Origin of the sequence: Brevibacillus panacihumi W25, from assembly GCF_000503775.1 — a bacterium.
GTDB classification, from domain to species: Bacteria; Bacillota; Bacilli; order Brevibacillales; family Brevibacillaceae; genus Brevibacillus; species Brevibacillus panacihumi_A.
This window is the reverse complement of the sequence record NZ_KI629782.1, coordinates 574219-631889: the sequence shown is the minus strand read 5'-3', so window position 1 is coordinate 631889 and position 57671 is coordinate 574219. Positions and strand designations below refer to the sequence as shown.

General features: G+C 51.5%; 53 protein-coding genes, 1 other RNA gene, 1 riboswitch and 1 other annotated feature (2 of these 56 only partly in view). Of the genes, 32 read left to right on the top strand and 22 right to left on the bottom strand.

The annotated features are described in order from the left end of the window. Positions 1–1144, bottom strand: partial view of a beta-propeller domain-containing protein gene (locus tag T458_RS32575; RefSeq protein WP_023554696.1) — the 5' portion only. Its footprint begins 842 nt before the window's first position; only the first 1144 of its 1986 coding nucleotides appear in the window; it begins with the start codon at positions 1142–1144; its stop codon lies beyond the left edge, outside the window. 183 nt (positions 1145–1327) lie between these two features. Here T458_RS32575 and T458_RS32570 point away from each other — a divergent pair, with 183 nt between their 5' ends. The 4 genes from T458_RS32570 to T458_RS32555 all read left to right on the top strand — a co-directional run bounded on the left by T458_RS32570 (position 1328) and on the right by T458_RS32555 (position 4660). Then, positions 1328–2866 carry a fumarate hydratase gene (locus T458_RS32570; protein WP_023554695.1) on the top strand — a complete coding sequence of 513 codons (1539 nt, stop codon included), beginning with the start codon at positions 1328–1330 and terminating at the stop codon, positions 2864–2866. Between the two features lie 190 nt (positions 2867–3056). Next, the gene (locus T458_RS32565) at positions 3057–3449 is read left to right on the top strand and encodes a LysM peptidoglycan-binding domain-containing protein (protein ID WP_023554694.1); all 393 of its coding nucleotides are present in this window, start codon (positions 3057–3059) and stop codon (positions 3447–3449) included. A 133-nt stretch (positions 3450–3582) separates the two neighbouring features. Continuing rightward, positions 3583–4374: a carbon-nitrogen family hydrolase gene (locus tag T458_RS32560; RefSeq protein WP_023554693.1), complete on the top strand. Its 792-nt coding sequence runs from the start codon at positions 3583–3585 to the stop codon at positions 4372–4374. Positions 4375–4471: 97 nt separating this feature from the next. Beyond that, the gene (locus T458_RS32555) at positions 4472–4660 is read left to right on the top strand and encodes a hypothetical protein (RefSeq protein WP_023554692.1); all 189 of its coding nucleotides are present in this window, start codon (positions 4472–4474) and stop codon (positions 4658–4660) included. Between the two features lie 66 nt (positions 4661–4726). Here T458_RS32555 and T458_RS32550 read toward each other — a convergent pair whose 3' ends face one another. Then, positions 4727–4987 carry an alpha/beta-type small acid-soluble spore protein gene (locus T458_RS32550; protein WP_023554691.1) on the bottom strand — a complete coding sequence of 87 codons (261 nt, stop codon included), beginning with the start codon at positions 4985–4987 and terminating at the stop codon, positions 4727–4729. Between the two features lie 32 nt (positions 4988–5019). Then, on the bottom strand, positions 5020–6135 hold the full coding sequence (gene yfkAB, locus T458_RS32545) for a radical SAM/CxCxxxxC motif protein YfkAB (protein ID WP_023554690.1): 1116 nt from the start codon (positions 6133–6135) through the stop codon (positions 5020–5022). A gap of 76 nt (positions 6136–6211) precedes the next feature. On the opposite strand from yfkAB, the gene T458_RS32540 reads away from it, so the two are divergent. Then, the gene (locus T458_RS32540) at positions 6212–6892 is read left to right on the top strand and encodes a DUF1385 domain-containing protein (protein ID WP_023554689.1); all 681 of its coding nucleotides are present in this window, start codon (positions 6212–6214) and stop codon (positions 6890–6892) included. A gap of 72 nt (positions 6893–6964) precedes the next feature. On the opposite strand, the gene T458_RS32535 is transcribed toward T458_RS32540, so the two are convergent. Beyond that, a complete protein-coding gene (locus tag T458_RS32535) occupies positions 6965–7498 on the bottom strand; it encodes a gamma carbonic anhydrase (protein WP_023554688.1) in 534 nt (177 codons plus the stop codon). 13 nt (positions 7499–7511) lie between these two features. After that, a complete protein-coding gene (locus T458_RS32530; RefSeq protein WP_023554687.1) occupies positions 7512–7817 on the bottom strand; it encodes an iron-sulfur cluster biosynthesis family protein in 306 nt (101 codons plus the stop codon). A gap of 140 nt (positions 7818–7957) precedes the next feature. On the opposite strand from T458_RS32530, the gene rnpB reads away from it, so the two are divergent. The 4 genes from rnpB to T458_RS32520 all read left to right on the top strand — a co-directional run bounded on the left by rnpB (position 7958) and on the right by T458_RS32520 (position 12092). Next, an RNA gene (rnpB, locus tag T458_RS56300) (RNase P RNA component class B) lies at positions 7958–8345 on the top strand. 206 nt (positions 8346–8551) lie between these two features. Next, positions 8552–10897, top strand: a complete 2346-nt coding sequence (locus T458_RS32525; RefSeq protein WP_031305363.1) for an S-layer homology domain-containing protein — start codon at positions 8552–8554, stop codon at positions 10895–10897. 141 nt (positions 10898–11038) lie between these two features. Next, the gene (locus T458_RS55940; RefSeq protein ID WP_023554685.1) at positions 11039–11485 is read left to right on the top strand and encodes a hypothetical protein; all 447 of its coding nucleotides are present in this window, start codon (positions 11039–11041) and stop codon (positions 11483–11485) included. A 58-nt stretch (positions 11486–11543) separates the two neighbouring features. After that, complete coding sequence (locus tag T458_RS32520; RefSeq protein ID WP_023554684.1) at positions 11544–12092, top strand: hypothetical protein; 549 nt, start codon at positions 11544–11546, stop codon at positions 12090–12092. 42 nt (positions 12093–12134) lie between these two features. Here the strand turns inward: T458_RS32520 and asnB are convergent, their stop codons facing one another. Further along, complete coding sequence (asnB, locus tag T458_RS32515) at positions 12135–13982, bottom strand: asparagine synthase (glutamine-hydrolyzing) (RefSeq protein ID WP_023554683.1); 1848 nt, start codon at positions 13980–13982, stop codon at positions 12135–12137. Positions 13983–14114: 132 nt separating this feature from the next. Here asnB and T458_RS32510 point away from each other — a divergent pair, with 132 nt between their 5' ends. The 12 genes from T458_RS32510 (at position 14115) to T458_RS32455 (ending at position 25990) form a co-directional block, all read left to right on the top strand. Further along, complete coding sequence (locus T458_RS32510) at positions 14115–15866, top strand: LytS/YhcK type 5TM receptor domain-containing protein (protein ID WP_023554682.1); 1752 nt, start codon at positions 14115–14117, stop codon at positions 15864–15866. Next, positions 15866–16600 carry a LytR/AlgR family response regulator transcription factor gene (locus T458_RS32505; RefSeq protein ID WP_023554681.1) on the top strand — a complete coding sequence of 245 codons (735 nt, stop codon included), beginning with the start codon at positions 15866–15868 and terminating at the stop codon, positions 16598–16600. Before T458_RS32510 ends, T458_RS32505 begins: the two co-directional genes overlap by 1 nt. A gap of 148 nt (positions 16601–16748) precedes the next feature. Beyond that, a complete protein-coding gene (locus tag T458_RS32500; protein ID WP_023554680.1) occupies positions 16749–17099 on the top strand; it encodes a DUF485 domain-containing protein in 351 nt (116 codons plus the stop codon). A gap of 29 nt (positions 17100–17128) precedes the next feature. Continuing rightward, positions 17129–18949, top strand: a complete 1821-nt coding sequence (locus tag T458_RS32495; protein WP_023554679.1) for a solute symporter family protein — start codon at positions 17129–17131, stop codon at positions 18947–18949. Between the two features lie 249 nt (positions 18950–19198). Beyond that, positions 19199–19513: a DUF485 domain-containing protein gene (locus T458_RS32490; protein WP_023554678.1), complete on the top strand. Its 315-nt coding sequence runs from the start codon at positions 19199–19201 to the stop codon at positions 19511–19513. Then, entirely contained in the window at positions 19510–21072 is a 1563-nt protein-coding gene (locus T458_RS32485; protein ID WP_023554677.1) for a solute symporter family protein, read from the top strand. Before T458_RS32490 ends, T458_RS32485 begins: the two co-directional genes overlap by 4 nt. A gap of 46 nt (positions 21073–21118) precedes the next feature. After that, positions 21119–21436, top strand: coding sequence for a hypothetical protein (locus tag T458_RS32480; protein WP_023554676.1), 318 nt, complete (start codon positions 21119–21121; stop codon positions 21434–21436). A gap of 112 nt (positions 21437–21548) precedes the next feature. Then, entirely contained in the window at positions 21549–22616 is a 1068-nt protein-coding gene (locus tag T458_RS32475; RefSeq protein ID WP_023554675.1) for an HD-GYP domain-containing protein, read from the top strand. A 109-nt stretch (positions 22617–22725) separates the two neighbouring features. Beyond that, positions 22726–23589 (top strand): universal stress protein, encoded by an 864-nt coding sequence (locus T458_RS32470; RefSeq protein WP_023554674.1) that lies wholly within the window; start codon positions 22726–22728, stop codon positions 23587–23589. A 166-nt stretch (positions 23590–23755) separates the two neighbouring features. Then, positions 23756–24595 carry a hypothetical protein gene (locus T458_RS32465; RefSeq protein ID WP_023554673.1) on the top strand — a complete coding sequence of 280 codons (840 nt, stop codon included), beginning with the start codon at positions 23756–23758 and terminating at the stop codon, positions 24593–24595. 48 nt (positions 24596–24643) lie between these two features. Then, positions 24644–25507, top strand: a complete 864-nt coding sequence (locus T458_RS32460) for a deoxyribonuclease IV (protein ID WP_023554672.1) — start codon at positions 24644–24646, stop codon at positions 25505–25507. 78 nt (positions 25508–25585) lie between these two features. Next, entirely contained in the window at positions 25586–25990 is a 405-nt protein-coding gene (locus tag T458_RS32455) for a hypothetical protein (protein ID WP_023554671.1), read from the top strand. A gap of 61 nt (positions 25991–26051) precedes the next feature. On the opposite strand, the gene argS is transcribed toward T458_RS32455, so the two are convergent. The 3 genes from argS to T458_RS56295 all read right to left on the bottom strand — a co-directional run bounded on the left by argS (position 26052) and on the right by T458_RS56295 (position 28896). Continuing rightward, entirely contained in the window at positions 26052–27767 is a 1716-nt protein-coding gene (argS, locus tag T458_RS32450; protein WP_023554670.1) for an arginine--tRNA ligase, read from the bottom strand. A 72-nt stretch (positions 27768–27839) separates the two neighbouring features. After that, positions 27840–28094 (bottom strand) — a binding site (T-box leader). A 41-nt stretch (positions 28095–28135) separates the two neighbouring features. Then, complete coding sequence (locus T458_RS32445; RefSeq protein WP_023554669.1) at positions 28136–28630, bottom strand: hypothetical protein; 495 nt, start codon at positions 28628–28630, stop codon at positions 28136–28138. 161 nt (positions 28631–28791) lie between these two features. Continuing rightward, entirely contained in the window at positions 28792–28896 is a 105-nt protein-coding gene (locus T458_RS56295) for a YjcZ family sporulation protein (RefSeq protein WP_023554668.1), read from the bottom strand. A gap of 205 nt (positions 28897–29101) precedes the next feature. Next, positions 29102–29204, top strand: a riboswitch (SAM riboswitch). A gap of 106 nt (positions 29205–29310) precedes the next feature. Here T458_RS56295 and metH point away from each other — a divergent pair. Next, the gene (metH, locus tag T458_RS32435; RefSeq protein ID WP_023554667.1) at positions 29311–32757 is read left to right on the top strand and encodes a methionine synthase; all 3447 of its coding nucleotides are present in this window, start codon (positions 29311–29313) and stop codon (positions 32755–32757) included. A 32-nt stretch (positions 32758–32789) separates the two neighbouring features. Further along, positions 32790–34658 carry a bifunctional homocysteine S-methyltransferase/methylenetetrahydrofolate reductase gene (locus tag T458_RS32430; RefSeq protein WP_023554666.1) on the top strand — a complete coding sequence of 623 codons (1869 nt, stop codon included), beginning with the start codon at positions 32790–32792 and terminating at the stop codon, positions 34656–34658. Between the two features lie 88 nt (positions 34659–34746). Here T458_RS32430 and T458_RS32425 read toward each other — a convergent pair whose 3' ends face one another. Together T458_RS32425 and T458_RS32420 are read right to left on the bottom strand one after the other, a co-directional pair. Continuing rightward, on the bottom strand, positions 34747–35334 hold the full coding sequence (locus tag T458_RS32425) for a mismatch-specific DNA-glycosylase (RefSeq protein ID WP_023554665.1): 588 nt from the start codon (positions 35332–35334) through the stop codon (positions 34747–34749). Position 35335: 1 nt separating this feature from the next. Continuing rightward, positions 35336–36856 carry a carboxypeptidase M32 gene (locus T458_RS32420; protein WP_023554664.1) on the bottom strand — a complete coding sequence of 507 codons (1521 nt, stop codon included), beginning with the start codon at positions 36854–36856 and terminating at the stop codon, positions 35336–35338. Positions 36857–37044: 188 nt separating this feature from the next. On the opposite strand from T458_RS32420, the gene T458_RS32415 reads away from it, so the two are divergent. From T458_RS32415 to T458_RS32405, 3 genes are all read left to right on the top strand, one after another. Then, positions 37045–38643: a peptide chain release factor 3 gene (locus tag T458_RS32415; protein WP_023554663.1), complete on the top strand. Its 1599-nt coding sequence runs from the start codon at positions 37045–37047 to the stop codon at positions 38641–38643. A 124-nt stretch (positions 38644–38767) separates the two neighbouring features. After that, positions 38768–39916: an MFS transporter gene (locus tag T458_RS32410; protein ID WP_023554662.1), complete on the top strand. Its 1149-nt coding sequence runs from the start codon at positions 38768–38770 to the stop codon at positions 39914–39916. A gap of 183 nt (positions 39917–40099) precedes the next feature. Further along, positions 40100–41074 (top strand): alpha/beta fold hydrolase, encoded by a 975-nt coding sequence (locus tag T458_RS32405; protein ID WP_171819348.1) that lies wholly within the window; start codon positions 40100–40102, stop codon positions 41072–41074. A gap of 24 nt (positions 41075–41098) precedes the next feature. Here T458_RS32405 and T458_RS32400 read toward each other — a convergent pair whose 3' ends face one another. From T458_RS32400 to T458_RS32390, 3 genes are all read right to left on the bottom strand, one after another. Then, a complete protein-coding gene (locus T458_RS32400) occupies positions 41099–41983 on the bottom strand; it encodes a carboxylesterase (protein ID WP_023554660.1) in 885 nt (294 codons plus the stop codon). 366 nt (positions 41984–42349) lie between these two features. Next, the gene (locus T458_RS32395; RefSeq protein ID WP_023554659.1) at positions 42350–42910 is read right to left on the bottom strand and encodes a GNAT family N-acetyltransferase; all 561 of its coding nucleotides are present in this window, start codon (positions 42908–42910) and stop codon (positions 42350–42352) included. Between the two features lie 251 nt (positions 42911–43161). Continuing rightward, positions 43162–43989, bottom strand: a complete 828-nt coding sequence (locus T458_RS32390; RefSeq protein ID WP_023554658.1) for a sulfurtransferase — start codon at positions 43987–43989, stop codon at positions 43162–43164. A gap of 95 nt (positions 43990–44084) precedes the next feature. On the opposite strand from T458_RS32390, the gene T458_RS32385 reads away from it, so the two are divergent. Beyond that, on the top strand, positions 44085–44627 hold the full coding sequence (locus T458_RS32385; protein WP_023554657.1) for a DUF502 domain-containing protein: 543 nt from the start codon (positions 44085–44087) through the stop codon (positions 44625–44627). A 7-nt stretch (positions 44628–44634) separates the two neighbouring features. On the opposite strand, the gene T458_RS32380 is transcribed toward T458_RS32385, so the two are convergent. The 4 genes from T458_RS32380 to T458_RS32365 all read right to left on the bottom strand — a co-directional run bounded on the left by T458_RS32380 (position 44635) and on the right by T458_RS32365 (position 49832). Further along, the gene (locus T458_RS32380; RefSeq protein ID WP_023554656.1) at positions 44635–45861 is read right to left on the bottom strand and encodes a benzoate/H(+) symporter BenE family transporter; all 1227 of its coding nucleotides are present in this window, start codon (positions 45859–45861) and stop codon (positions 44635–44637) included. Between the two features lie 90 nt (positions 45862–45951). Continuing rightward, the gene (locus T458_RS32375) at positions 45952–47391 is read right to left on the bottom strand and encodes a sigma-54-dependent transcriptional regulator (RefSeq protein ID WP_023554655.1); all 1440 of its coding nucleotides are present in this window, start codon (positions 47389–47391) and stop codon (positions 45952–45954) included. Then, positions 47360–48673, bottom strand: a complete 1314-nt coding sequence (locus tag T458_RS32370; RefSeq protein ID WP_023554654.1) for a sensor histidine kinase — start codon at positions 48671–48673, stop codon at positions 47360–47362. Before T458_RS32370 ends, T458_RS32375 begins: the two co-directional genes overlap by 32 nt. 10 nt (positions 48674–48683) lie before the next feature. Then, positions 48684–49832, bottom strand: coding sequence for an iron-containing alcohol dehydrogenase (locus T458_RS32365; protein ID WP_023554653.1), 1149 nt, complete (start codon positions 49830–49832; stop codon positions 48684–48686). 234 nt (positions 49833–50066) lie between these two features. Between T458_RS32365 and adhP the strand changes: the two genes are divergently transcribed. Continuing rightward, positions 50067–51080 (top strand): alcohol dehydrogenase AdhP, encoded by a 1014-nt coding sequence (gene adhP / locus T458_RS32360; RefSeq protein WP_023554651.1) that lies wholly within the window; start codon positions 50067–50069, stop codon positions 51078–51080. A gap of 393 nt (positions 51081–51473) precedes the next feature. Here the strand turns inward: adhP and T458_RS32355 are convergent, their stop codons facing one another. Next, positions 51474–51908: a DUF2621 family protein gene (locus T458_RS32355; RefSeq protein WP_031305359.1), complete on the bottom strand. Its 435-nt coding sequence runs from the start codon at positions 51906–51908 to the stop codon at positions 51474–51476. Positions 51909–52083: 175 nt separating this feature from the next. Between T458_RS32355 and T458_RS32350 the strand changes: the two genes are divergently transcribed. The 3 genes from T458_RS32350 to T458_RS32340 all read left to right on the top strand — a co-directional run bounded on the left by T458_RS32350 (position 52084) and on the right by T458_RS32340 (position 54616). Continuing rightward, entirely contained in the window at positions 52084–52458 is a 375-nt protein-coding gene (locus tag T458_RS32350; RefSeq protein ID WP_023554648.1) for a hypothetical protein, read from the top strand. A 64-nt stretch (positions 52459–52522) separates the two neighbouring features. Beyond that, the gene (locus T458_RS32345) at positions 52523–53485 is read left to right on the top strand and encodes a tetratricopeptide repeat protein (protein WP_023554647.1); all 963 of its coding nucleotides are present in this window, start codon (positions 52523–52525) and stop codon (positions 53483–53485) included. Between the two features lie 195 nt (positions 53486–53680). Beyond that, positions 53681–54616, top strand: a complete 936-nt coding sequence (locus T458_RS32340; RefSeq protein ID WP_023554646.1) for a cation diffusion facilitator family transporter — start codon at positions 53681–53683, stop codon at positions 54614–54616. Between the two features lie 73 nt (positions 54617–54689). Here the strand turns inward: T458_RS32340 and T458_RS32335 are convergent, their stop codons facing one another. Genes T458_RS32335 through T458_RS32325 form a run of 3 tightly spaced genes read right to left on the bottom strand, consistent with a single transcriptional unit; the run spans position 54690 to position 57279 of the window. Beyond that, positions 54690–55496, bottom strand: coding sequence for an ABC transporter permease (locus tag T458_RS32335; RefSeq protein WP_023554645.1), 807 nt, complete (start codon positions 55494–55496; stop codon positions 54690–54692). Then, positions 55477–56280, bottom strand: a complete 804-nt coding sequence (locus tag T458_RS32330; RefSeq protein ID WP_031305357.1) for an ABC transporter ATP-binding protein — start codon at positions 56278–56280, stop codon at positions 55477–55479. Before T458_RS32330 ends, T458_RS32335 begins: the two co-directional genes overlap by 20 nt. A 6-nt stretch (positions 56281–56286) precedes the next feature. Continuing rightward, positions 56287–57279: an ABC transporter substrate-binding protein gene (locus T458_RS32325; RefSeq protein WP_031305356.1), complete on the bottom strand. Its 993-nt coding sequence runs from the start codon at positions 57277–57279 to the stop codon at positions 56287–56289. Positions 57280–57433: 154 nt separating this feature from the next. On the opposite strand from T458_RS32325, the gene rnz reads away from it, so the two are divergent. Next, positions 57434–57671: the beginning of a ribonuclease Z gene (gene rnz / locus T458_RS32320; protein ID WP_023554642.1), read on the top strand. It continues 740 nt past the right edge of the window; only the first 238 of its 978 coding nucleotides appear in the window; it begins with the start codon at positions 57434–57436; its stop codon lies beyond the right edge, outside the window.

The following is a 57671-nucleotide window of genomic DNA, read 5'->3' as shown; positions in this document are numbered from 1 at the left end:
TCAAGACATTGCCAGGCACACTCCCTTTCCCTGAAAAATCCAGATTTCCGTTTTTCAAGGCGAAGCGGTACAAGGTCGTGCTTACGCTTTCGTTGATGGGGGCAAAATTGGACTCTGAAGACGACACGCTTGGTTTTGGCATTTCATTTTTGTACTCGGATACGGCGACATAGAGATTTTCCATAGAGGCGTAGATATTTTCCCCGCCTCCCAGATAGGAGTGCACCTTCATCTTTTGGTTGGGTTTATCCAGATCGACGCCAGCGACCATCAGGTAATTGGGTGTCAGGCTTTCCGGGAAGTAATGAATGTCACCATACGGAAGCTTTTGGGGTTCTGCTTGTTTGTCGGGAGCTTGATCGCGGTACATCGGAGCAGGATCGCCTAGGTCCTCCATGATCTGGAAGGTATTGATGCGATGATTGGCGACGAGATACAGATTGCTTCCGATTTTGCGGGATGACAAATAGCTTCCTTCCATCTCTAGCTCGCGTGTCAGCTTTGGTTTTTGTTTATCTGTAATGTCATAGACCTGGGCTTTTAGCATTTCTACATGCAGATTGTGATAGCCAGGAGCGATTTTTACCTTTTTGGCGGAATCGTTTTTCTTTATAGCAAGCGTCTCAAAAGACTGTCCGATTATGACCAGCCTGTTTTCATCCACATACAATTCCAATGGTTCAAACGTTCCCTCCGTATAGCTCAAGCGGCTTGCCAGCTGCATCTTGCCGGCCGGATCAGCTTGCACAATCCGGATCTCGTTTGAAGTGGCTTGATAGATGTACTTTCCGTCCGTCTTGACCACATCAGCTTCGTCAACGCCTTGGACCTGGACATTGGTTGTCGAGTAGTCAGCAGCAGCAGATTCTGCGACATTGGCAGCTGCCGGAGCTGACTGCGGTTCGGCGCTGCCGGCTACCGGCGCGGACTCCATTGCGACGGTGGTTTTGTACATCAGCTTTTGTTGCTGGAGATCCTTTGCCAACAGCTTCTTCAAGTTTTCATAGGAACCGACGACAGGCAGTCCGTCCTTTTCGATGTAGGCTGCCTCGACTTCGCTGTCCGCGCTTCCGGCTACGGCAAAGGCTGTCGTCGTCAGGACAAGGGCCGATGCGACGAGCCAGACCCAACCTCTTTTTTTCATGCTGATCCCCCTTTGTCTCTCTCTGTTAAGAATTTCCTGATACTTATCTGGTAAGACGTCTGCCGTAATCAAATGTTTCACACTCGAAGGAGCATAATCTACGGACACGGGAGAAGGCATGTGCTATAATTATAGGCGGTTTATGATACCAATCACACCACTTCGTCTAAAGGGGCGTCATAGATGGAAAACTTGAAACAAAGCATCCTGGAGCTGATCACGGATACCTCCACGAACTTGCCGCCTGACGTGCGTCGTGCCGTCAATGCAGCAAAATTAAATGAAGATTTGGGCACTCGTGCAGCACTTTCTCTGTCCACAATCGCACAGAACATCGTGATGGCAGAAGAAAATGTATCGCCAATTTGCCAGGATACAGGCATGCCGACTTTTGAAGTGAAAACGCCAGTCGGAGTAAACCAGCTTATCATTAAAAAAGCGATCAAAGAAGCAATTGCAGAAGCAACCAAAACCGGGAAGCTGCGTTCCAACTCTGTCGATTCCCTGACCGGGCACAACACAGGGGACAACCTGGGTCCTGGTACACCCGTCATTCACTTCGAGCAGTGGGAAGAGGATGAGATCGAGATCAAGCTGATCCTCAAAGGCGGCGGCTGTGAAAACAAAAACATCCAGTATTCGCTGCCCTGTGAACTGGAAGGCTTGGGGAAAGTGGGACGCAATCTGGATGGCATCCGCAAGTGCATCCTGCACGCCGTCTATCAGGCGCAAGGACAGGGCTGCAGCGCGGGCTTTATCGGAGTCGGTATCGGCGGCGACCGCACCTCTGGCTATGCGTTAGCCAAGCATCAGCTGTTCCGTCGTGTCGATGACGTGAATCCGAATCCGGACTTGGCGAAATTGGAAGACTACATCATGGAAACCGCGAACCAACTGGGCATCGGAACGATGGGTTTCGGCGGAAACGCGACCTTGCTCGGTTGCAAAATCGGCGTAGAAAACCGTCTGCCTGCCAGCTTCTTCGTGTCCGTGGCTTACAACTGCTGGGCGTTCCGCCGTCAAGGCGTACGTCTCAACGCGAAGACAGGCGAAATTCTCCGTTACCTGTACAAAGATGAAGAGGTAGCGATGGATCTGAGCCCAGCGGCAGCAGCGAGCGAAGCTGCACAGCCTGAGCGTCGCGAGGTTGTCCTGCAAGCTCCGATCACGGAGGAGCAAATTCGCAGCCTGAAAGTAGGCGACGTGGTCATCATCAACGGCGAGATGCACACAGGACGCGATGCTTTGCACAGCTATCTGATGGAAAACGATTGTCCAGTAGATTTGAACGGCGGGATCATTTATCACTGCGGTCCTGTTATGCTCAAGGACGAAGCTGGAGAGTGGCATGTAAAGGCAGCGGGCCCTACTACCTCCATCCGCGAGGAACCTTACCAAGGCGAGATCATCAAGAAGTTCGGCATTCGCGCCGTTATTGGAAAAGGCGGAATGGGAGCCAAAACCTTGAAAGCACTGCAAGAACATGGCGCTGTTTACCTCAACGCAATCGGAGGGGCCGCGCAGTATTACGCAGAATGCCTGGAAAAAGTAGAAGGCGTAGATTTCCTGGAATTCGGTGTTCCGGAAGCGATGTGGCATTTGCGCGTAAAAGGCTTTGCAGCAATCGTCACCATGGATGCGCACGGCAACAGCTTGCATGCAGACGTGGAAAAATCCTCGCTGGAAAAATTGGCAGAATTTGCTGCGCCGGTATTCAAATAAGAATCGAAAAAACACTCTGGCACTTCAAAATTGGTGCCAGAGTGTTTTTTGCCTTGGTGAGATACAGCCCGCAACGGCTTTCGTCATAGGCGTTTGACCATTTGAGAAAAAATGGGTATTGGTTTATTTCCGGATCGGGCGGGCGGGCATAGGTTAGTAGCGAAAGATAAACCTGGAGGAGGGGCTATTCGTGAACTATGTCGTCCGTGCCGGTGATACGCTGAATAGTATCGCTGCTCGTTTCGGTGTTCCTGTGCAAGAACTGATCCGCGTCAACAATATCGCGTATCCGTATTATATCTATGTAGGTCAGAATATCTACATCCCTGTCACAGCGCCTGAATCTCCCGCAAGTGACGTAGAGCGTCGATTGAGAAGAGTGGAAAATCGTGTGGATGCTCTGCGTGCCGATTTTACCAGAGTGGACGACCGGGTAGATGATTTGACAAGGCGTGTGGATCGTCTGGAAGCAAGGGTTACCCGTCTGGAGCGAGGCACGCCAGGTCCGACTCCAACACCGCGTCCGCGTCCGACTACGCCGCCACCTCGTCCAACTCGTCCGGCGCCTACTCCTCGCACCTAGGTTTTTCCAAAATGCCTGAAGACTTAATGTCTTTGGGTATTTTCATTTTTCATAGTATTCTATCTAGTTTTCACTTGATCTCTTTTCGGGGGAAGGCTACGATGGAAGAAATAGAGGTTCAGGGGGGAACGTTATGAAGTGGAAGGTGGCGATGCTCCAGATGGACATCGCTTTTGGTCAGCCTGAGCAAAACGTAGAAAGCGTAAGACGCCTCGTCGATCAGTTGGCACGAGGGGAGAGCGTGGATGCTGTCATTTTGCCGGAATTATGGGATACCGGATATGATCTGGGAAGACTGGGAGAGATCGCTGATCCGGAGGGAAGGCGAGCCCATAGCCTGTTGAAGGAAGTGGCACAAAAGCTCAACTGTCACGTCATTGGCGGTTCGATCGCTGAAAAACGAGCGGGACAAGTCTACAATACGACTTATACATATGATCGGCATGGGCAACTGGCCGGAACCTACTCCAAAGTTCACCTGATCCGCTTGATGAAGGAAGATCAATTCATGGCCGCCGGAGAGCAGCCTGGCATGTTTCAACTCGACGATCAATGTGTTGCTTCCGTGATCTGCTACGACATCCGCTTCCCTGAATGGGTTCGGCTCCACGCCCTGCGGGGAGCAAAAGTTCTGTTCGTCACGGCTCAATGGCCCCATCCGAGACTGGATCATTGGCGACAGCTACTTATCGCGAGAGCAATCGAAAACCAGATGTACGTCGTTGCATGCAATCGGGTAGGAGAAGGCGGCGGCAACATGTTCTGCGGCCATTCTCTGGTAGTCAATCCCTGGGGGGAAATCGTAGCGGAAGGCATGCAGCAGGAGGAAATCGTCAGGGCCGAGCTGGACTTGTCACTGGTAGATGAGGTGCGGAGCCGCATCTTGGTTTATGACGACCGACGTCCCAACCTGTATACATTCTAACGTTGAAAAAATGGGCGCATAGCTCCTTGCTTCTCCATTTCCACTTCTGCTCCACCCGCATAAGGTAGCAGTAGAAGATGGAGGAGGAGGTGCGGACTTGTTCGGGCTGAATGGAAAAAATGTGCGGCATCATTTTTTGGGTGTTTATGGCAAAGTCGTGCAGATACGTGAGCTTGTGGAGGTTCTGGATCAAGTATTCGATTCTTTTCACAAGGTTAACACTATCAGTCGCACCATGCTTGGACAGCGTAAGGCAAGCGCCAAAAAATTGGACCGTATGCGTTGATATGCATAAAAGCACCCCGTGTTTATAAAAAACAGCGGGGTGCTTTCTGTTGTGCGCCCAAAATTCCTACATACGATCTTTTTGACTCGCAGCTTCGAGCGCCATACGAACCATTTCCTTGACCATGTTCCCGCCGAGCTGTCCTCCGACGCGCCCCGCATCATGAGCGCTTAGCTGACCGTTGTAGCCATGCTGCAAAGGTACGTCCAATTCTTCGGCCACCTCGTATTTCGCCTGGTCGGGATCGCTCACATTTGCGACTTTTGCTTTCAAGGCATCCAAACCTGCACGAGCATGGGGAACGAGCGGTCTTCTGCGTCTGCTCATCGCATCTCACCTCTGGGCTTAGTCTGCCCGACTTAGAGGATGGCTTTGCGCTTCGTAAAGTCCGTTCCCTGGTAGTAAGTATTGGCGACAAGCAGATTGGGGCCGGAACAGGCGACGCTTGGGCAGAAGCAATTAATCGTCTGGTTTAGCGGATGGGCCTGCCAGCGGTCGAACATCGACTGCAATGGCTCATGATGGATGTTGCCAAGCGGCTCTACGTCACCGAAATCAGTTACGATCACGTCGCCTGTGAAGACATTCACGTTTAATCGATTGCGACCATCCGGATCATTGCGAACTGTCACATTTTTGCTGCGACGTAAGCGATGAACCAGTTCTCTGTCCGCTTCCAAAGGGCTGCACGCGAAAAAGGGGAGCGTCCCAAACAGCATCCACAGCTCTTCGTTGCGAATATCTAGCAAGTGGTGAATACTATCGCGAAGTTCATCCAGGGAGAGGACGGAAAGATCTCGGGCGAAGTCGCTTGCGTACATCGGATGGATTTCATGGCGTTTGCTGCCCATTTCCTGAATCTGGCTGTGCAGAATATCCAGCTTGGGTGCAGTCCGGTGGTTCAGCATGGTTTCTGCGGATACAAAAACTCCCGCTTGAGCCAACTTTTGCGCATTTTCCATGATCTGAACAAACAGGTTTTCTGCCTGTTTGCTTGAAACCTCCCGAGGTGCTTTTGCGTAAACAATAGAATGGAACTCCTCAGGGGTCGTCCAGTTCCACGAGATATGCATCACATCTATGTAAGGGAGAATCAGCTCGTAACGGGAAAATGGCATCGTTAAATTGGAATTGATCTGTGTACGCAAGCCTCGCTCTGTCGCGTATTTCAAGAGCGGCAGAATCTCTTCCTTGACGGTCCGTTCGCTGTACATCGGTTCGCCGCCTGTTATACTGATAGTACGCAGGTCTTTGGCCTCATCCAGACGACGCAGGATCAAGTCTATGGGCAAAAAAGGATCATCCTTGTATCGAAGCGTATCTCCGACTGCGCAATGCTCGCAGCGAAGATTACATAGATTGGTGACGGTAAATTCGACGCTCGTCAAACGATACGCGGGCGGTGTCGCTGCATGCAACGGCTCCCACGGATCTTGAGAGGGCGTCAGAGGAGTATTTGGAACCATGCGAATCACGGGGTGGACCTCCTTCATTTATGTAAACATACTTTCTTATTATAGCGACTTGGGGACGGGAGGAGAATAGCTCATCATGATAATGGGAATATCATTTGGCCGTGGAGTGCTTTTTCATGATCGCAACGTTCTCGCTTGTGCCGAAGTGAAAGACGGCGTGATCCACCTGTGGGCGGAAAAAATGACGGTTCGAACGATAGGCAAGCTCTGGTACCGGATTTTTTTCTCTTTCCCTTGGTATTACCAAGTTTTTCACCTGTTCCTGATCTGTTATGCGGTAGCTGCTTTTCTCAAGCCATCCTGGGCGATTGTAGATCCTGCCTGGATTGCCATCTACCTGGCTGGCTTTCACTTCGTATTTCCTCGCAGATTAAAAAAATTTCATGGAGCAGAACACAAAGTGTTCAGCTATCAAGGAAGGAAGTCTATGGAGGCCCTTGGCGAGATTGCGCGAGCCAATATCGTCAACGACGGCTGTTCCACAAATCTGGTCATCTGGTTTTTTACCGGATTTCTGCTTGCCTTTCTATTTCTTCCGCTGGAATGGAGCCTTGTATGCGGGGGACTACTGTTGTTAGCCGGCATGTTCGGGGATCGCTACCTGCGCAAGCCGTTCCGTTTTGTATACCAGCTTTCCGCCTTTTCCCAAAAGCATTTTACGACCAAGGAACCGGATCGGCTGCATCTGGAGACGGCGATTCGCTCCTATCTCCTGTATGAACATATTCGCGATATGACTGCAAAAGAAGCAGCGTAATCAGGAACGAAAACGAAGAAGCCGTCTGCAACCTGAGCAGAACGGCTTTTTTTTCACGATCCAGCATATTTGCTATTTGCGGTCGAGCGGATTTTCTTCCAGTTTGCGGTAGGTTTTTCCCTTGTCCACATAGGATTGGCGGATGCGGCGCAATTCCTTGAAGTCATCTTCGGTCAGCTCGCGTTTTACCTTGGCAGGCGATCCGACGACGAGTGTGCGCGGCGGAACCTTCATTCCTGGAGGGATGAGCGCGCCTGCAGCGACCATAGCCTCCTCTCCGATTTCAGCGCGGTCGAGGACGATGGCTCCCATGCCGATCAAGGCGCCACGCCGTACGATGCAGCTGTGCAGGACAGCGTTGTGGCCGACGGTTACTTCATCCTCCAAGATGAGGGGATTATTCGGACTTTGATGCAGCGTACTGTTGTCTTGTACGCTGACACGACGGCCAATTACGGTCGGGGCAATATCGCCGCGAATGACGCAATTGTACCAAATCGAGGAATCTTCGCCGATCTCGACGTCACCGGAGACGACAACGCCTTTGGCGAGAAAAACGGAAGAATGGATACGCGGTTCGACATTTTCAAATGGTAGAAGTAGCATGGTTGCCTCCTGGTCAGTTGATATGCGGACAGTCTGTTTGCAGCGGCAGGCTGTGGCTGATGGAAAAGCGATTGGTCGCCGCGTCGCAGTCTATCAAGATGCCCGCAAGCTGATCTTCTTCTGTATGTTTATAAAACAGGCGAATGCCGCGCACGTCCAACTCGCGATCGCTCTCGTCCTTTTCGGTAATGGCGATGCTGTACGTGTAGCTGCCGCATCCCGTGGTAGTCATGATGAGCCTGATCCCAAGCTTGTCTGCATCCGGCTCATCGGCGATCATCCACGAAAGGCGAGCCGCAGCATAGGGTGTGATGATCATTTCATATCCCTCCTCATTGCCCGATACCTATTGTACTACAGCAAAGTGAGGGGAACAATTTGGCAGTGCAGCCAAGAGTCGCTTGTTGACCTGCGAACAGGTGTGTGGTAGAGTTAGAATACAAATTCGAGATGTGCAGGAAATGCGGGTAGTCGCTGCCGCGATCGGTTTTCCGGTCGGCGGTAGAGGAAAGTCCAGGCTCGCCCAGGCTGAGATGCTTGGAGTGTTCGTACCTGGTGCAAACCAGGGCAGTGAGACTAGATCTCGCTGACGGCGTGGAAAGGGCTCTCTCTGAGGCCCGAGTACGCTGAAAGTGCCACAGAAACGTAGCTTTCCTGGCGACAGGGAAGATGGAACGCGGTAAACCCTGCGAGCGAGAAACCCAAATTTGGTAGGGGAACCGTCCCAAAGGAATCAAACGGAGGGGCGGATGGTGTCTGCAGGCACCATAGATAGATGACTACCGCTCTTTGTGCGAGGGACTTGTCCCGCTTGCAGCACGGGAGAGACAGAACCTGGCTTACAGCATTTCCTGCTGGATATGAACGCAAAACCGTCTGATGATCAGGCGGTTTTTTTGCGTTTGTACATCATGATTTCACTCTCCGGCATCACCAGAAATATTTTCCACGATGGTGTGTGCAACCTTTCTGTGAATGGTGACGTCAAATAGAGCGCTTAACCAAAATCTGCTTTTGCGTTCTTTATCCATCGATCATTCGGAGGGGTTCATTGTGAAAACATGGAAAGCACTATCTGCGAAAACTTGTAAGACCGGGATGGCCGTTGCTGTCCTGATGGGGATGCTGGCACTGCCCAACATGGGATTGGCTGCTACGTCACTGCCATTGTCCGACATTGCTCAAAACGCCAACAAGGATTCGATTCTCAAGCTGAATTACGCCGGGGTCCTGAAAGGCTACACGGACGGAACATTCCGGCCGAAAAAGGAAGTAACCCGTGCCGAGTTTGCGAAAATTGCTGTACTGGCGATGGGATATACCGATGAGCAGGCCCGACTGCTGCAAGGCTCGACCGTTTTCAAAGATTTGCCTGCGGATCACTGGGCGACAGGTTACATCAATCTCGCAGTCTCCCAAGGGATCATCAAAGGATACCCGGACGGGACTTTCAAACCAAACAACAACGTGAAAATTGCAGAAGCGCTGACGATATTTGTCCAAGGGCTTAAAATCAACGTAAGCACACCTACGGTTGGCGAATGGTATTATCCGTACCTTCTGGAAGCCAATAAGACAGGAATCTACGAATCGGCAGAAACTCCGACCGCCGCTGCACAGCGCGACACCGTAGCAAAGTATACCAGCCGTTTCATGGAGACGCCGGTGTATGCCAATGGCGCCTACTACGACCGCAACGGCAATGCGGATGGCACCAATCAAAAGCTGCCGGTGGTGAAAGGAATCGTCTCCGCGTACAACAAAACAAGCAAAAAGTTGAAGATTACAGGTCAGAAGGATGAAATCACCATTGACGACAAAGCCCAGGTGTACGGCAACATCGTAGTGGGAGCGCAGGTTGAATACCTGCTGAAAAAAGGGAACATTGATTTTCTCATCGTTTCGACTGCGGATTCCCAAATCGTCGAAGGAGTAATCAAAACAGGACTCAACGCAAGCACGAAGGTCGGGGATGAGAAACAGTTCAAGGCGATTGTCAACGGCAAAGAGGTGGTCCTGGAGGTCGTCAACGGAGTAAACGTAACGCGCTCCCAGATTGGACAAAAATTCGTCGCTGTTTTGGGAGATGACGGAAGAGTCGAATCCATTACATTCTCCAAAAATACGACATCCGGCCTGATCGAGAAAATCTCGGCGGTAAGCGGGACCAATGCCAAAAAAGAGCTGAAAGTGGGTTCTGAGACATACGTCCTGGCCAGCGGTGCAACTGTGAAAGGAAAAGCGCACCCTCAAGCCAAAGAGGTGGCCGGTTCTTTTACGGATATGGAAAAAGGTGACCTGGTAGAACTGACGCTCGACGTGGACGGTAAGGTAAGCACTGTCGTCTACACCAAGCTGAGTGCAACGGAGACAATCAAAATCGACACGGATGAAAATCTCATCCTGATCGGCAATGCAGAGTATGAAGTAACGAGAGACACAGAGTTGATCGTGGACGATGAGGAAGTAGACGAACTCGACGAATTGCAGGACGGCAAAATCGCCATTCTGACCTTTGACGAGGATGGTCAACTGAAGAAAGTCGAGCAGGGCACAAAAGTGGCTGGCAATAAAGTGATTGGAAGCACAACTGCTTATCAGGCTGGTCCGCCTGTGAAACTGGCAACCATCAAAGTCGACAAGAAAACCTACAACCTGCTGGCGACAGCCAAGCTGACGATCGATGGCAAACGTGTTTCCGCCACTACGATCAAGGCGAATCAGCTGGATGACTACCGAATCGTCTCCTGGAAATACAATGTGGGAACGAACGATATTGTGGAGCTGGAAGTAGAAAGCCAGACAGTGAAAGGCTATGTGACGAAAAAATCCGGGAGTAAAATCACGGTAAACGGCAAGGTGTACGAATTGCTGTCTGGTGTCAGCATCGACAACAACGCTGCTACCAACGACAAGGAATACACACTGACGCTCGACAGCGACGGCAAGGTTAAAGCGATTTCCGGAGCGCTGAAAACGGTGAGCGGTCTGGTGGAAGAAGTGGAGATCCGCCGGGACAACGGAGAGATCACATCGGCCAAAATCGTTCTGGACGGCAAAAAATACGATGTTAGCGAAGAGGATGCGGTCGAAGATCTGGATCAGTTCTTCTATGCGACATTGACGCTGAATCGCGACCAAGAGGTGACGGCAGCAACCGCGCAAGGGAAAAAAGCGGAAGAGAAAGTGAAATTCATCGGCATCGAGTCCCGCGTCAATGGTGACAAGTACGTCTTTTTCGAGGATGTCTCTACCAGTCTGAAGCTGGCTGAGGATGCGAAAGTGAAATATTACGACGGCTCTGACATGGATGAAGACGATCTGAAGAAAACCGATAAAATCGATCTGTGGACCAAAGCAGATGGGCAAGTCTACGCCATCGTCGTTTTGAAACGATAGTACTACGTACGTAAAGAAGCTGACCGTTTCCTCCACAAAAGGGAAGCGGTCAGCTTTTTATTACCTGGAAAAAAACACCTGATTCGCGTAAGGTAGAAGGAAGTAAACCTACACCATTAAAAATGTGAGCGGGGAATAAATATGTTGAGAAGACTGCTGTCTGCCCTTCTTTCATCGATCATTTTTTGCAGCATTTTGGCTTATTTTCAACACACACCTATCGCAGAGCGCCAACCGAACACATCCTATATGTCTTTTTCTTCCCTTGTGTTCATCTATCTCATCTATGCAACACCTGTTTACGTTCTTGGAGGCATACCTTGCTCGATTTTGATTGACACCATCACGAAGCGCATCTTCCGCCGTTCTACGATCCTTTTTTACCTCGTCAACATCATATGCTATACGTTAGCTGGCATGCTTTTGGCTTTGCTACTATTCAACGTGTTCGAGATTGAGGCATGGATATGGGGCGGGGCAGCTCCCGCTCTTCTTTACTATGTCGTTTATCTCCTGGTGCGACTCTTGATTCGCAAGCCTCAATCCATCAATTACCCCTGGGAGGAAAGCGGCAAAAAAATGGGGTAGCAAAAGGGCGTACTAGCATGAGCCTTTCTCCATAGGGTTTAAGGAGGAGGTGAAAACAGTGGATCAGTTGCGCCAATTCAAGCAATTTATCGAACAGGCTGAACAAGTATGGACACAGATTGCCGCGTCACCAAGGGGGAAGCCTGTCTACACCGTGAATGGCGTCGATTATACGCCGCTCCCTGAACGTTATGGCAGCAAGCGAAAAATATCTCGCATTTTTCGGCGGTACTGGGGGATCAAGCTGACGGAGAGGATGATTCGCAATCTGCGGCTACGCCTGGTAAAAGGAAAGCTGTGTGTGCCCTATCGGATCTATCCTCCGCTTCCAATGAAGGTTGTATCCTTGAAATGGAAGAAGAACAGTCTGAACCAGAAAGTCATTTCAGCGGTCTTGAGCGGAGGAAGCAAGAACGTCCGGGTCGATTATCGGTTCATTCGTTCCGGGAATACCGTCTCTTTTACCATCATGAAGCGCTCCAATTGCGAATACGATCTGCGCTACCGTTCACAAGGTGCAGCAACTGCACATACACGAAACCAGCAGAAGAGAAATCAACAGAAGAAAAATCAGAAGGGCAGAAACAATCTCCTCAAACCCCCGTAAAGTCCGGGGAGAGGAGTTTTTCTGTCCTTCTTTTGTCCAAGCTCAATGTTGGATGGTTACACGATACTCCCGAAGCCAATAGTCCAACTGAGCGAGGAACGCGAACAGTTGTGGAGTGCTCATCAATTGACCAAAAAAGGGAATGCCGGATGCTTTGGCATCCATGGCCGCGATTTGCCGAATGGTTGAGACGTCGATCAAGGGCAGCAGAGGAGAGGACGGATCATCCAGAATCTGCAGCAGCCACGTGCGGACCGCTTCCGTGTACGCGGGGTTATGCGTTTTAGGGTAGGGGCTTTTTTTGCGGTACAAAACCTCGTCCGGGAGATAGCCCTCCATCGCTTTTCGCAGAATTCCCTTTTCCCGATTCCCGTACATTTTCAACTCCCAGGGAATATTCCAGACATATTCGACAATCCGGTGATCGCAAAAAGGGACACGCGCTTCCAGACTGGCTGCCATGCTCATCCGATCTTTGCGGTCCAACAGCGTGTTCATAAACCAAGTGATGTTGAGGTAGAACATCTCCCTGCGGCGGGCTTCCAATAGATTTTCTCCCGGCAAGACAGGAACCTCTGCCAACGTCTCTTGGTAACGCATCGCTGCGTATTCCTCCGGCTTCACCCAATCCCGCAACTCGGGCGAGAGCCAGGATGCGCGTTCCTTCGTTGCTCGGGCCCAAGGAAATGTGTTTGCGAAAAGCATCTCTTCGCGATGAAACCAGGGATAGCCGCCAAAAACCTCGTCGGCACACTCTCCAGAGAGAACGACGGTTGTCTCCTTTTTAATCTCCCGACAAAAGAGATACAAAGAGCCATCGATATCCGCCATGCCGGGCAGGTCCCGAGCGAGAGTGGCAGTGCGCAAGGAATCGATCAGATCCTCGGTATCAAAGGTGATCGTTCGGTGCTGCGTCCCCAAAAATTCGGATACCTTCTGAATGTAGGGGGCGTCTTCATCGGGCTGAAAGGTGTTGGATTCAAAATGTCGCGCGTTATCTACATAATCGATCGAATAGGTAAAAAGCGTCTCCCGTTGCTGCTGCTTGAAGCTGGAAGCAGCGACAGCCGTGATGACACTGGAGTCGAGACCGCCAGACAGCAAGGTTGACACGGGTACATCGGCCACCAATTGACGCTGTATAGCATCTGTTACCAGCTCTCTTACCGTTTGTACGGTCCGATCGAGGTCATCGGAATGGGGGCGGCTTTCCAATTGCCAATAGCGAAGGTGACGGAGCCGATCCCGTGTCACGGTCAACATATATCCGGGCCGCACCTCGTGGACGTTATGAAATACGCCGTGTCCTGGAGTCCGCGAAGGGCTTAGAGCGAAAACCTCCGCGAGACCTTCCCGGGAGAGGACCGGTTTCACCTCTGGATGGGCGAGCAATGCCTTCAGCTCAGAAGCAAACAGGAACGAATTGCCTCTTTGGGCGTAAAATAGCGGTTTGACTCCCATGCGATCACGTGCCAGAAACAATCGCTGGGCGCTCTCATCCCAGATCGCAAAGGCAAAAATGCCATTAAGCCGCTTCAGACAATCCGTGCCCCATTCCAGATAGGCATGCAGCAGGACTTCCGTATCCGAATGAGAGCGAAAGGAATGTCCAGAAGCGAGCAGCTCCTGTCTCAGATCCTCTGTATTGTACAATTCCCCGTTGTAGACCATCGTACATGCCTGCTCCCGATGGAGGGAAGTCATCGGCTGTTGTCCTCCTGCGGGATCGACGACGATGAGACGTCGATGCCCAAGCCCAACATGCGTATGGAACCAATAGCCTTCCGCGTCAGGCCCCCGTGAAGTGAGCCTCGTCGTCATTCTCTGCAAAACAGGCTGCTCCTGGGAAAGGTCTTTTTCCCAATCCAACCATCCGGTAATTCCACACATCGTCATCATCCTTTCCCTGCAGCGATTGCAAACTCAGCCTATGCAGAATGCCCAGGCGATTTGTCTGTCCAGAAGGGAAAATGAAAAAAAGAGGGAAATAGTAGAAAGTCGGTTTGGAAATGGGAGGTTCAAGTGGACAATTTAACCATTATGCTCATTGAACGAATGGGGATTTTGCTTACTTTTGCCTTTCTCCTCACGCGAATCCCGTTGTTTCGCCAGGTGCTGGATCGGGAAATCCACATGGGCACCTCGATTCTCTACTCACTGATGTTTGGGTTGTTTGGAGTGGCAGGGACTTATGCGGGTATCGTCGTCAATGAAGAATCATATATGCCGGCATTCTGGATCTTTTCGCTTGCCGAGCGGGAGATGATCGCCAACTCTACGCTGGTCGGAGTGGTCATCGGGGGGCTTCTGGGCGGTCCACTGGTCGGTTTGGGAGCCGGACTGATCGCAGGGGCACATGTATACGGACTCGGGGGATTCGCAGCGTTGCCCATCGGCTTGTCCATCCCGATTACCGGCCTTCTCGCCGGCTATGTCGCGCGATTTTTTTCACAGGAGCGGGTTATTTCACCGTCGAAGGCCTTGTTCATCGGCATGTTCGCACCTGTGATCCAGATGTCTTTTATGCTCATACTGGCCGGACCTCCTGATTTGGTCAAAACGGTCGTCAATGTGGTTGGAATTCCGATGGTTCTGACGAACAGCATCTCGATTGCCGTCTTTACTACGATGATCCAGATCGCGCTAAAGGAAGAGGACCGCAAAGCGGCATTGGAGGCGGAACGGGCTTTTACCATAGCAGAACGCATACTGCCTCATCTGAAAATGGGGTTGACGCCGCAGACGGCTCATGCAGCAGCCTTGCTCCTCCAGCACGAGGTGAATGCTGCCGCGGTGGCGGTTACGAACAGGGAGCAAATTTTGGCTCATGTCGGAGCAGGAGGCGACCACCATTTGGCGGGAGAAGCGATACGAGGGGAATTGAATCGCCGGGTCCTTTACACGGGTATTATTCAAAAAGGATTGAATCGGGAAGTGCTTTCCTGTACAAAAAGCAACTGTCCGCTGCAAGCGGCGATCCTCGTCCCGATCCGGGAAGGCGGCAGTGTAGTGGGACTGATCAAGCTGTATTTTCGCAGACCGCAGCAGATCGGGAAGGTGCAGGAGGCCCTGGCGAAAGGACTGAGCAATTTATTGTCCAATCAGTTGACGCTGGCATTGACAGAAAAGATGAAAAGCCTGATGAAAGACGCGGAGCTGCGCATGCTGCAGGCTCAAATCCATCCTCACTTTCTCTTCAACACGCTGAATTCGATCGTTACGCTGATCCGCATCGATCCACAGCTGGCCAGACATATGACGATCCAGCTTGGCACTTTTATGCGCCTCAATCTCAAGCTGACCTCAAGTCCTTTGATCTCGGTCAGGCAAGAACTGGACCATTTATACGCGTATCTGGAAATTATCAAAATCCGTTTTTCTGAACAGTTCGCAGTTCGCTGCCGAGTCGACGAAGGAGTAGAAGATGCCCTGATCCCGCCAGGCACCTTGCAGCCTTTGATTGAAAATTGCATCCATCATGGATTGCGCGACATGCCGATCGGGGGAGAGATTTTGCTGCACGTAAAAAGGCAGCCGCGACAGGTTATCATCAGCATCGAAGATAATGGTGCGGGCATCCCTGCCGAGAAGCTGGCGATTCTGGGGAAAGTACCGACAGACAGCGAGGACGGCAACGGAATCGGCGTCCACAATGTCAATCAAAGGCTCGTCAGCCTGAGAGGTCCTGATGCCGAATTGCTCTATTACAATAAAGCGGAGGGGGGATGTGTCGTCACTTTCAGCCTACCATTGTCTGGAGAGGAGAGTGCTTGATGCCGATTCGAGTCATGATTGCGGAAGATGAGCGACTCGCACGGGAAGAACTTTACTACTTGCTGCAGCAGGAAGCAGATGTCGAACTGCTGCCTTTTGCGACGAACGGTAGAGAATTGCTGGAGATGGTCGAGGAGTACAAGCCGGACGTGGTGTTCCTCGACATCAAGATGCCGGAAGTGGAAGGGGGACAAGCAGCGCGGATGCTGGCTGCTCGAAAAGAACAGCCCCTGATCGTCTTTTCAACAGCGTATGAGGAGTACGCAGTAGATGCCTTCAAGCTGCATGCCGTTGATTACTTGTTGAAGCCGACCGAACCGACCCGATTGCGGGATACCATGCAGCGAGTGCGGGAGCGGCTGGAAAAAAACAAGACCGAGCAGGTCGCACCGCTCAAACTCGGTGCCAAGCTGCTGGTCGAGGAAAATAACCGACTTGTGGTCATTGATCCGGCGACGATTGTTTACGCCGTCAGAGATGAGCGGAATGTTCGGATCCATACCCAGAAGCAGGTTTACACAGCGCGGATGACGCTGCTGCAATTGGAGGAAAAGCTGCAAATGTACGATTTCTATCGCACACACAAGAGCTACCTGGTGAATCTGCAGTACGTGTCAGAATTGGAGCCGTGGTTTAATGGCGCCTACAACCTCATCTTGAAAAACGAAGAACAACTCCGTATTCCGGTTTCCCGCTCGGCAGTCAAAGACCTCCTGAAAAAACTGGAAGGATAGTTCGACAATCCCATCTGATCAGATGGGATTTTTTGCATGTTACGCAGGCAAGTCGACATGTTGCGCAAAAAATCATCCGAATTTTGCGAAATCTTCTATAATAACGTAAGCGCTTTCAATTCTGATTTATCTTGAAGGAGGTTTGTGTATGTCTCAAATGGATCTTGTCAGCCAGAATTTGCACAAGAAGAACAGTGCCGGACAAGACATCTCGTTGACGACACAGTTTGTAACAGAGGAGGAGCTGGAAAAGGTAAATGCTTCCTTCCATGCGCAGCGCAGACTCAGCTTTTCATTCGGAATTTATTTTTTTCTCATCACCTTGCTTATCCCGTTTTTGAGCGGAACCTCTGAATGGTGGTACGGAACACCTCTCATTTTTGGTCTCACGCTGAACTTCTGGACAACGCTTCTGCTGTTCCACATCTTTTACTGGGTACTGGCATTTATCTTTGTCAAAAGGGCCAATCGCCTTGAGGATCAACTCAATAAGATGTAAGTTCTGATACGTTTGAAGGAGGAATGTGTATGCTCAATATGTGGGCCATCCTGATGGTGATTCTGCTAGTCGTCGTGACGATTGGCATTTCGATGTACACTCGCAACTTTAATTCCAGTACCGCCAACTTTTACCTGGCGGGACGCAAGATCGGCTTTATGACTAACTCGACAGCCATTTGTGGGGACTATTTTTCAGCGGCTTCGTTTCTCGGAGTTGCTGGTGCCGTATACGCATCCGGCGTGGATGGAATGTGGTACGCCATAGGATTTGGGGCGGCTTTTGTTCCTGTGGTGCTTTTTTTGGCCAGCCCGCTGCGCAAATTCGGTGAGTATACGATACCAGACTTTTTGTTCGCCCGTTTTGGCAAAAGCCATAAAGCCCGCGTCATCGGCGTGGTCATGGTTCAGTTGATTTGTATCTTCTACCTGGCACCGCAGATGGTGGGCGCAGGGACGACTTGGGATGTGCTGGTTGGTGTCGGCTTCCTAGGCATGACTCCTTATCAGACAGGTGTTGTCGCTACTGTCGTCGTCATGATGTTCTATGTTGCGCTTGGAGGCATGAAGGGAACCACACTCAACCAGATGATTCAGTTCTGGGTGTTGTTCACCGCGATGTTCCTTGTATTTGCACTCGTACTGATCAATGGAGTAGGAAATTACGCTTCACAAAACCAGCCATTGACCAACGCAAGCACTGTTACGGTAGCGAAGTTGATGGAAGGAGAAGAAGGGAAACGGGTATACGACAAGGCGAAAGCGACGATGTCGCCTGAAGCATTTGCCACTGAAGTAGATGCCGTCGTCCAAAAGGGTGACCCGAACGCCACTGTTCACGTTGTTGTGCCGCAGGTGAACAAACTGCATCCGGATCGGACCATGGTGATGCAAGAACCGGGCCATCGCTATGATTGGCTGAACCAATTCTCGATGGTGCTGGCACTTGTCCTGGGAACCATGGGACTGCCCCATATCATGAATCGTTACTATACGAACCCGTCTGGAAAAGTAGCGCGCCTGACGACCCTGTGGGTGCTTGCTTTCGTCGCATTCTTCTATATCATGAGCTCGGTGGTTGGACTGGGGGGAAGACGTTTTCTTCCGGAATTGGCGGGTGCTGATCCTACCACGGCAGCTTTGACCGTAGATGGCGTCCTGCTCAAATCCGACCAAATCCTTCCCGTCTTGGGGAAACTGCTCTTTGGCGAGTTTGGCCTTGGTTACGTAGCAGCAGGTGCGTTCGCAGCCATGTTCTCGACGGTAGGCGGTCTGCTGATTGCTTCGGCTGCTTCCTGGGGACATGACATCTATGAGAACTACGTCAATCCGAATGCTCCTGAGTGGAAAAAAGTAATGGTTGGGAAAATTGCTGTTGTAGCCATGTCGTTGTTCTCCTTGCTGGTGGGACTTGGCATTCCGGCCATTGGTCTGGACACGGCATATCCATCCTTGATTGCGATGATGGTTACCTGGGCATTTGCCGTCTCGGGGGGCGCATTCGTTCCGATGCTGCTCAGTTCCATCTGGTGGAAAAAAACAACCCGAAAAGGGGCCATCGCTGGCATGATCGTCGGCGGAGGCGGCTCCATCTTCTTTATCCTGATGAACATCTTGAAAGAGACAGGGGTATTTGCAGCAGGCAGCTTCGGAGCCACACTTGGCTCGCTGGCGTTTCCATCGATCTTTATCGTTCCGCTCAGCTTCCTGACGATCTATCTGGTCAGTATCACGGATAAGAATCAAATGCCAGTCTATGTCAACAATATATGGGCGCGTATCCACGGCTCCGATGAATTGTCCGAGCGGATTCGCAAGCAGATGAAGGAAGCGGACCAACGCTCTGCATAAGTTCGTGTGAAATTCAAATCAGGATGTCTTTGCGAGCCTGAAGTCTCGGCTCACAAAGACATCTTTTTTGATATCCACACAGTAGTTTCTTCTTGAGACTCCCTCCTTACGTGGGGAGAGGCAGTTTAGGCTGGTCGAGGAAAAAAGGGAGCGTCCTCGATGAAGACCTAACAAGAAGGAATTGGGTGTAACAGAAAACACATCCATGATATGCTAAGTTTATAAAATTCAGACAAGGCAGGTGTCTCCATGAGCCAAAGCCCGTCCAACATGATCGGCCACTCTGCTCTCCTTCGTCAGCTCATTCAAAAAAAGAAGCGCTTTCTCATTCCAATGTGTCTGTTTTTTCTGTTTTTTTACTTTTCACTTCCGGTTTTGATTATTATCAAGCCGGAATGGATGAACCAAGCAGTGTACGGCAGCATCTCGCTTGCCTGGATCTATGCGGCAGCACAATGCCTGATGACCTTGCTGCTCTCCTCGATTTACATGCTGCGGGCCCGTCATTTTGACCAGATGGCGGCACAGATCACCAGCTCCGTGGAAAGTGAGGAGATTACGTGAATCTATCCTCCGTTATTTTTTTTCTGGCGGTGATCATTGGCACCCTGGCGATCACGTATTCGGCCGCGAAACGGACAGGCAATACGAGAGAATTCTATGCAGCGGGCAATCGGCTGACAGGACTGCAGAACGGGATCGCTATCGCCGGTGACTACATGAGCGCCGCCTCCTTCCTGGGAATTGCCGGCACCATCGCGATATACGGGTTTGACGGATTTATCTACGCGATCGGATTTCTGGTCTCCTATCTGATCATGCTGCTGTTGATTGCAGAGCCATTGCACAATTTAGGACGCTATACGCTCGCAGATGCAATCGCGGTGAGATTTGAAAGCAGGCTGCTGAGAGGAATGATCGCCTGCAGCACCTTGATGATCTGCATCATGTACATGCTGGCGCAACTCGTCGGCGCAGGGGCTTTGATCCACCATCTTTTGCACATCGAATATGAGTGGGCCGTAATGGTCGTAGGGGTGTTGATGACCATCTACGTCGGCTTCGGGGGGATGGTGGCGACCTCTTGGGTTCAGATCATCAAGGCGATCATGCTGCTCACGGGTACGTTTCTCCTCAGTCTGATCGTGCTGTCCCGCTTTGACTGGAATCTTGTGACGATGTTCGACTATGTCAAAACGGCGACGCCACTGCAGGAAAAGTTCCTGCAGCCCGGCAATCAAATGAACGATCCCAAGGAGGTCATTTCGCTGCATCTGGCGTTAATCATGGGCACCTCCTGTCTGCCGCACATCGTATCACGACTGTTTACGGTAAAAGACGCCATCTCTACACGCCACTCCATCTACACCGCAACGTGGATCATTGGCGCCTTTTATCTGATGACGATCTTCCTGGGCTTCGGCGCCAGCGCGTTTGTCGGCTACGTGGTGCTGCGCGATGTCGGATTTGGAGGCAATCTCACTGTTACGCTTCTGGCAGATGTGTTGGGAGGGGAATTTTTGACCGCCTATATTTCTGCTGTAGCCTTTGCGACCATATTGGCTGTCGTGACCGGACTGGTCCTTTCCGCTTCATCTGCTTTTGCCCATGACGTATACAGCCATCTGATCCGCAAAGGAATGGCCTCTGAGCGTGAGCAGGTTTTGGTCGCAAAATGCTCCTCTGTCGTGGTGGGACTTGTCTCCACAACACTTGCGATCGGGGCAGAAAAGATGAATGTTGCGATCCTGGTAGGGCTGACCTTTGCGGTAGCTGCCTCGGCGAATTTGCCAATGATCCTGTCTACCTTGTATTGGCGCAGATTTACGGTACAGGGAGCGATTGTCGGCATGGCAAGCGGTTTATTTGCTTCCATACTGTTGGTCGGATTGGGTCCCATGGTCATGAATACAGAGCATGGGTTGATCCTGCGCGAACCGTTTTTTTTGCTGACGAATCCGGGTTTGATCTCGATTCCCCTGGGCTTTTTGGGGGCGATCGTCGGCACGTATTGCAGCCGTCCCGAGCCGGGGGCGGATGCGCGTTATGATCAGGTGCTTTTCCAGGCTCATACGGGAATCCGGATGACAAAAGCGAGGGAACAGAGGAAAAAGGGTGCATAAGGAAGGCAGATGGGTCCCACTCTAACGAAAGAAGGAGGGGGTACATATGGATGGGAAAAAAATCTCGGATTCTTTGCCATTATCTCAGCAGGATGTATATGAACAAACGCGTGATGTGCTGAATGACTTGCTCGCCGAACTGTGCGAGGCCATGGATGAAGAGGATGTAGAGGCTTATCGCCGCAAAGGGTATGAAATGATTGGTCTCTACTACCAAAAGCCGGTCAATACGGGAGAACTGATGCTGACGTTGGCGGCTGCACTGGAGGACATTCTTCACCAGTTGGAGATGACGCAACAAGGCGAGGAAGTATCCATGGTGCGTGGCGACTACAGTGTTATGAAGAAGGACAAGGATGAATAACCTCACCCGCGTTGGCTAGGGTGCTACTTATTTGCAAACGTTGGGGAAAAGAAGTTTCGAGAGCGGTAAGATAGGGAATGAACAGGGGAGGATGAATCAGGAGGAAGACCCCATGAAATATATCTCTGTTGAACAAGTTGAGCCAGGAGATATACTGGCTCGCAGTATTTATACAAGTGAAGGCTTGACCTTGCTTCACGCCGGCGTTCAATTGACAGTAGGAATGATCAATAAATTGCGTCGTTTTGGAGTGACCATGCTTAGTATTAAAGACCCCTTGCTAGATGATATCGATATGGAAGAGGTCGTCACAGAAACCACGCGAAAAGATGCCATTCGCAATTTGTCTGCTGCGATCCAATGTGTGCAATCCGGCAAATACATGGATGTGCGCGGCATTCATAAGTCGGTGGGTAATATCGTGGAGGAAGTGCTGCGGAATCGCCGGATCCTGTTGAACCTCGGAGAAATTCGGACAACGGACAATTCCTTGTACATACACTCGCTCAATGTATGCATGATGGCGACCGTCATGGGCGTAGGATTGGGGTACAATACCAATCAATTAAAGGAACTGGCGATTGGCGCTCTGCTTCACGATATTGGAAAAATAAGCGCGTCACCAGACAAAAAAGAAGACACAGCCGATGAAGAGGAACTGGAGAAGCATTTTACCTGGCTCGGGTTCAATGTATTGCGAAAGAAGCATGAAATGAGCATCGTATCGGCACATATTCCCTTGCAGCACCAGGAATGGGTGGATGGAAGCGGGATTCCGCGAGGTTTGGCAGGTGAAGAAATCCATGAGTTCGCCAAAATTGTGGCGATCTGCAATTATTATGACGATCTGATCTCTCCTTTTTCCGAAGAGGGAGAGACCCTTGCTCCTTATGTGGCCTGCGAACGAATCATGGGCTTGGCGGATAAGCGCTTTGATATAAAAATGGTGATTCATTTCTTGCGTTCGATCGCTCTCTACCCGACGGGAAGCTCTCTGAAGCTGAGCACGGGCGAAATCGGTGTCGTGATCGACCAGAACCGTGGCCTGCCTTCCCGTCCGGTGGTCCGCGTGATTCGTCGCGAGCAGCATGCCAGCGACGTCATGGCGGAACAGCATGATATTCGGGACATTGACCTGAGTGCGGAGCCTACCATTTTTATTACGGGTGTCATGGAATAAGGGAAAATCAGATCAAAGATCAGGAGAGTTCCCTATAGTAGAATGATTCCCGTGTTACTACAATAGGGGCAGATAACCAATTGAAACCTGATTGAGAGGGAGTGTTAGAATGTCTCGAATTTTGGTGCCGGTCGATGATACAGAACAATCTCTGCAAGCTCTCCGATTTGCCCTGGCGTATGCCAAGGACAAGCATGAGCTGACATTGCTGCATGTTGTTCCTTTTTATCCATCCAAAAACGTCATTAACCAATTAGGCCAAAAGCAATTGAGAGAATACCAATTGCAAGAAGCACATGAAGAATTGGCGAAGGTAAAAGAACTTGCTGATCAATCAGGTATCCCCTATACGCTGGAAATTCGTTTTGGCGACGTACCGCAAATCATCAATGAATTTTCCAAAATCAATTTCGAAGCCATGGTCATGGGCACGCACGGATACGGGCGTTTGATGGGCTACCTGATGCAAAGTGTCAGCTACCCGACGATCCATGATGTAAAGCTGCCCGTTTTCCTCATTTCGGATGAGACAAATGCAGAACGTTTTCCATGGAGTAAAGTGCTGATCGCAGTAGATGGGTCTGAACAAGCCAAAGAGGCGATCGAGAAAGCAACCGCGTTAAGCCAGTCCCTGGATGTCACATATTCGCTGGTTACAGTAGTTCCGCCTCCTGTCTCCTATGCAGGGGCGTATGGACCTGGCTGGCAAGATGTAGCGACATTGGAGGAGTGGGGAAAATCAACCTTGCTGCCCTATGAAGAAATGATGCAGGAAAAAGGCGTAACGTATCAAAGTCAGGTCCTGATCGGCGATCCCGCAACGGTGATCAAGCAAACAGCAAAAGAACAAGAAGCAGATCTCATCGTTCTCGGCCATCACGGAATGGGTGGCGTAGCCGGAACCATGATGGGAAGTGTCACCTTCAAGCTGGTCCATCGGGCGAGAACTCCTTTGTTGATCGTGAAAAAATAGCGGAAGCAAAATAGCAAGCAGCTTGTATGTTTCATACAAGCTGCTTTTTTCTTTTTTTAAGCAAGTCGAGTGTAAGGTTCAAGAGAAATAGGCATTATATACATACGGGGGGTATATTTTGCGAACCTGAATCCAATATCCACATGTGAAGTTGGAGGTATCCAAGATGAAAAAGGCAGAACGAATGGTCGCAGCACTTTTTATACTCAGTCTATTGGCTGGATGCGACAAGTCAGATGGTCAAGAAGCGGTTTCGCCAACAGAAGCTCATCACGACAGCCACATTGAACATAAAAGCGAAGAACATGGCGATGCCAAACGGATGCAAGCGGTATTTTCGTTCACAACAGGAGCGGCAAAGGCGAAGGAAGACGCGGAACTAGCCGTTCACATCACCGACTCTGAAGGAAATCCTGTGAACGATTTTGAGCTGAATCACGAGAAGCTGCTTCATCTTATTGTCGTAAGTGAGGATCTGTCTTACTTTTCCCATCTCCACCCATCGTATCAGGGAAATGGGATATTCCGTCTTCCCCTTAGGTTCCCTGCAGGCGGCAAATACAAGGTGTTTGCGGATTTCAAGCCTGTCGGCGGCAACAATACGACAGTGGGGGAGTGGCTGGAAGTCGAGGGAACGACTTTGAAGGCCGAAGCGATACAGGTGGATCTCGGGCGGGTAAAAGAAGTAGAGGATAAGGAAATTGCGCTCTCACCAGTCAAATTGAAAGCTAACGAGGAAACTGCGCTTACCTTCTCGTTTCGTGATGCTCGTACAAAAGAACAGATCACGGATCTGGAGCCTTATTTGGGGGCCACAGGTCATGTAGTGATCTTGTCCCGGGATGCAGGCCATTATCTGCATGTTCACCCGCTGGATGAGGCTTCAACCGGACCAGAAGCGAGGTTTGTAACCTCTTTTCCTCAGCCGGGCATCTACAAGATTTGGGGCCAGTTTCAGCACCGCGGGAAGGTAATTACCGTTCCATTCGTGGTGCAGGTGGAATAACATTCCCAGTCCAATCCCAAAATAGAAAAAAGTGTGGAGGCTTACGTTATGTTGGTGGGGTGTCATGTCAGCATTCGCGCTGGTTACTTGGGGGCTGCCAAAAACGCGTTTGGGCAAGGTGCCAGGTCGTTTCAATATTTCCCCAAAAACCCGCGCTCTCTTGCGGTGAAAGCATTTGATGCCCAGGATGCGAGGGCTTGCAAGCAGTTTTGTCAGGAACACTCCCTGCTCTCCATCGCACATACCCCGTACCCGACCCAGCTTTCGGTCGACGACAAAACAATGTATCGCGTAACGGTGGATTCCTTGCTTAATGACCTCGAAATTGCGGAGGCATGCGGATCCATTGGGATTGTCGTGCATTTCGGGCAGTACAAAGGCACCAAGTCTGATCCTCTTTACGGCTATTTGCAAATGATCGGGATGCTCAACGAAGTACTGAGTCAATGGCAGGGCAGCACTCTGCTATTGCTTGAGAACAACGCCGGACAGGGCAATCGGATGGGAACGACGCTGGAGGAGTTGACGCAGGTCAGGGATCTGCTCGACCAACCGCAAAAAGTAGGATATTGTCTCGATACCTGCCACGCTTTCGCCAGCGGACTTTGGCAAGGAGATAATTGGGAGGAGGTCGCTGACCACGCTCGTGCTTTGGGCTATCTTCAGCATGTAAAGGCAGTTCACCTCAACGACTCCATGTATCCGCACCAATCGTACAGGGATCGACATGCCAACATCGGCACGGGGTTCATCCCGGAGCAGGGCTTCGCGGATTTGTTTCAGACACCGGAATTCCAGGAAATTCCATTTATTTTGGAAACACCCCATCAACCGGGAAAAAACCATGAAGATGAACTGGCGGATGTGAAGCGGCGCTGGCAGTCGAGTCAACCGAGCCGCTTGGGGAAGTAACAGTTCGCCGGATCATTGGCAGAGGCTGTCTCCTGTGTTACAGTGTGAGAAGTGTGTTGAATAGGAGGTAGCAAACAGATGAAAAAACGAATCAAAGTAACGATTGCAGATTTTACAGCATTGCAGGAAAATCTCAATGATCCACAGGAGCTGGCGCTTTATGAATCTGCAAATGGAAATACATATGATGCCGAAATCGAGCATGATGGATATGCGATTGTGGACGTAACAGAGGAAGATTATATCGAGCTGGCACCAGGCGAGTATCAGCTCATGATCGAAGAGTGGACGGATGCGGGCCGAATAGGGGATTTGCAGCTGCAGACGAAATCCGATCCCGCTGATGACACTGCCCTGCTGTACAGACTGGTGGATGCGAGCGGCAAGGAGCAGGAAGCTCCGGTTTCCTTGCCCAAGCAGATCGTCGAGTTAGTCGCCAAAACTTGGTTCGGGAAAAACAAAAAACCTCAAAATGAGGAGTAACATGGCAAAAGCCGCTGCTTCCGAGGATGGAGAGCAGCGGCTTTGCTTTTTTTGATACAGCTTACATTTCTTCGGGTGCAGCCAGACCTAACAGGCGCAATCCCTCTTTGAGAACCACGACGACGGCCGCGACAAGCTGCAGGCGGGATGCCTTCACGGCGTCTTCTTCGGCGAGGATGCGAACATTGGCGTAGAACTTGTTGAATACCTGTGCCAGATCGATCACGTATTTCCCGATCAGCGACGGGTCGAACTGGCTGCCTGCGCGGTCGACTACTTCCGGGAATGCGTTCAGAAGCGTGACGACAGCCCAAGCTTCCTTGCCTTCCAGGGCGCCTGGCACCAGTTCAGATGAGCTTGCCGGCTGGTAGTTTCCTTTGCGCAAGAGCGAGCAGGCTCGCGCATGCGTGTACTGCACGTACGGTCCGGTCTCTCCCTCGAAGGTGAGCATCTCTTCCCAGGAGAAGTTGATGTCGTTGAGACGATAGTTTTTCAAGTCGTGGAAGATGACAGCGCCGACTCCGACTTGACGCGCCACTTCTTCTTTGTTCGCGAGGGAAGGGTTTTTTTCCTCGATCACCTTTTGGACGTCTGCGATGGCCTGTGCCAGCACTTCTTCCAGCAGGACGACTTTTCCTTTGCGGGTCGACATTTTTTTGCCGTCCTTGAGCATCATCCCGAACGGAATGTGGTGCATGTTGGCCGCCCATGGATAGCCCATTTTCTCCAAGACTTTATAGAGCTGCTGGAAGTGCAGGCGCTGTTCATTGCCGACGACGTAGACAGCTTTGGCGAAGTCGTAGGTTTCATGGCGGAAGAGAGCAGCCGCCAAATCACGTGTCGCGTAGAGTGTTGCACCGTCCGATTTTTTGATCAGGCATGGAGGCATATCGTACTCATCCAGCGAGACGACCTGTGCGCCGTCAGATTCGGTGAGCAGCCCTTTTTCTTCCAGAAGGCTGACAACGCGGTCCATCTTGTCGTTGTAGAAGGCTTCTCCATGTGTAGAATCAAAGGAGACGTTCATCAGGTCGTAGATCTTCATGAACTCTTTCAGAGACTCATCGCGGAACCATGACCAGAGATGCTGTGCCTCTGCGTCGCCGTCCTCCAGCTTTTTGAACCACTCGCGTCCCTGGTCCTCCAGCGAAGGATCTTTTTCTGCCTCTTCGTGAAACTTTACGTACAGGTGGAGCAGCTCCTTGATCGGCTCAGCCTTTACTTTTTCTTCATCTCCCCAGAGGCGATAGGCGACGATCAATTTGCCGAACTGTGTGCCCCAATCCCCTAGGTGATTGATGCGAACAGGCTTGTAGCCTTGCTTTTCCAGGATGTTGGCGATAGCGTTCCCGATGACCGTCGAACGCAGATGCCCCATGGAGAAGGGTTTTGCGATGTTCGGAGAGGAGAGATCGATAGGGACGTTGCGTCCTTGTCCCAGATTGCTCTTCCCATACGATGCACCTTCTGCCAGAATCGTCCCGATGACCTGTGTGCTGACAGCTGCCTGATCGAGGAACAGATTCACGTATGGACCGACTGCTTTTACTTCCTGCAAAGGGGAGCCCGAGATGTTCGCGGCGAGATCAGCGGCGATCATCGGTGGCGCTTTGCGCAACGCTTTTGCCAATTGGAAACAAGGGAAGGCGATGTCTCCCATCGCGGGATTGGGCGGTGTCTCGAGCATGCCGTACACCTGTTCCTTGTTCAGATTATCCACGCCCATATGGACGAGTGCGGAGGCGATCATCTCCGCTACTTGATGTTTATAGCTCATGTGTATTGCCCCTTTCCAAAATCGGTAATCTTTCCGCAAACACAAAATAGAAAAAACCCCTGCGTCTCCTGAAAAAGAGACGAGAGGTTGTGCTCCCGCGGTGCCACTCTTGTTGTCCCTGCCCAATGTCTTCTTGGGGGCAAAGACCGCTTGATCTGCAATAACGGGCAGTCCCGGCTAAACCCTACGCAATCTGCCGGACAAAACGGCAGACATTCAGGCAGCATCTCCGAGGGGCGCTTCCTCTCATGGTCCGCATCGGGCTTTCACCATCCCCGACTCGCTACAGCATCTCACACGGAGTACTCTCCTCATCCACGATTATACATTCTTCCAGCATTATAGCCAATGAAGGGGGGAGTTGCAACTTACTCTTCCGGCTTTTTCAAAATTTGATCAAGCTTCGCGAAATAGGCTCTTGTCAAAGACTCCCGTTCCTCGGCACTCAAGTTCTCAGCGTTTAGCATTTGCTGTTTGAAATTCTCCAATTCAGCCCGCATCGCAAGCTCTGCTTTCGCTTCTTCTTCCAGGCCGTAATTTTCGGTTGGATCGAACGGGATCAGTCGATTGTCGTTTCCGCTTCGCAGATAGGGGCGGCGCCAGTTGTCCGGGAAATGAAACGGCTGCTCGCCGAACAGATAACCCAAGACATCGTCGGAATCGATCGGCAGGAAGTGGTCGTATTCATCGCGCTGCCCGCCCTCCATCCATTTGATATGGACGAGAAAATAGCGCAGATAATGCTGCTGTGTTTCGGTATGTTTGACGATACTGTATGTCTCAAATTCGCTTTGCTCCAGCACCTTGACGGTTTCCAGGCAATCGAGAAATTCGTCCTTGTCGCGGGGGAGAAGTGTTTCCACGGCGTTTCGCTCCTTTGTTGGACTTCGTTCCCCATGATAGCAAAACAGAGGAGGACTGACAATCGACCGGGACAGTTCAGCGCTAGGCATATTCACGTGGATAAAGCGAAAAAAGCCCGGGATTTCTCCAGGACCTTTCTCTTATGGGTGAAAGTATTATCCTAATCGTCGCAAGAACACCCAACGATTACCAACAGGATAAACAGTACGAGCACGATTGCAAAGGCTTCTCCGAAGAACCCATTGCCGCAAAATGAAGTACTCATGTTTGTTTCCCCTCCTTTCCTTTATGCTGTAGTCTATACACGAACGTGTAGATTGGCGTGGGCGAATGTCTAGATTTCACAAAATTTAGGCCAGTACACAATGTCCTCAGTGAAATAGACAAATTCTCAATTGACTCTCTGGCAAGGGGGTGTTAAGATACTTGCAAATGTCTTGTAAATTCCAAAAACTTGAATAGCTGTACAACTCTTATCCAGAGAGGCAGAGGGACTGGCCCGATGAAGCCTCGGCAACCGGAATAAAATTCGGTGCCAATTCCAGCAAAGCGCTTTGCTTTGAAAGATAAGAGGATGGTTCAGGCGTATCTGTATCCGCGGACAAATCCTCTTCTTTCACTAGAAGAGGATTTTTTAATCCCCAAAAACGAGAGCGATGGAGAGAAAAGGAGAAAGCCGATGAAACCTACTTTTCGCGAACAGCTTACCCAGAAAATTTTAATCCTGGACGGTGCCATGGGGACCATGCTGCAGCAGGCAAATCTGACAGCAGAAGACTTTGGCGGGGAGGAATACGACGGCTGTAATGAGCTGCTCAATTTGACAAGACCTGATGTCATCCGAGGAATCCATGAGAAGTATCTGGAAGCGGGCGCCGACATCGTCGAGACCAATACGTTCGGGGCCACATCTGTAGTCCTCGCCGAATACGACGTCGCAGACAAGGATTTGGAGATCAACATTGCTGCAGCTCGATTGGCAAAGGAAGCGGTAGATCGCTATTCCACGCCGGAATGGCCGCGATATGTCGCTGGCTCCATGGGACCGACCACCAAGACACTCTCGCTCACCGGGGGAGTGACGTTTGACGAATTGGTCGAGTCTTACTACCGCCAGGCAAAAGGGCTGTTGCTGGGTGGCGTGGATGTCTTGCTGCTGGAGACGTCCCAGGACACCCTCAATGTCAAGGCAGGCGGGATTGGGATTCGCAAAGCTTTTGCAGAGACCGGAATCGAGGTGCCGGTGATGATCTCCGGTACGATCGAGCCGATGGGGACGACGCTGGCTGGGCAAAACATCGAGGCTTTCTATTTTTCACTGGAGCATCTGCAGCCTGTCTCTGTGGGACTCAACTGTGCCACAGGTCCGGAATTCATGCGCGATCATTTGCGTACCTTGTCCGGTTTGGCGAATTGCGGTGTAAGCTGTTATCCCAATGCCGGATTGCCGGATGAAAACGGCCACTACCACGAGACGCCGCAAGGACTTGCCGCCAAAATGCGGGCATTTGCCGAGCAGGGCTGGCTCAACGTAGCAGGTGGGTGCTGCGGAACCACGCCGGAGCATATCCAGGCGATGGCAGAGGCGTTGAAAGACTTGAAGCCGCGCGTGAATCCAGGGAAGTCCGTAAGCGCCGTATCCGGTATCGAGGTCGTATACGTGGAAGACGATAACCGTCCCTTGCTGGTCGGAGAGCGTACCAATGTGATCGGCTCGCGAAAATTTCGGGAATTGATCGCGCAAGGACAGTACGAGGAAGCGTCGGACATCGCCCGCGCTCAGGTGAAGCGGGGAGCGCAAATCATCGATATTTGCCTGGCTGATCCGGATCGGGATGAATACGCCGACATGGAGAAATTCCTGCAATTTGTCAGTAAAAAAGTGAAGGCTCCGCTGATGATCGATTCTACAGATGTGCAGGTAATGGAGCTGGGACTGCGCTATTCCCAAGGAAAAGCGATCCTCAACTCGATCAACCTGGAGGACGGTCTGAAGCGCTTTGAAGAGGTAGCGCCGCTGATCCGTCAGTACGGAGCCGCTGTCGTAGTAGGAACGATTGAAGAGGCCGGCATGGCGGTGACCCGGGAGAAGAAGCTGGAGGTCGCGAAGCGCTCCTACGATCTGCTGGTGAACCAATTTGGCGTGAAGCCGGAGGATATTATTTTCGATCCATTGGTATTCCCGGTCGGAACAGGGGACGAACAGTACATCGGATCGGCAAAAGAGACAGTGGAAGGCATCAGGCTGATCAAGCAGGCAATGCCCGCGTGCAAGACGATCCTAGGCGTGAGCAACGTCTCGTTCGGATTGCCTGCAGCGGGTCGCGAGGTGCTGAATGCGGTGTTCCTCTACCATACGACACTCGCAGGACTGGACTATGCGATCGTCAACACGGAAAAGCTGGAGCGCTACGCGAGCATACCGGAAGAGGAAAGAAAGCTGGCAGAGGACCTGCTGTTTCATACCAATGACGAAACCTTGGCTGCTTTCACAGAGTTTTATCGGCAGAAGAAGAAGGAAGTAAAGGTCGAGGCATCTACCTTGTCGCTGGAAGAACGTCTCGCCCGCTATGTCGTCGAAGGCTCGAAGGACGGCTTGATCGAGGATCTCAAGCTGGCGCTGGAGAAGTACGCGCCGCTCGATATCATCAATGGCCCGCTGATGAAGGGAATGGAAGAGGTAGGGAGGCTGTTCAACGCCAATCAGTTGATCGTGGCAGAAGTATTGCAAAGCGCCGAGGTTATGAAGGCGTCGGTCTCTTTCCTGGAGCCGTTCATGGAAAAGGCAGACTCGGCGGCCAAAGGGAAGATTCTGCTGGCAACGGTCAAAGGCGATGTGCATGACATCGGGAAAAATCTGGTAGAAATTATCCTCTCCAACAATGGCTACGAAGTCGTCAACTTGGGTATCAAGGTGCCGCCCGAGCAATTGATCGCAGCCTGCCGGGAGCAAAAGCCGGACGCCATTGGCTTGTCAGGGCTCCTGGTAAAATCGGCGCAGCAGATGGTGATTACGGCACAGGACTTGCGTGATGCAGGGATCGATGTGCCGATGATGGTGGGAGGGGCGGCTCTGACCCGGAAGTTCACCTCCAATCGGATCGCTCCGGAGTATCGCGGAATCGTGCTTTACGCCAAAGATGCCATGGACGGTCTGGATCTGGTCAATCGCCTGCAAAATCCGCAGGAGCGGCAGCGTCTCGTAGAGGAGCAGCAGCAGCTTCAGGAAGCGCTAGGCGCAACAGAACCCGCCGTGGAGGAAAAGAAAGCGAAACTTCCGGCGCGCTCTGCCGTCAGCCGGACCGTTCCTATCCATATTCCGCCTGATTGCCAGCCGCATGTCCTGCGCTCCTATCCGATCAGCCACCTGCAGCCGTATCTGAACCTGCGCATGCTTCTCGGCAAACATCTGGGTGTTCGGGGCAACGTCGACAAGCTGATCGAAACTGGTGACGAAAAAGTCTTGCAACTCTACGGTCTGGTGGAAGAATTGCTCGCAGAGGCCAAAGAGAAGGGGAATATCACGGCACACGGCATCTATCAGTTCTTTCCTGCCCAAGCCCAGGGAGACGACATCCTCGTCTATGACCCGCAGGATCACAGCAGGGTGCTGGAACGCTTCACTTTCCCGCGCCAACCGGAAGAGCCGCATCTGTGCCTGTCCGACTTCCTGCGTCCGGTTGAGAGCAACGAGATGGACTATGTCGGGTTCCTGACAGTGACAGCAGGCGGGGGCATTTCGGAGCAATCGAGCACGTTGAAAGAACAGGGTGATTATCTGCGCTCCCACGTCTTGCAGGCGTTGGCTTTGGAACTGGCGGAAGCCTTTGCTGAGCGTATCCATCACATCATGCGCGACAGCTGGGGAATTCCTGATCCGGCGGAGATGACCATGCTGGAGCGATTTGGAGCCCGGTACCAGGGAATCCGCGTTTCCTTTGGCTATCCGGCCTGCCCGAGTCTGGAGGATCAGGCGCAGCTGTTCCGACTGCTGAAGCCGGAACAGATCGGTGTTCAACTGACCGAAGGCTTTATGATGGAGCCGGAAGCGTCTGTTTCCGCCATGGTGTTCGCTCATCCGGAAGCACGCTATTTTAACGCAGGCCCATCTGTGTTTGATGTCTAAAAAAGAGATGACAGAGGAGAGAAGGGATCAGGTTGACGGCCACCAAACTAGATTTACGCGAATACCTCCAGCAGCATCTGTTGGTTGGGGATGGAGCGATGGCGACCCAGTTGCACAGACTGGGCGTCCCCGTGGGAATCAGCTTTGAGGAATTATGTCTCTCCAACCCGAAACTGGTGCTGGAAGTACACAATTCCTACTACCAGGCGGGCGCGCGTTTGCTTGAGACCAATACATTCGCTGCGAATCGCGATGCGCTGGCACGGTACGGAATGGAGCATCGCGTGACCCGCATCAATCGCCAGGCCGTGAGTCTGGCGCGGGAAGCGGCGCAGGGTGAGGGGTATGTAGCGGGGAGTATCGGTTCCATCCTGGCGGGACGAGTGCGAAAAAAAGTATTGGATGAGTACCGGGATCAATACGAGGAGCAGGCGATCGCTTTGCTCCACGCCGGAGTGGACGCGCTGCTTCTGGAGACGTTTCTGGATCTCGAAGAGCTGCTGCTCGCCATCGATGTGATTCGTCCATTGACGAACATACCTCTGATTACGCAGCTTGCGACCCTGGAGGTAGGGCGGACACGCGACGGTTATTCCTTGACAGAGGCTTTCGCTCGGCTGAAAACGGCCGGGGCCGATGTGATCGGTCTCAACTGTCGCTTGGGTCCGGCGGAAATCCTGCGCTCTTTTGAACAAGTGCAAGCACCCGAGGGAGCTGTATTATCCGCGTTCCCCAATGCGGGACGCTTAGGTCTGACAGACGGTGAGTACGCGTACAAGTCTACGGCAGACTATTTTGCCGAGAGCGCTCTGCGTCTGCGCGAGCAAGGGGTCCGGCTGATCGGAGGCTGTTGTGGCACCACCCCCGAACACGTCCGGGCAATGGCCGATGCTCTCGCTGCTCTGGAACCAAAGGAGCGCGTCAATCCCACAATCGTACCGGGTGAGCGGCCGCAGGTCACGGTCACGAGCATCCGTGATCAGGATCGGCCCAGTATCGTCGAGAAAGTAAAGAGCAACACCACGATTATCGTTGAATTCGATCCCCCACGCGACCTCGATGCCGAATCATTCCTGGAAGGGTGCTGTGAACTGCATAACGCGGGGGCTGACGCAATTACTTTGGCAGATAATTCGTTGGCAACTGTTCGGATGAGCAACATGGCTCTTGGCGCATTGATGAAAAGCCGATACGGAATCGATCCCTTGCTGCATTTGGCTTGCCGTGACCGCAATCTGATCGGACAGCAATCCCATCTGATGGGGCTGCACGCTCTGGGGATCGACCAGATCCTCGTCATCACCGGAGACCCGTCCCGCTTTGGCGATTTGCCTGGGGCAAGCTCTGTTTTTGATGTTACCTCCTTCGATTTAATTCGGATGGTGAAGCAATTGAACGAGGGCATCTCGTTTTCAGGCAGACCGTTGAAACAAAAAGCGCAATTTATCGTTGGGGCTGCTTTTAACCCAAATGTCCGGCAGATTGATGCTGCGATCGCACGTCTGGAGAAGAAAGTAGAGGCGGGGGCAGATTACATCATGACGCAGCCCGTCTATGATGCGGAGTCCATCAAGCTGGTCTACGAAGCGACGAAGCATATCGGCGTACCTGTTTTTATCGGGATCATGCCGCTGACCAGTCAGCGCAATGCGGAGTTTCTGCATAACGAGGTGCCTGGCATCAAGCTGTCGGCTGAAGCATTGGAGCGGATGAAACGGGTGCAGGGCGAGGAAGCGCGTCAGGAAGGCATCAAGATCGCCAAGGAGCTGGTCGATACCGCGATCCACTACTTCCGGGGAATCTACCTGATTACGCCTTTCAATTACTATGCGATGGCGGCAGAGCTGATCCAGTATACGCGCCAGCAAAGCGAGCTTTTAAAGGTGCCCGTTCAAGGGTGAAGAAACGTGCAGGTATATAAAAAAGGTCCGTCCACAGAACTGCTTCCATAGCGTTCGTGCGACAGGACCTTTTTTCGGCTTGCTCTTGCTATGCGTTGCCCGGCGGATGAAGCGGATGCCAGTTTTTCTCTATCAAAAAACGGCTTAGCTCACCGAACATGGCCAGACGCTCTTCACGGGTGAAGGAGGCGTTGGCGCCGCTCGTGGAAGGAATGACAAAGACATAACTTCCCGCCCAATCCTCAGTGGCAAAATACCGTTCGGATTGTATTCCGAGGGTGACCGATCCCTTTTTCTGACCGCTGGCCTGACGAAAGGCGGTAATCCCGTTAAAGCAAATGACGAGGGGACGATAGGTTCGAACCATCGCGACGAATTGCTCCGAGCCTTGCGCAAAATCCTCCTCGCGCAGGTCTACAGAGGAGCGGGTCGGGCGTGAGACCAGATCCGTGATGCCGTAGCTGAAATCGAGCAGCATTGCCGTCTCTTCAGGCGCAAGCTGGCGCGGAGTCAGACCGCCCTGATGCAGGCCGCGCCAAAAAAGGTTGGCTGGATTGGCGTAATGATACCCCGCGGTGGCGGAGACGCGTCCAGGGTTGATCCCGCAAAAAAGCACGACCAGATCACGCCGGATATAGGTCGGCAGCCACCGCTCGGTAAAATCAATGCCGGTCATGTTACAGCTTGTAGATCGCCGTGTATTTTTTTACGAGATAATCCATCAGATACGTGGCGTTGGTGCCTTCGCCCGTGATAGCCTCTACCAGCTCACGCGGGCTTTTCATTTTGCCGTATTGATGGATCTTCACTTTCAGCCATTCACGGATCGGAGCAAAATCTCCTTTTTCGATCAGCTCTTCGTAGCCGTTGATTTCCTGCTGCATCACATGGGCAAACTGAGCAGCATAGACATTGCCGAGAGAATAGGTAGGGAAGTAGCCAAAGCTGCCGCCCGCCCAGTGAACGTCTTGCAGCACGCCCAAGGTGTCAGTAGGAGGAACCACACCCAGATATTCTTCCATCCTCTCATTCCAAATCCGCGGAAGGTCGGCTACTTGTATAGTGCCATTGATCAAGCCTTTTTCAATCTCATAGCGAATCATTACATGCAGATTGTAGGTTACTTCATCGGATTCGGTGCGAATGAACGACGGCGTCACCTGATTGATCGCGCGGTAAAAGCTCTCTACACTGACATCGGCAAATTGGGTCGGGAAGGCTTTTTGCAATTCGCCGTACATGCCTTTCCAGAACGGCAGACTGCGTCCCACCATATTTTCCCAGTAACGGGATTGCGATTCGTGAATACCCATAGAGGTGCCATCGCACAACGGTGTGAACAGGAGCGCAGGATCGACATTTTGCTCATACATCGCGTGACCAGCTTCGTGAATGCAGCTGAACAGGGCATTGTTGAAGTCATGCTCGTCAAAACGGGTGGTAATGCGCACATCTCCAGGATTGAACGAAGTACAGAATGGATGAACACTTCGATCCATCCGGCCTGCCTGGAAGTCATATCCGATGCGCTCCAGCACAAAGCGGCTGAACGCCTCTTGTTCTCCAGCAGGGAAATACTTGGTAAGGAACGAGGTATCTGGTTTGTTTGGCGACTGGGCGATAGCTGCTACCAGCTCGACGGTCTTTTCACGCAAGGTAGCGAAAATGCTGTCGAGCTGGTCAACCGTCATGCCAGGCTCATACAAGTCCAGCAGGGTGTTGTATTTGTTTTTGCCATCTGTGCCCCAGTATTCGATAAACTTGAGCTGGAAGGCGACGATTTTCTCGAGGTAAGGCTGGAACATCGCGAAGTCATTTTTTTCACGAGCTTCTTCCCAGACGGTCTCGGCTTGTGAGGTGAGTACCACGAACTCCTGATAAGTTTCCGCCGGGATCTGCTTGTTGCGGTCATATTCCTTTTTGCATTCCAATACGCTCTGCCGCGTGATCGGGTCAAGAGAGTCAAGAGTAGCGCTGTCTGTCAACTCTTCAAGAAAAGCTTCCATTTCCTTGGAGGTCGCCAATTTGAATTGCTCTGCCGAAAGGGTGCCAATCACTTCAGAGCGGGCATCCATTCCTTTGCGGGGAGCTTGGGTTCGCATATCCCAATGCAGAACAGCCAATGCCTGATTGTAGCTGGCTATTTTCTTGACGAAATTGCGAAAATCCTTGACACGTGTTTCCAAGTTGGTAGACATGAGTTCCCTCCTCAGAGCAGCTTCGATCCAATACATGGATCGGCTTGCGTTCAAAAAATTTTTACTTCTAACATTATAGGCGTGTTGTAAAAAAATTACTAGGTGGATGCACGGAGGATTTGTCGGTATAATCGGTAAGGGAATAAAATGTGGCTATGAAAACGAATGAATACGACAGGAGAATGAAGATGAGTCAAACCAATCCACTATGGGAAAATGAGATTGCAAAACGGCGCACCTTTGCTATTATTTCCCACCCGGACGCGGGCAAGACGACCATGACGGAAAAACTCCTCTACTACGGTGGGGCGATTCGCGAAGCCGGCGTGGTAAAAGGACGTAAAAACTCCAAGCATGCCACATCCGACTGGATGGAAATCGAGAAAAAGCGTGGAATCTCCGTCACGTCCAGTGCCATGGATTTTGAATACAAGGGACATCATATCAACATTCTGGATACACCTGGTCACCAGGACTTCAGTGAGGATACGTACCGGACTTTGACTGCAGCAGATGCCGCTGTCATGATCATCGACGTAGCCAAAGGGGTAGAGGCGCAGACGATCAAGCTGTTCAAGGTTTGTCGAATGCGCGGCATTCCGATTTTCACATTTGTCAACAAACTGGACCGCCACGGGAAAGATCCGTTCGAACTGTTGGAGGAGATTGAGCGCGTCTTGGGGATTCGCTCCTATCCGATGAACTGGCCGATTGGCATGGGCAACTATTTTAGCGGCGTATTTGATCGTAAAAAATCGCGGGTGGAGCTGTATCAGACAGACACCCAGCATGAAGAGATTTCCTTCTTCCCTGTAGAGGGAGCAGAAGACCCGCTGATCGGCGAGCGCGTCGGACAGGAGCTTTGGCAGCAGTTGCAGGATGAAATCTCGCTGTTGGACGTAGCAGGCGACGAATTCGATATGGAACTGATCAACAAGGGAGAGCTGACGCCTGTCTTTTTCGGCAGTGCGATCAATAACTTCGGCGTGCAGACGTTCCTGGACAACTTTTTGCAAATGGCGCCGCCGCCGTCTCCGAAGAAGAGCAATCTGGGCATGATCGATCCGTACGCCAATTTCTTCTCCGGATTTATCTTCAAAATCCAGGCCAATATGAACCCCGCTCACCGTGACCGGATCGCGTTTTTACGGATCTGCTCCGGCAAGTTTGAACGTGGCATGAGTGTAAAGCATGTGCGTCTCGGCAAAGATATCAAACTCGCTCAGCCTGTGCAATTCATGGCGCAGGACCGTGAGATCGTAGATGAATCATATGCTGGTGATGTCATCGGTCTGTTTGATCCGGGCATCTTCCAGATTGGCGATACCTTGAGCGTCGGGCAGTCCTTCGAATATGAAGAAATGCCGCATTTCTCGCCGGAGTTCTTCTCCAAGGTGATGGTGAAGGATGCGATGAAGCACAAGCAGTTCCAAAAAGGCATCATGCAGTTGACCGAAGAAGGGACCGTCCAACTGTTCCGCACCTATCCGATGGAAGAGCTGATCATCGGGGTGGTTGGCGTGCTGCAGTTCGAGGTATTGGAGTATCGCCTCAAAGCGGAGTATGGCGTGGACATCATGCTCACTCGCATGCCGTACCAGATTGCCCGCTGGCTCGAAGGGGAAAAGGCGGCACTGGATGCACTGAAAAACAAGACGGTGACAGACCGCTATGGTCGTCCTGTCATGCTGTTTGAAAGCGAATATCAACTCCGTGTGGCTATGGAAAAATATTCCAGTATCAAATTCCACGAAAGCTCGCTGGGCTTGAAGGCCATTCACAACTAAAGAAGATCGATGACGAGAGCCTTGTGCGTATGCACAGGGTTCTTTCACTATTTAATCCTACTTGGACGACTCTCCTCATATACTGGGACAAAGCTTGGTCTACAGGAGAGAGGAGGGGGATACCATGCGGGTTCTCCTGTTTGTCGTGTTATTTGTCGTCGCCTTTGACATGCATGCTCAAACGCCGCTGCTGGCGCCATATTTGAATCTGCTGGGTGTCTCTGCGGCTGTAATCGGTTTTGTTTTGGGGGCGTACGCAGTCAGCAACTTGACCGGGAATCTGATCGCTGGTCCCTTTTTGGACCGCTTTCCCAAGAAGTGGTTTATCGCTGGCGGCTTGATTCTGGCTGGCTTCATGCTGATTGGCCAAGGAGTGGTCAAGAATACCGAAGGGTTTTTTGCCTTTCGCCTGATGCTGGGGTTTTTGATGGCGTTTGTCTCGCCTGCTTGTTCCGCCATGCTGGGAGAGACGGGACGGACAGAGCTGGAGCAGGGCCAGTTGATGGGACAAAAAGGCCTGGTGCTCACCTCGGCAGGAATCGTTTCGCCGGCGGTCGGCAGCTTTTTGGCGGTTCAATTTGGCTATGGGCAATCCTTTGTGCTGCTTGGCTACTTGATGATCGCCGTCGGGGTGTTTGCTTGGCTCGTCCTGCCCAAGCGTGTCGATGTCGCGCCAGACACCCAACTGAAGACCCAGGTGACCGGGAATAAGGGCTTGATCGGCGTATTTGAAAACAAGATGCTGTACCCGGCCTTTTTAGGCGGATTTGCTGTGCTGTACGCCCAAGGAACCATCATTTACGAGGTTCCGTTGCTCATTCAGCGGCAGGGATTGTCTCCGGCTGTGACAGGAATTCTCTTTAGTTTAAAGGGGCTTGGGACCCTCGCGATCCTCAGCCAGTTCTGGCTTCTGAAAATCTCCGTAGAAAACCGGATCTTCGCGTCGTTCGCCGTATTGAGTTTTTTGCTCTACATCCTGGCGATCGGGGCGCCTGTCCCGATTCAGGTGATGATGTTCCTGATGGGCGGCTGCTTCGGCGTGCTTTTCCCCGCCTTGGCGACGATACTCACCGTCTATTCGCCCAGGGAGCTGTACGGAAGTGTCTTTAGCGTCTACTCGGCGGTGCTTTCCCTTGGAGCAGTCATCAGCCCGATTGTGGCAGGCCTGCTCAGCAACTGGCACCACGCCCATTTCATCGCATTTTTCGTCACGGCTACGGTCTGTCTGCTGGGAGGCGTGCATCGTTGGCTGGTGAGCGGAGTCGTTCGGTAATTCGGTATCGTTATGCCTTCTCTTGTGTCAGCAGAACGTCATCAATATAATGGCAATATGAGAAAAACAAAGACGGGTTCGAAACACAAGAAAATACGAAATACAGTGATTGCGCTGGGATTGCTGCTCCTTTTTTTGCTCTTCCCGACCTGGACTCCTTCCCTGAAAGATGAGCATGGGGCAGTGTTGCCAAACAGCGTTGCGAGCTTGGAGGAGGTCGAGCTTGGGGGAGTCAAGCAGTCGATCCTGATTCGCGGAAAAGATCGCAGCAATCCGGTCGTGCTTTTTCTGCATGGCGGTCCTGGCTATCCGCAAATCGCCTATGCGCGCCGTTACCAAAGCGAGCTGGAAAACGACTTTGTCGTCGTGAATTGGGACCAGCGCGGCGCCGGGAAATCCTATCACTGGAATCTGACAGATGAGGATATGAAGCTCGACACCCTCATCGAAGATACGCGCCAGTTGACGGAATACTTGAAAGAGAGGTTCCAGCAGCCCAAAATCTTCATTGTAGGGCATTCGTGGGGGAGTCTTCTCGCGACCTGGACCGTCCAAAAATATCCCGAACACTATTACGCGTATATCGGTGTCGGACAAGTGGCAGACTCGCCGCAGGGAGAGTTGATTTCCTATCGGTACGTGCTTGAGGAAGCAAAGCGTCGAAATCTCATAGAAGCGGTCCGCGAACTGGAGGCAATTGGCGCTCCTCCTTACCAGAATCCGCGAGAGGATGCGACACTGGAGCGGAAGTGGGTCATGGCCTTTGGCGGTTCCGAGCGGGGGAGTGATACATACGCAGACATGATCGAAGGAATCTTGCTGGCCCCCGAGTACTCCTGGATGGATGGAATACGGCTTGTCTTGGGGGTTTTTTTTCCCCGCCACGCAATCCTGCCGCAGACCAGGAATGTAAAGCTTGCGGATACCGTTCCGGAATTGGCGGTCCCCGTCATTTTTTGCATGGGCAGACATGATTATATGACACCCTCCGCTGTGGCATACAGCTACTTCGAAAAACTGAAGGCGCCGGAGAAACAATTTATCTGGTTTGAAGAATCTGCCCATTTCCCGCATTTTGAAGAGACGGAGAAATTTCATGAAGTTATGCTGGAGTTGAAAAAGGCTATGATGCGAGTGCCAGCAGGCATTCCATCATAGCCTTTTCCTATTGAGTAAACGGATTCATTTAGCTAAAAAACGCAATACACGTTGGTTAACGTATTCTGGCTGTTCCATCGATACAACGTGGCCGGCATTTTTCACGATTTCGGCTTCAATCCCGGGGACCAAAGCAGACGCGCGAAGTAAGGCTGATTGCGGGTCATACATGACCTCGTGCTCTCCCAACAACAACAGAACGGGAACTTGTACTGATTGTAACTCGTCGTCAGTGAAAACATACGGAAATCCGTCAGCTTGAGGCTTTACACTCCTTGCTTCATCGTTCCACATGACTGCCGCATGATACTGTTTCGCAAAAATCGGGTAAAAGCCATTACGATCACCCATCATCCACTTTATAAAATTCTCAACTCCGTTAGGCTGTACAAGACCAAAGGCGTATGTATAAAAATCTTGATAAAAGGGTTGGAACGTTTCAGCAGGACTCAGGATGATGGCGCTTTCTACTCTTTCCGGCGCACGTAAAAGAAAATTCATGGTGTGAAGTCCACCAAGCGAAAGTCCGATCATGTGCGTCTTTTCGATCCCGAGGTTGTCCAACACGTCAAGAAGCCAGTCGGCGTAACCCGCTCTTGTACCGTGTAAATCAGTAGGAATGCTTTTGTTCTTATCACCGATGATGTCGATTGCATAGGTTCGGTATTGGGCACCCCAGTCGGCGATATTGGGATACCACATGGTAGAGCTGAACAGTGCGCCATGCAGCAAAACGAGCGGAGGGGCATCCTTTGGACCGCTTGCAATCACATGTGTTTGACCGAAGCGGGTAGATACGTAGAAGGTTTCGGAATCGACGGGCCAAAGAGCCAGGCTTTCGTCATAGGTTTGATAATAGTGAATGCCGCTGTCATGTAGTGGTGGAATAATCGGTGAATGGTTTGACATACAAATCTCCTCCCAATCCTGCATGTATGGATAGTCGATAGGTGAAGCAAAAAATGAAACAGGATTAGTTATTAATATAATACAGATTTCTATATGTGTCAAATTACCTTTATTTTATTTGGTAAAATCATATGAAACACAAAACAAAAATTGTATATAACAGTTTTTACAAAATCCAATTCCCTCCATCTCTAGCTGTTAGTTAAGGAAAATATGGAAATCAGAAAAAGAAAAAACCCACCCCAAGCTTAGCGCCAAAGGCAGGTTTTTGCGGATTTATGAACTTGGGCAACGCGATATTCTCGTCGCTAGCATCATGCCAGTCAATTTCTCCGTTAGGACTTGCAAAGACATCTCGGTGATGAGCTACTGATGCTCATCAAAAATCAAATACCAAAAAATTGCAATTTCATCACTGTGTTTATGAATGCCCTGATACAGGTGAAGATCAAACCCGCCAATTACGAAGCCACAGTTTTCGTAAAACTTGCAGGCACTCACGTTATGGCTTTGCGTCTCCAGCATGATTCCGGACATTCCGCCGTTTATCGCCCACCGCTTAGCCTGTTCGATCAGTTTACGACCTATCCCATGCACTCTATATTTTTTGTCTACTGCTATGTCCTCTACATAAGCATATTTGTTCCAATTCCGTTTTAATACGATACGGCCCACGACTTGATTCTCTGCGCAGGCCACGTACACGATTTGATCCGGGCTATCGATGTATTCGGAATAGTCTTCTTCCGCTGCCTCAAACTGATCTTCCGAATAGCGTTTCGTATAGCTAGGACATTCTTTCACCGTATATTCAATTTGTCGACCTGACAGGGACAGGATGACGGTGGAATCGACAGTAAAACTGTCATCTATTTCCTTACCGTTCATTTTATCTCCAACCGCAAACTCCCGAATCATAATATCCATACTCATCCTCCTGTATGTATGCGTAGTCTTAATAGTGGAGTGTATAGAGTATGTCGGCGGGTCTCGGACTTAACGGAAAACCGTTTTCATCATCATCGTAACCTCTCAGCGTGTTTTATTTAGGATTATTTTATCATTTTGCGAAAAGGGGACTTTGATCGCGTACTTGGCTAAAGCGAAGGCCGTGCCAGGCCACCAACCGGCAACCTGTCACAGCCCGCAAACCCGCATCCGACGCGGTCTTTCGATTCTTACTCGTCCCCAGTCGCAACCGGATTCTCAGGGTAGCTCACCCAATCGCTCCAGCTTCCGGCATACAGCTTGGCATCCGGTCTTCCCGCAGCATGCAGAGCGAGCAGATTGGAGCAGGCCGTCACACCAGATCCGCAGTAGACGATGATCTCTTTATCAGCAAAAGGGGCAATCCGTTCGTCCAGTTTTTCTTTGGCCAGCAAGGTTTGTTCAGAGGTGAGGTTGTCCTTGTAAAAGAAGTTCAGAGCACCGGGGATATGGCCTGCCTTGGGATCGAGCGGTTCGACCTCTCCGCGGTAACGTTCGCCTGCGCGGGAGTCGAGCAGCACCGTCTGCGGACTGCGCTCCCGCACGCCTTGGACATCGACAAGCATCTCGGGTCTCACAGCCGGGACGAAGGCGCTTGGGACAGGAGAAGGCAATTCAGCCGTAACGGCAAAGCCAGCCTTTTTCCAGGCAGAGTAACCCCCTTCAAGTACAGCGGTGTTGTCATGCCCGAGGTAGCGCAAGAGCCACCATAAGCGGCCCGCATACGCCATATCCTGGTCGTCATAGGCGATGACGGTTTTGCTCTGATCGATCCCGGCCTGCGAAAAGAGCGAGACCAGATCGTCGATTTCCGGCAGAGGGTGACGGCCTCCGTGCTCCTTTTTTTCACCCGACAGATCGCGGCTTAGATGAAAGTAAAGGGCCCCGGGAATGTGATCCTCCTGATATGCCGTTTCTCCGGCTTCCGCATCCGTGAGGACGAATCGGCAATCGACGATGATGATGTGCTCATCGTCGAGGTGGTCGTGGAGCCACTGCGGGCTGACGAATGTTTGCATCATTCTCCCTACTTTCGTTTTTTTCTCCATCATAGCAGATGGGGGAGGGATCAGGTAGAATATTCAATGGAACGAGAGAGAAAGGAGCTGGACGAATGAAACGCATCTTCCGCTATTTTTTAGAAGGACTTCTGTATGTGATCCCCCTGGCTGTGACCGTCTATATCCTCTATAAAATCTTTGTCATCGTGGACAGCTGGCTGAATCTGCCCATTCCGGGAGTGGGTTTTCTCCTGACCTTGGCAGGGATCTTCATCATCGGATTTTTGGCCTCCAATGTGCTCACGCAGGGGCTTATGTCGTTGATATCCCGCATGTTTGAAAAAATGCCGTTTATCAAGCTGATCTACACGTCGATCAAGGACTTGATCAGCGCTTTTGTCGGAGAGAAAAAGAGCTTTGACAAGCCCGTCCTCGTCACATTGACCAAAGACGGTTTTCCGAAGGCTATTGGCTTTATTACCAAAGAAGATCTGGAATCGTTCGGACTTTCCGATCATGTGGCTGTTTATCTGCCGCAGTCGTACAACTTTGCCGGCAATCTGCTGATCTTCCCCACCGAACAGGTAACCCTGCTCGACGCAGACAGCACAGAGGTTATGGCATTTCTGGTCTCCGGCGGCGTGTCAGGCAAATAAGCGGCTCTCAACCCGAGACGTCAATATCCTGTTCTTTGCTTTTCTTCAACATACGGCGCACATCTCCATTGAGAATCAGGTTGGTCAGTACCCCGGCGACGAGGCCCCAGAAGGCCGCTCCAATGCCGCCAATCGAGATCCCGGAGATCGTTACGAGAAACGTAATCAAGGCGCTTTCCCGCTCTGAGGGTACGCTCATGGCTGACGTCAGGCTGGATGAAAGAGAAGCGAAGAGGGCCAAACCGGCGATGACGGCAGTCAATTCCTTGGGAAAAGCGGAAAATACAGAAACGATGGTCGCCCCGAACATGCCAAACAAGAGGTAAAACAAGCCGGAGGAAATGCCGGCGATGTAGCGCTTGCCCGGGTCGGGATGCGCTTCCTTCCCGGTGCAAATCGCTGCTGTGATGGCTGCCAGGTTGATGCCGTGCGAGCCGAAGGGGGCCGTCAGGAGCGAGGCCAATCCAGTCGTGGCGATCAGCGGGCTTGCGGGCGTGTCGTAGCCGTCCGCTTTCAATACACCCATGCCGGGAGCATTTTGCGAGGCCATCGTCACAATAAACAGCGGAACACCCAACCCGATTATGGCATCCAGAGAGAACGTGGGCATGGTAAAAATCGGTTTTACCAGCTCCACCTGAATCGTGTCAAAATGCATCCGGCCAAAGCCAAGAGCCACAGCTGTTCCGACAAGTAGCGCAATGAGAACTGCGTAGCGGGGCGTCCAGCGTTTGGCGCATAAATAACTGATCAGCATTGCGATGGCAAGTGCTGGGAAATCCGGTATCGATACGAATACCTGAACCCCGAAGGAGAGCAGGATTCCTGCTAGCATCGCTGTCGTGATCGCTTGCGGTACATAAGCCATGATTTTAGAAAAAAGACCGGATATGCCAAGCAGGGTAATGGCCAGCCCGGAAATCACAAAGGCTCCGATCGCATCGGAAAAAGAGTAGGCAGACCAGCTTGCTACCAGAAGCACCAGCCCTGGGGTAGACCAAGCCGTAATGATCGGTGCCTTGAACCAGATGCTCAACACGATCGCGCTCAGCCCCGTCCCGAAGGAGATGGCCCAGATCCAGGAGGAGACCAGCTCATGGCTCAAGTTGACGACCTCGGCTGCCTGAAACACGATCAGGAGAGGCCCCGCATAGGAAACCATAGTGGCGATAAGTCCGACGATAAAAGCAGAAATAGAGAAGTCAGTGCGAAGTTGGCGCAGACGTGAATACAAAAAGGGTGCCCCTTTCTATGGATTTGTCTGATGATTCAGGATGTTTGCTCCCTATTATACCTGCTCTGATCTGTTTTGGCGTCAGGAGAGTTACGATTTTTCATGCAAGATATACCGAATGGTCCGCTTGGTGATATTGAGCTTTTTGCTGAGAAGCTGCCGGTCTCCCTTGGTTTCGGTAAGTCCTTTTTCGATGATGGCTCTGCTCAGCTCTGTCTCCAACTGTTTCAATCTGCTGGTGAGATAGGCAAAATCGAGCTCATCAATCGATTTGACATTGTGTGTAACCGATTGGATAAATCGCGAGCACTCCTGATCCAAGCGCTGGGAGAATTCTGATGCAAAAGAAGAGGAGGGACGTGGGTCCCGAGCTTTTTCACGCACATTTGCCGGCAAATGCTCGGCGCGCAATACCCGGCATTCATGCAGGGCCAGTGTTTGATTCAATACATTGATAAGCTGCCTGACATTGCCAGGCCATTCATATTGCTGCAAAACCTCCACTGCCTCGCGATCGATTTCACACGAAAAATTACCTCTTTTTTCCAAAAATACCTTGGCAATCGCAGGGATATCCTGCACGCGTTCCCGCAACGGAGGAATCGCAAGCTTGATCCCCTCCAGACGGTAAAGCAAATCTCGGCGAAACCGGTTCATTTCCACCTCGTGCTCCAAATCCCGATTCGTAGCAGAAATAAAGCGGATGTTGCTCTGCGTTACCTGCTCGCCCCCGACACGAATGAATTCTCCACTCTCCAGGGTGCGCAAGAGCTTGACCTGAATGGATGCCGGAGCTTCCCCGATCTCATCGAGGAAAAGCGTTCCGTTATGGGCAAGCTCGAAAAAGCCTTTGCGTGCTTTCAATGCTCCGGTAAAAGCTCCTTTTTCATAGCCAAAGAGCTCGCTTTCCAGCAGGGATTCGGGGACAGCCCCGCAGTTGAAAGCAACGAAAGGGTGGTGGGCTCGCGAGCTTTCGCCGTGAAGAAAACGCGCCATTAATTCCTTTCCTGTCCCCGTTTCTCCCTCAATCAACACATGGATAGCCTTGGGGGCCAGTTTTTTGGCGATAGCAGCCACCTTTGCCATGGGGCTGCCGGGTGTAAATATGATGCCGTACGACGCAGCCTGCTGAACCAGATCATGTTCCTGGTCGACGGACGCCTCAAGCAAGGAATCGATGATTCGCTCAAGACCGTCAAGATCATCGAATGGTTTTTCTAGGTAGTCCTTGGCTCCACGCTGGATTGCCGTTACCGCTGATTTGATCGTGCTGTAGCCGGTCATGATCAGGACTTCGCAAGCCGGATAGACCGATTTGATGCGCTGGAGCAGATCCAGACCGGATGCATCGGGGAGCTTGAGATCAAGCAGGGCTGCGTGAAAGCCGGCAGAATGGCTTTGCAGCAATCGTTCCACATCCTGTCCTGTATGGGCGACTGTCACATCACAGTTTTTTTGCTTGAGAAAATAGGTGAAGAAGGAAGTAACCTCGTGCTCGTCATCGACTATCAGGATCTGTTTCTTCTCCATGATCAACCTCCTCATCGAATGACAGTGGCAGCAATAAGGTGAATAGGCTGTACTGGTTGCTTTCGCTTTGCGCCCAAAGCTTTCCTCCATGCGCAGCAGCGATGCCCAAACTGACGGATAGGCCGAGCCCGGTCCCTTTGGAGCGGTCTTTGGTAGAGAAAAAGGGCTGAAAGATTTGCGGGAGATGCTCCGGCAAAATGCCCATTCCATTGTCGTGAACGGAAAGCCCCGCATAGGAGCGGTTCTCGTCCTTGTGTAAAAACGTACGTATGGTGATGCGCCCGTCTTGTTGGCCGGCAAGGGCATCTCTGGCATTCAGCAAGAGATTGATCACGATTTGCTCGATTTGATGACGGCTCCCATAAAAGGAGAGCTTTGCCGGGGCTTGCTCGAATTGGATGGACAAGCCTGACACCGTAAGCTGATAACCGATCAATCCCAACGCGTCTTCTACCACATCATCGAGAAAGACCTCTTCGAACTGATACTCTTCCTGCCGTGAAAAGGTGAGCAGGTTTTGAATGATTTTCTTGCAGCGGACACCGCAGCGATAGATGTCGTTCATCAAGGGAGCAGCCTCACTCGTACCCATTTCACGCAAGAGCAGCTGGGAATTGCCGAGGATGGCCGTTAATGGACTGTTGAGCTCATGAGCGATGCCCGCAGCGATTTCTCCGATCGCTGCCATCTTCGCAGACTGCACCAGTTGAGCCTCAATTTTTACTTTTTCACTGAGATCGTGGAAGAGCAGAATATTTTCCACACAAACACCGACGTGGCTCGCGGTCAGTTGAAACAATTCGCTCTCTTCCTTGGAAAGCTGCTGCCCCTCATGGTGAAGGATAGTCAGAAATCCGAAGGTTTGTTTTCGCAGATTTTGCAAGGGAACGGAGGTGGCCAGGTGCTGGGGAAGAACCTCGCTGATGGAGTCATGCAATCGTTGAGCAGCCTGCGCGAGATCGGTCGAGGCCGTATGCTGCCACGACTGGCATTGCCATTCCTCTCCGTTCCAGCGGGAAAGATAGGTCGATAAAGCACTTCCTTGCTGCAGGGAAAGAGCAAAATGCTCAAAGGGAAGGATCAGCTGCAGCTGTGTGGCGATGGCGATACTCGTCTCGGGCCAGGTGGCGTTGATCTGAATTTGCGTCAGCTGGTTGATGACAGCAAGCTGGTTGTTTTTCTTTTTCATCTCCTCCACGAGATAAATCAGCTCGGAATAGTAGCTCTTCCGGGAGGATTGGATGCCAGTCAGCTTCTCCAAGATCTCCTGTTTCCTGTACATATAACTCCTCCTACAGGGCTTGCCGGAATATGGCGGCAACATCATTTACAGTCATGTCGCGCGGGTTGGTGGCCATGCAGACATCCTGAAGGGCATGCGTGCTGAGCCATTCGATCTGGTCAGGCTGCAGGCCGATCGCGGAGAGCGATTCGGGAATGTCCAGATCCCGCGCCAGGTCTTTGACAGCTTTTAACGCGAGGCGGGAAGAGTCGCGCAAGCTCAAGCCAGAAGTGTTTTCGCCCAGACATTCTGCGATGTGCCGGTATTTTTCAGGGACGGCTAAGTAATTGTATTCCAGAACATAGGGGAGCAGGATCGCATTTACTTCTCCGTGGGGAGCGTCGAGAAATCCGCCGAGCTGGTGGGACATGGCGTGCACTGCTCCCAGAATGGCGTTGGAGAAGGCGATGCCGGCTTGCAAGCTCGCCATGGCCATTGCATGCTTGGCATCTGCGTTGTAGCAGCTCGCTACAGATGGACGCAGATGCTTGGCGATCAGTCGCATGGCTTGCAGCGAATGCACCTCCGTCAGCGGGGTGGCAGCAAGAGAGACATAGGATTCGATCGCATGGGTGAGCACATCCATGCCTGTATTGGCGGTCAGCTGCTGGTCCTTGGTCATCAAGGTTTGCGGATCGATGATCGCAATGTCGGGAATCAGGGACTTGGAGATGATCGCCATCTTCACTTTTCTCGCGCTATCGACGATGATGGAAAATTGCGAAACCTCTGATCCCGATCCGGCAGTAGTCGGCACCATCACCATGGGCGGCAAAGGGTGGCGAATTTTATCGACGCCTTCGTAGTCGACGATATGGCCTTCATTGGTTCCCAAGAGGGCAATGGCCTTTGCTGCATCGATCGCACTGCCCCCGCCGACGCCAAGGATGGCATTGCACTCCTTCAAGCGGTACTCGGCTACCCCGGCATGGACTTCATAATCTTTCGGATTGGCTGTGATTTGCGTCCACAGGACATAGTCGAGGTTCTGCTGCTGCAGGTAATGAATGATTTGCTCGATCCAGCCTGCGTTTTCAACTCCGGGGTCGCTGACGAGAAAGACTCGGGTCGCACCCAGCCTGCGCAGGCTTTCGCCGATTTGCCCCAGGGACTGATTTCCAAAAATGATTTCCGGTGTCATAAACTTCGAAATCTGCATGCCGCATCCTCCTTTCTCTCTTCCCTAGTAATACATCAGGACAGAGCCGATTTCCTGTCGCAGCCAAAAGCTCGGCAAAGCGGCCGTTTTTTCGGCCCGTTCAGCCAACATTGCGGCCGGATGAAACGATATCTGAAGCTGATGGGCAGGAAATAAAGCGTTTTCATCTTGGCACACACATTGCAAAAAGAATTGGCAGAGTCGAACAAACACCTCAAAAGAGGAGGAAGAGCAATGAAAGCAGCGGTCGTCAATGGATTCCAACAAAAGCTGGAGGTAAAAGAGGTGGAGGTGCCACAGGCAGGGTATGGGCAGGTGCTGGTGCGTGTCAAAACCTGCGGTGTATGCCATACGGATCTGCATGCCGCACAAGGAGACTGGCCGGTCAAACCGAAGCTGCCCCTCATTCCTGGGCATGAGGGAGTAGGCGTCGTGGAAAAGCTGGGGGAGGGAGTGACCTCGCTGAAGGTAGGGGATCGAGTAGGGATTCCCTGGCTGTTCTCTGCATGCGGCGAATGCGATTACTGCCTGACCGGCTGGGAAACGCTTTGCCAGCATCAATTAAACGGCGGCTATTCGGCAGATGGAGCCTATGCGCAATACTGCGTCGCCCCGGCAGCCTATGTGGCACGCATTCCCGATGAGCTGAGCGATGTGGATGCCGCGCCGATTCTTTGCGCCGGTGTGACTACTTACAAGGCGCTGAAGGTAGCGAATATCAAACCAGGCGAGTGGGTCGCCATCTATGGAATCGGCGGTCTGGGACATGTCGCGCTGCAGTATGCCAAAGCGATGGGATACAATGTCGTAGCGGTTGACATCCACTCGGAGAAATTGGAGCTAGCCAAGGAACTGGGTGCAGACGTAACTGTGAACGGAAGTGAAACAGACCCCATCCAAGCGATTCAGGAGCAGGTAGGAGGCGTCCATGCCGCGATCAGCGTAGCGGTTACCAGGAAGGCTTTTGAACAGGCGTACAAATCGGTCAGACGCGGCGGATCGCTGGTCGTTGTCGGCTTGCCGAACGCTGACTTGCCCATCCCGATTTTTGATACCGTGCTAAACGGAGTGACAGTTAAAGGTTCTATTGTAGGTACCCGAAAGGATATGCAGGAAGCGCTAGATTTTGCCGCGCGTGGCAAGGTAAGGGCCATCATCGAGACGCAGCCGCTGGAGAAGATCAACGAGGTATTCGAGCGAATGGAAAAAGGACAAATCAATGGCCGGGTTGTATTGACCCTGGACTAAGCATTGGAATAGGAAAGCTGCCATCGAAACATGATGGCAGCTTTTTTCATGAAACAAATACACTTCATGAGTAGCCCTCAAAAAGTAATACGAATACCAGGTAAAGCTTGTCGAGGAAAAAGGGAAAAAAAGCGAAGGCATTTGGGATCTTGACCCAGGCGCAACGGAAAAGGCGGAACACGGTTTCAGCGGCCAACCCTGATACACTCCCTGGAGTTGGCTGCTTTTGGCTGCGGTTCCGCCTTTGGAGTGGAGCCGGCCCTGGCCGACCCGCAGTAAAGACCCCACCCCGCCGGGAGCGTTTTTCCCTTTTTCCTCTGCTCCGCTACAGCTGGAGGACCACCAAATCTGTTTCTCACTATGTAACTTAGCGGCAGCCCGACACTCACGGCTTCACGCTTCCGTATGCAGATACTTTTTGTACGGCGTATAATCAATCTGCTTCGACTCCAGATGAGCGATCAGCCATTTATGGTCTCGTTTTGGCGTGGCGACGATATAACCCTTTACAATCAGCTCGGTCGAGATCGTCTCTGCCTTTTCCTCCAGCGCCAACTGTCCGATCTTGGATGCGATGGAGCGTCTCGCTACATCACGAAACAGCTGCGGTACCGGAGACACCAACTCATTCAACAGCTCCAGTCCTTCCTCTGTCCACCGTGAGCGAGTCTGATCGATATAGTAATCCTGCCAGTCAAGATCGGACTTGCCGTCTTGCTTGGGCATCGATTTCAAAAATTTGCGGAACATGAAAAAACCGCCAATAAACATCAGACTGACCAGAACGATCGACCATCCCACGATAAAGAGGGAGAACCCCGTGGTCATTTGCATGCTCGTACACCTCGTTTACCAGGCAAAATTGCGTATTACCCAAAGTGTAACGCATTTTGCCTGTGACAACAAACTTTTTGTGCCATTGCCCAAGTGCGGTGTTTGCTCTTCCCAAGCGCACCTAACATTGTGTATGATAGGTAGTAAACTTATGAAGGAGTTGACGCTTATGTTCAAGCTTGGACAACGCGTCGTCATCGTGGCCGACTCCTTTGAACAAGGTTTGCCCATTAGCGAATACGGTTACCTGATCGCTCGCGACCGTAATCCAGACAGTGCTTTTGCGTGGATTGTGCGAATCCCTAAAATAGATAAGCAATTTCCTGTCGTCGAGGAGGATATTGCATTGGAACAACAAATCCTGGAAGAGGAGGCGGAGCGAGTATCTCGCGAGGCCTTGCTCGATTACGCACTAGCGACACGCAATGAAGCGCTATTTCGTCAACTGCTGGGGATGCAGGAGGCGGATGAGGCTAATGACGAACCGGTCAAGGAATCAATGGAAGAATTTATCCGCAAAGTAAACATGAAGGCCTGGATTTAAAAGGGAGACAAGGACCGTCGCACCCTAAAGACCATTTTACGGGAAATGAAAGTGAGGCTGTTTCATGTCTGATTTTGTGACGTTCACTAACGAGTTTGGCCAAACGGTTCAGATGTCGCGCGAGGATTACCAGAAAAAGGTAATCCCTGCCAATCTGGATCGATACTGGGACGACAAGGACAAGTTGCGGGATTTCGCCATGGAATTGGCGAAAGAGCAGTTCAATGAAGAGGCAGCGAGTGCGGCAGACAGACTGCTGGAACTATACGGCCCGATCGAGTCAGCCCTGATTTTTCGGGCTGTCGTACATATGCAAGCAAAGGAATTTGAACGTGCCAAAACCATCCTGATCAATTGCCTGGACCGTTTTCCCGCCTCCGGTACGGCCTGTACCAATCTAGCGAAAATATACGGCGCAGAGGGAGACGAAGCCAAGGCTTTTGAAATGCTCGAGACGGGCTTGTTCAAGGACCCCAACCAGGAAAATGCCCTGAATCTATACGCGCAGGCATTTGTGAACAGCGGCAGAAAGGATGAGCTGCGACGTCGTTTGGAAACGCTCTCCTCCAAGGAAGGCGCATGGCGTCCCAAACTTCATCTGGCACGACTCGCTCTGACGGAAGAAAATCTGCTCAAAGCGATGCAGTGGTACCGGGAGGCAATCGAAGGGACCAAGGACCGCTTTGAGGTGGTCATGACCGTCACGGGAGAGTTGGGACAAGCAGGGTATGTGTATCAATTGATTCAGATCTGCGAGGAATACTGGCAGCCTGAGTTTCCCTATCCCTATGCGGGCTTCAACTACGCGAACGCCTTGCTCGCGACGGATCAGAAGGAAAAGGCCATCGCGATCCTTCGCCACATGCAGGACCATCTGGCAGACAACTACAAGCCGATGGTAGACCATTTCCTGGCCCGCATCCCTGGTGCGGCAGAGGCGGAAGCGGCCGCCGTACAGAAAGTGGCGCTTGAACAAGCAGAAAATCCGGCGCATAAAAAAAGCTGGTGGAAGTTTTGGAAATCTTGATGGAAGCTTTGAAGTGAACAGAGGCTATCTCTTCGTCAGCAGACGATAGGATAGCCTCTATTATTTTGGCAGCTGGGAATGAGTATCACTTGTATGATCCATAAAATGTTCATTGGAAAAAAAGAAAAAGAAGATGTATGATTAAAATAATTATTAGATAGGATTTATTATATTTAATAGGAGAGGAGCGTTCCGATGAAATATGCCGATTATCATCATCTTGACCATGTAAAAGAGCAACAAAAATCAAAGAAAACGCTGTGGATCACATTGCTGCTGACCCTGTTTTTTACCATTGTAGAGGTCGTGGGAGGAATCCTCTCCAACTCTCTTGCACTCCTGTCCGATTCGGCCCATATGATCTCTGATGTATTCGCGCTGGGCTTGAGCATGACAGCCATCTACATGGCAACACGAAAGCCGAACCAGAAGTATACGTTTGGCTTCCTGCGCTTTGAAATCATCGCTTCGTTCTTAAACGGGTTAGCCCTTGCCATTATTGCGATTGGTATTTTTATCGAAGGGATCAACCGGATGATCCATCCACAAGACGTGAATCTGCAGCTCATGTTGCTTATCGCTTCGATCGGCTTGGTGGTAAACGTGGTATTGACGGTCATTTTGAGCCGGAGCACCAAGGAAGAAGACAACCTGAATGTGAAAAGCGCACTCTGGCATTTCTTCGGAGATTTGCTCAGCTCCGTCGGCGTCATTACTTCCGCTGTTTTGATCCACTTTACAGGCTATTACATCTTTGACCCGTTGATCAGCATGGTGATTGGGGGAATCATTTTTGTCGGAGGGGCCAAAATCATTCGCGAGTCGCTTGCTGTATTGATGGAATCCGTCCCCGAGAAGTTCGATCTGGATCAAATCCGGGCAGACATCGGTACGGTCGAAGGAGTAGAGGATGTTCACGAGCTGCATTTGTGGGCGGTGACTACCGACCATTACTCGCTGACTGCGCATGTCTTTGTTCGGGAAAATATTCAACCGTTTTGTGTGATCATGGCAATCAACCATCTTTTGAAGACCAAGTACGGCATCGAACATTCCACGATTCAGATTGAGGATCCAGCTATTTTGGATCATGGAGAATATGGGAAAAAGTTTTTACTCCAGCATGCGTGACGAACACGTAAAGGCTTAAGCAACAAACGGTGCTGCTCGATCACCTCCGAGCAGCACCGTTTGTTGATGCTATCTATTTAAACTGGCTGGTGAGCCGCCGTTCGAGAAACGCGACCCCTTGGTACATCAGGGTGGCGACGACTGCGATGATGGCGAGGCTCATCATGACCAGGGTAAAATTAAAGACTTGGAAGCCGTAGATGATCAGATATCCCAATCCCATCTGCGAGACGAGAAATTCTCCGACGATCACTCCGACCCAGGAGAGGCCGACATTCACTTTTAATGTGGCCAGTATGGTCGGAATCGTGGACGGGAGAATCACGGTGGTAAAAATTTGCCGCTTGTTTCCGCCCAGCGTCTGCACGACCTTGACGAAGTTCGGATTTACCTCGCGAAAACTGGTGTAGATGTTGATGGTCGTGATAATGACGGAGATCGCTAAGCCCATCGCGATGACGGAGGTCAGACCTGGACCGAATAAGACGATAAACACAGGTCCGAGCGCAACCTTGGGCATGCTGTTGGCGACGACGAGATAGGGCTCCAGCACGCGGGAGAGGAAGGGAGACCACCAGATGACAGAGGCGAGCAAGGTACCCAACAGCGTTCCGAGCACAAAACCCACAATGGTCTCCCATACGGTCAGCCCGACGTGGGGGAGCAGACTGCCATCGAGCAGCTGCGTCCACAGCAGCGCGATGATTTTCGACGGATAGCTGAAGATCAGGGAATTGATGAGATTGGCGCGCGACAGCATTTCCCAAAGGCCGATGAAAGCCGCGAAGAGAAGGAGCTGGGTGACGAATACCCAGGTTCGAGTCCGTCCTTCTTTCTGGAGATATTGTAGATGGACGGCTTCAATTTCCTTTGCTTGCATCCGACACCACCTCCATCTCTTTCCATACCTGATGAAATACGTCCTGAAAGCCTTCCTGGTTCCGAGCTTCAAACGGGAGGGCATTGCGAATCGCTGGCGGAATTGTCAATTCCATGCGCACCTGTCCTGGGTTGCGGGATAAGATAGTCACCCGATCTCCGAGCGCAATCGACTCAGAGAGGTCATGCGTCACGAGAAGAGCGGTTTTTTTGTGGCGGCGCAACGTAGTGAATACGAGGTCCTCCAGCTTCAGCTTGGTATGGTAATCGAGCGCGGAGAAAGGTTCATCAAGCAGCAGGACATCAGGCTGGCAGGCTAACGTCCGTACAAGAGCGACGCGCTGCCGCATTCCGCCAGACAATTGGGTCGGCGATGATCTGCGAACGTCGACCAGCTCCATTTCCTCCAGCAGGTGCAACGCGTATTCTTCTGTCTCTTTGTTGCGGATTCCCTGAATCTCCAGACCGAGAAAGACGTTGTCCTCGATGCTTCTCCAGTTGAACAAGTAGTCTTGCTGCAGCATATAACCGACCTGTGAAGAGGTCCCGCTGACGGGTTTGCCATCGATGAATAGCTCGCCGGATGTGGGCTTCTCTAGTCCGGCGATCAGGGACAGCAGGGTCGTTTTCCCGCAGCCGCTGGGACCAACCAGACAAATGAACTCGCCTTCCTCCACGCGCAGGTTTATATCCTTGACCGCCATGAAAGCCCTGTGCGCGGATAGGTAGAGATGGGTCACGTGGCGAAGTTCAATTTTGGCCGGCGTAGAAGGAGTCTTGTTCATCATGGTCTACTTCCCTTCTTTAGCAGCTTTGGCAAAGGTCGTATTCACCAGCTTGGTGTAATCCGCAGGTTCCTTTAGCTCTCCCGCTTCGTTCATAATATCCTGAAGCTGATTCCATTCTTCTTCATCCAGGATCGGGTCAGCAGCGTAGGAGCCTTGTTCCAGATAACGCTTCACAGCACTTTCCATGATCTCGGGTTTGATCCCTTCGAAGTACTTGGCAATGACTTCTGCTGTCTCCTTGGGAGAGTGGCTGGCAACCCACTGTTGCCCTTTGTATACGGCATTGGTAAACTTCTGGATAGTATCCTGATTTTTATCCAATGTACTTTGCTTTGTCATGTACACGGTATACGGGACCGTTCCGCTTTCTTTTCCGAACGAAGCGACGACATGGCCGATGCCTTCCTGCTCAAAGCGGGACGCCTCCGGTTCGAATAGTTGCACGTACTGGCCTGTGCCAGAAGCAAAAGAAGCGGCGATATTTTTGAACTCTATGTTTTGAATCAATTCGAGATCATTCTGCGGATGGATATTGTGCTTTTTCAGCACGTATTCCCCGACCATTTGCGGCATGCCGCCTTTTCGCTGTCCAAGGAAGACGGTGCCCTTCAGCTGATCGAAGGAGAAGGTATCTGTCTTTTCACGGGCGACGAGGAAGGTGCCGTCTGTCTGCGTCAGCTGTGCGAAATTCACCACACGATCCGCAGCTCCTTGCTGTGCGACATAAATGCTGGTTTCGGAACCGACGAGTGCCACATCGATGCCGTCAGAGAGAAGGGCAGACATGACTTTGTCTCCGCCAGGAATGGTGGATAATTCCACCTCCAGCCCTTCTTCTTGAAAAAAGCCCTTTTCCAATGCGACGTACTGGGGGGCGTAAAAAAGAGAACGGGTCACTTCACCGATGCGGATTTTATCTGGAGCACTGGAGCAGCCGCCCAAGATTGCCATGGCTCCCAGGCCTACTGCCATTCCCAGATAGAGAAGGCGTTTGATCATTAAATGTCCCTCCTTGCTAGGTTAGTCGTCTGTGGTAAGGTATGCGATTCGGGAAAAAAGGGTGCATGCCCAGATGAGCGGACAGACACCTGAATGCGTTGTCAGGGCTCAACGAGAAGACTTTCAATCAAAAAGGAGATGCACACTCACAGTGATTGTTACATTTTTGGGTACAGGTTCTGGAGCGCCGACCACGAAACGCAATGTAAGTGGAATCGGGCTTCGTTTTTTACAAGCGGGGAAATGGTGGCTATTTGATTGCGGGGAAGGAACCCAGCATCAATTGCTGCGTGCCCCCATGAAGATCAGCCAGTTGGAAAAAATCTTTATTACGCATCTGCATGGGGACCATCTCTACGGCTTGATCGGACTGTTAGCCAGCCGCTCCC

Bases quoted from the DNA above. Each gene is read 5' to 3' on its own strand.
- T458_RS32570 (WP_023554695.1), top strand. From the start codon at position 1,328: ATGGAAAACTTGAAACAAAGCATCCTGGAGCTGATCACGGATACCTCC.
- T458_RS32560 (WP_023554693.1), top strand. From the start codon at position 3,583: ATGAAGTGGAAGGTGGCGATGCTCCAGATGGACATCGCTTTTGGTCAG.
- T458_RS32550 (WP_023554691.1), bottom strand. From the start codon at position 4,987: ATGAGCAGACGCAGAAGACCGCTCGTTCCCCATGCTCGTGCAGGTTTG.
- T458_RS32540 (WP_023554689.1), top strand. From the start codon at position 6,212: ATGATAATGGGAATATCATTTGGCCGTGGAGTGCTTTTTCATGATCGC.
- T458_RS32535 (WP_023554688.1), bottom strand. From the start codon at position 7,498: ATGCTACTTCTACCATTTGAAAATGTCGAACCGCGTATCCATTCTTCC.
- T458_RS32530 (WP_023554687.1), bottom strand. From the start codon at position 7,817: ATGATCATCACACCCTATGCTGCGGCTCGCCTTTCGTGGATGATCGCC.
- T458_RS55940 (WP_023554685.1), top strand. From the start codon at position 11,039: ATGTTGAGAAGACTGCTGTCTGCCCTTCTTTCATCGATCATTTTTTGC.
- asnB (WP_023554683.1), bottom strand. From the start codon at position 13,982: ATGTGTGGAATTACCGGATGGTTGGATTGGGAAAAAGACCTTTCCCAG.
- T458_RS32505 (WP_023554681.1), top strand. From the start codon at position 15,866: ATGCCGATTCGAGTCATGATTGCGGAAGATGAGCGACTCGCACGGGAA.
- T458_RS32500 (WP_023554680.1), top strand. From the start codon at position 16,749: ATGTCTCAAATGGATCTTGTCAGCCAGAATTTGCACAAGAAGAACAGT.
- T458_RS32495 (WP_023554679.1), top strand. From the start codon at position 17,129: ATGCTCAATATGTGGGCCATCCTGATGGTGATTCTGCTAGTCGTCGTG.
- T458_RS32490 (WP_023554678.1), top strand. From the start codon at position 19,199: ATGAGCCAAAGCCCGTCCAACATGATCGGCCACTCTGCTCTCCTTCGT.
- T458_RS32480 (WP_023554676.1), top strand. From the start codon at position 21,119: ATGGATGGGAAAAAAATCTCGGATTCTTTGCCATTATCTCAGCAGGAT.
- T458_RS32475 (WP_023554675.1), top strand. From the start codon at position 21,549: ATGAAATATATCTCTGTTGAACAAGTTGAGCCAGGAGATATACTGGCT.
- T458_RS32470 (WP_023554674.1), top strand. From the start codon at position 22,726: ATGTCTCGAATTTTGGTGCCGGTCGATGATACAGAACAATCTCTGCAA.
- T458_RS32465 (WP_023554673.1), top strand. From the start codon at position 23,756: ATGAAAAAGGCAGAACGAATGGTCGCAGCACTTTTTATACTCAGTCTA.
- T458_RS32460 (WP_023554672.1), top strand. From the start codon at position 24,644: ATGTTGGTGGGGTGTCATGTCAGCATTCGCGCTGGTTACTTGGGGGCT.
- T458_RS32455 (WP_023554671.1), top strand. From the start codon at position 25,586: ATGAAAAAACGAATCAAAGTAACGATTGCAGATTTTACAGCATTGCAG.
- argS (WP_023554670.1), bottom strand. From the start codon at position 27,767: ATGAGCTATAAACATCAAGTAGCGGAGATGATCGCCTCCGCACTCGTC.
- T458_RS56295 (WP_023554668.1), bottom strand. From the start codon at position 28,896: ATGAGTACTTCATTTTGCGGCAATGGGTTCTTCGGAGAAGCCTTTGCA.
- metH (WP_023554667.1), top strand. From the start codon at position 29,311: ATGAAACCTACTTTTCGCGAACAGCTTACCCAGAAAATTTTAATCCTG.
- T458_RS32425 (WP_023554665.1), bottom strand. From the start codon at position 35,334: ATGACCGGCATTGATTTTACCGAGCGGTGGCTGCCGACCTATATCCGG.
- T458_RS32420 (WP_023554664.1), bottom strand. From the start codon at position 36,856: ATGTCTACCAACTTGGAAACACGTGTCAAGGATTTTCGCAATTTCGTC.
- T458_RS32415 (WP_023554663.1), top strand. From the start codon at position 37,045: ATGAGTCAAACCAATCCACTATGGGAAAATGAGATTGCAAAACGGCGC.
- T458_RS32410 (WP_023554662.1), top strand. From the start codon at position 38,768: ATGCGGGTTCTCCTGTTTGTCGTGTTATTTGTCGTCGCCTTTGACATG.
- T458_RS32400 (WP_023554660.1), bottom strand. From the start codon at position 41,983: ATGTCAAACCATTCACCGATTATTCCACCACTACATGACAGCGGCATT.
- T458_RS32395 (WP_023554659.1), bottom strand. From the start codon at position 42,910: ATGGATATTATGATTCGGGAGTTTGCGGTTGGAGATAAAATGAACGGT.
- T458_RS32390 (WP_023554658.1), bottom strand. From the start codon at position 43,989: ATGCAAACATTCGTCAGCCCGCAGTGGCTCCACGACCACCTCGACGAT.
- T458_RS32385 (WP_023554657.1), top strand. From the start codon at position 44,085: ATGAAACGCATCTTCCGCTATTTTTTAGAAGGACTTCTGTATGTGATC.
- T458_RS32375 (WP_023554655.1), bottom strand. From the start codon at position 47,391: ATGGAGAAGAAACAGATCCTGATAGTCGATGACGAGCACGAGGTTACT.
- T458_RS32370 (WP_023554654.1), bottom strand. From the start codon at position 48,673: ATGTACAGGAAACAGGAGATCTTGGAGAAGCTGACTGGCATCCAATCC.
- T458_RS32365 (WP_023554653.1), bottom strand. From the start codon at position 49,832: ATGCAGATTTCGAAGTTTATGACACCGGAAATCATTTTTGGAAATCAG.
- adhP (WP_023554651.1), top strand. From the start codon at position 50,067: ATGAAAGCAGCGGTCGTCAATGGATTCCAACAAAAGCTGGAGGTAAAA.
- T458_RS32355 (WP_031305359.1), bottom strand. From the start codon at position 51,908: ATGACCACGGGGTTCTCCCTCTTTATCGTGGGATGGTCGATCGTTCTG.
- T458_RS32350 (WP_023554648.1), top strand. From the start codon at position 52,084: ATGTTCAAGCTTGGACAACGCGTCGTCATCGTGGCCGACTCCTTTGAA.
- T458_RS32345 (WP_023554647.1), top strand. From the start codon at position 52,523: ATGTCTGATTTTGTGACGTTCACTAACGAGTTTGGCCAAACGGTTCAG.
- T458_RS32340 (WP_023554646.1), top strand. From the start codon at position 53,681: ATGAAATATGCCGATTATCATCATCTTGACCATGTAAAAGAGCAACAA.
- T458_RS32335 (WP_023554645.1), bottom strand. From the start codon at position 55,496: ATGCAAGCAAAGGAAATTGAAGCCGTCCATCTACAATATCTCCAGAAA.
- T458_RS32330 (WP_031305357.1), bottom strand. From the start codon at position 56,280: ATGAACAAGACTCCTTCTACGCCGGCCAAAATTGAACTTCGCCACGTG.